Origin of the sequence: Streptomyces sp. NPDC058576, from assembly GCF_042718715.1 — a bacterium.
GTDB lineage: Bacteria > Actinomycetota > Actinomycetes > Streptomycetales > Streptomycetaceae > Streptomyces.
The window spans coordinates 2,127-57,354 of sequence record NZ_JBHXPF010000044.1 but is presented as its reverse complement, the minus strand read 5'-3'; the positions used below and the strand labels follow the sequence as shown (position 1 = coordinate 57,354).

General features: G+C 71.5%; 55 protein-coding genes and 2 riboswitches (1 of these 57 running past the window's edge). Of the genes, 19 read left to right on the top strand and 36 right to left on the bottom strand.

The genetic code is table 11. The features are described from left to right. Positions 1 to 647: the final stretch of a phytoene desaturase family protein gene (locus ACFWRV_RS26485; protein ID WP_384338236.1), read on the top strand. It extends 868 nt beyond the left edge of the window; 647 of the gene's 1,515 nt are visible here — the last part of the coding sequence; its start codon lies off the left edge, out of view; it ends in the stop codon at positions 645 to 647. 55 nt (positions 648 to 702) lie between these two features. On the opposite strand, the gene ACFWRV_RS26480 is transcribed toward ACFWRV_RS26485, so the two are convergent. The 6 genes from ACFWRV_RS26480 to ACFWRV_RS26455 all read right to left on the bottom strand — a co-directional run bounded on the left by ACFWRV_RS26480 (position 703) and on the right by ACFWRV_RS26455 (position 5,506). Beyond that, complete coding sequence (locus tag ACFWRV_RS26480; RefSeq protein WP_384338235.1) at positions 703 to 1,605, bottom strand: hypothetical protein; 903 nt, start codon at positions 1,603 to 1,605, stop codon at positions 703 to 705. 49 nt (positions 1,606 to 1,654) lie between these two features. Further along, positions 1,655 to 2,572, bottom strand: a complete 918-nt coding sequence (gene metF / locus ACFWRV_RS26475) for a methylenetetrahydrofolate reductase [NAD(P)H] (RefSeq protein ID WP_073776512.1) — start codon at positions 2,570 to 2,572, stop codon at positions 1,655 to 1,657. Between the two features lie 126 nt (positions 2,573 to 2,698). Beyond that, positions 2,699 to 3,349, bottom strand: a complete 651-nt coding sequence (gene thiE, locus ACFWRV_RS26470; protein WP_384338234.1) for a thiamine phosphate synthase — start codon at positions 3,347 to 3,349, stop codon at positions 2,699 to 2,701. 75 nt (positions 3,350 to 3,424) lie between these two features. Further along, positions 3,425 to 3,790, bottom strand: a complete 366-nt coding sequence (locus ACFWRV_RS26465) for an Rv2175c family DNA-binding protein (protein ID WP_371622973.1) — start codon at positions 3,788 to 3,790, stop codon at positions 3,425 to 3,427. 80 nt (positions 3,791 to 3,870) lie between these two features. Beyond that, a complete protein-coding gene (locus tag ACFWRV_RS26460; RefSeq protein ID WP_384338244.1) occupies positions 3,871 to 5,046 on the bottom strand; it encodes an NAD(P)/FAD-dependent oxidoreductase in 1,176 nt (391 codons plus the stop codon). 118 nt (positions 5,047 to 5,164) lie between these two features. Further along, complete coding sequence (locus ACFWRV_RS26455) at positions 5,165 to 5,506, bottom strand: hypothetical protein (protein ID WP_384338233.1); 342 nt, start codon at positions 5,504 to 5,506, stop codon at positions 5,165 to 5,167. 52 nt (positions 5,507 to 5,558) lie between these two features. After that, positions 5,559 to 5,671, top strand: a riboswitch (TPP riboswitch). Between ACFWRV_RS26455 and thiO the strand changes: the two genes are divergently transcribed. The 5 genes from thiO to ACFWRV_RS26430 all read left to right on the top strand — a co-directional run bounded on the left by thiO (position 5,669) and on the right by ACFWRV_RS26430 (position 10,956). Next, positions 5,669 to 6,880 carry a glycine oxidase ThiO gene (gene thiO, locus ACFWRV_RS26450; RefSeq protein WP_384338232.1) on the top strand — a complete coding sequence of 404 codons (1,212 nt, stop codon included), beginning with the start codon at positions 5,669 to 5,671 and terminating at the stop codon, positions 6,878 to 6,880. Its footprint overlaps the riboswitch before it by 3 nt. After that, positions 6,877 to 7,146: a sulfur carrier protein ThiS gene (thiS, locus tag ACFWRV_RS26445; protein WP_384338231.1), complete on the top strand. Its 270-nt coding sequence runs from the start codon at positions 6,877 to 6,879 to the stop codon at positions 7,144 to 7,146. Before thiO ends, thiS begins: the two co-directional genes overlap by 4 nt. A 2-nt stretch (positions 7,147 to 7,148) precedes the next feature. Next, entirely contained in the window at positions 7,149 to 7,943 is a 795-nt protein-coding gene (locus tag ACFWRV_RS26440) for a thiazole synthase (RefSeq protein WP_384338230.1), read from the top strand. 160 nt (positions 7,944 to 8,103) lie between these two features. Beyond that, entirely contained in the window at positions 8,104 to 10,038 is a 1,935-nt protein-coding gene (gene pknB, locus ACFWRV_RS26435; protein ID WP_384338229.1) for a Stk1 family PASTA domain-containing Ser/Thr kinase, read from the top strand. A gap of 6 nt (positions 10,039 to 10,044) precedes the next feature. Continuing rightward, a complete protein-coding gene (locus ACFWRV_RS26430; protein ID WP_384338228.1) occupies positions 10,045 to 10,956 on the top strand; it encodes a deoxyribonuclease IV in 912 nt (303 codons plus the stop codon). Between the two features lie 4 nt (positions 10,957 to 10,960). Here ACFWRV_RS26430 and ACFWRV_RS26425 read toward each other — a convergent pair whose 3' ends face one another. Next, positions 10,961 to 11,593 carry a sulfite oxidase-like oxidoreductase gene (locus ACFWRV_RS26425; RefSeq protein WP_384338227.1) on the bottom strand — a complete coding sequence of 211 codons (633 nt, stop codon included), beginning with the start codon at positions 11,591 to 11,593 and terminating at the stop codon, positions 10,961 to 10,963. Positions 11,594 to 11,750: 157 nt separating this feature from the next. On the opposite strand from ACFWRV_RS26425, the gene bfr reads away from it, so the two are divergent. Next, positions 11,751 to 12,230 (top strand): bacterioferritin, encoded by a 480-nt coding sequence (bfr, locus tag ACFWRV_RS26420; protein ID WP_329227849.1) that lies wholly within the window; start codon positions 11,751 to 11,753, stop codon positions 12,228 to 12,230. 4 nt (positions 12,231 to 12,234) lie between these two features. On the opposite strand, the gene ACFWRV_RS26415 is transcribed toward bfr, so the two are convergent. Beyond that, positions 12,235 to 12,516: a bacterioferritin-associated ferredoxin gene (locus tag ACFWRV_RS26415; protein WP_384338226.1), complete on the bottom strand. Its 282-nt coding sequence runs from the start codon at positions 12,514 to 12,516 to the stop codon at positions 12,235 to 12,237. Positions 12,517 to 12,677: 161 nt separating this feature from the next. After that, positions 12,678 to 14,024: a class II 3-deoxy-7-phosphoheptulonate synthase gene (locus ACFWRV_RS26410; RefSeq protein ID WP_026241475.1), complete on the bottom strand. Its 1,347-nt coding sequence runs from the start codon at positions 14,022 to 14,024 to the stop codon at positions 12,678 to 12,680. Between the two features lie 102 nt (positions 14,025 to 14,126). Here ACFWRV_RS26410 and ACFWRV_RS26405 point away from each other — a divergent pair, with 102 nt between their 5' ends. After that, positions 14,127 to 14,195 (top strand): trp operon leader peptide, encoded by a 69-nt coding sequence (locus tag ACFWRV_RS26405; protein WP_384338243.1) that lies wholly within the window; start codon positions 14,127 to 14,129, stop codon positions 14,193 to 14,195. 126 nt (positions 14,196 to 14,321) lie between these two features. Further along, complete coding sequence (locus tag ACFWRV_RS26400) at positions 14,322 to 16,220, top strand: anthranilate synthase family protein (protein ID WP_384338225.1); 1,899 nt, start codon at positions 14,322 to 14,324, stop codon at positions 16,218 to 16,220. 4 nt (positions 16,221 to 16,224) lie between these two features. Here ACFWRV_RS26400 and ACFWRV_RS26395 read toward each other — a convergent pair whose 3' ends face one another. The 4 genes from ACFWRV_RS26395 to ACFWRV_RS26380 form a co-directional block, all read right to left on the bottom strand. Continuing rightward, positions 16,225 to 17,220 (bottom strand): 2-hydroxyacid dehydrogenase, encoded by a 996-nt coding sequence (locus ACFWRV_RS26395; protein WP_384338224.1) that lies wholly within the window; start codon positions 17,218 to 17,220, stop codon positions 16,225 to 16,227. Between the two features lie 84 nt (positions 17,221 to 17,304). Next, positions 17,305 to 18,009 carry a response regulator gene (locus ACFWRV_RS26390; RefSeq protein ID WP_384338223.1) on the bottom strand — a complete coding sequence of 235 codons (705 nt, stop codon included), beginning with the start codon at positions 18,007 to 18,009 and terminating at the stop codon, positions 17,305 to 17,307. Continuing rightward, positions 18,006 to 19,259: a MacS family sensor histidine kinase gene (gene macS, locus ACFWRV_RS26385; RefSeq protein WP_384338222.1), complete on the bottom strand. Its 1,254-nt coding sequence runs from the start codon at positions 19,257 to 19,259 to the stop codon at positions 18,006 to 18,008. Before macS ends, ACFWRV_RS26390 begins: the two co-directional genes overlap by 4 nt. A 33-nt stretch (positions 19,260 to 19,292) precedes the next feature. Then, a complete protein-coding gene (locus tag ACFWRV_RS26380) occupies positions 19,293 to 20,063 on the bottom strand; it encodes a lysophospholipid acyltransferase family protein (protein WP_384338221.1) in 771 nt (256 codons plus the stop codon). A 223-nt stretch (positions 20,064 to 20,286) separates the two neighbouring features. Here ACFWRV_RS26380 and ACFWRV_RS26375 point away from each other — a divergent pair, with 223 nt between their 5' ends. Further along, positions 20,287 to 21,066: an alpha/beta hydrolase gene (locus ACFWRV_RS26375; RefSeq protein ID WP_384338220.1), complete on the top strand. Its 780-nt coding sequence runs from the start codon at positions 20,287 to 20,289 to the stop codon at positions 21,064 to 21,066. After that, complete coding sequence (locus ACFWRV_RS26370; RefSeq protein WP_384338219.1) at positions 21,059 to 21,754, top strand: hypothetical protein; 696 nt, start codon at positions 21,059 to 21,061, stop codon at positions 21,752 to 21,754. Before ACFWRV_RS26375 ends, ACFWRV_RS26370 begins: the two co-directional genes overlap by 8 nt. A 1-nt stretch (position 21,755) precedes the next feature. Here ACFWRV_RS26370 and ACFWRV_RS26365 read toward each other — a convergent pair whose 3' ends face one another. From ACFWRV_RS26365 to ACFWRV_RS26340, 6 genes are all read right to left on the bottom strand, one after another. Continuing rightward, the gene (locus ACFWRV_RS26365) at positions 21,756 to 22,511 is read right to left on the bottom strand and encodes an endonuclease/exonuclease/phosphatase family protein (protein WP_384338218.1); all 756 of its coding nucleotides are present in this window, start codon (positions 22,509 to 22,511) and stop codon (positions 21,756 to 21,758) included. A gap of 80 nt (positions 22,512 to 22,591) precedes the next feature. Continuing rightward, entirely contained in the window at positions 22,592 to 23,533 is a 942-nt protein-coding gene (locus tag ACFWRV_RS26360) for an ROK family glucokinase (RefSeq protein WP_384338217.1), read from the bottom strand. Between the two features lie 74 nt (positions 23,534 to 23,607). Then, positions 23,608 to 24,075: a DUF5304 domain-containing protein gene (locus ACFWRV_RS26355; protein WP_384338216.1), complete on the bottom strand. Its 468-nt coding sequence runs from the start codon at positions 24,073 to 24,075 to the stop codon at positions 23,608 to 23,610. 82 nt (positions 24,076 to 24,157) lie between these two features. Beyond that, a complete protein-coding gene (locus ACFWRV_RS26350) occupies positions 24,158 to 25,348 on the bottom strand; it encodes an ArsA-related P-loop ATPase (RefSeq protein WP_384338215.1) in 1,191 nt (396 codons plus the stop codon). Between the two features lie 5 nt (positions 25,349 to 25,353). Beyond that, positions 25,354 to 25,803 carry an SRPBCC family protein gene (locus tag ACFWRV_RS26345; protein ID WP_383263753.1) on the bottom strand — a complete coding sequence of 150 codons (450 nt, stop codon included), beginning with the start codon at positions 25,801 to 25,803 and terminating at the stop codon, positions 25,354 to 25,356. 109 nt (positions 25,804 to 25,912) lie between these two features. Then, the gene (locus ACFWRV_RS26340) at positions 25,913 to 26,719 is read right to left on the bottom strand and encodes a metallophosphoesterase (protein ID WP_384338214.1); all 807 of its coding nucleotides are present in this window, start codon (positions 26,717 to 26,719) and stop codon (positions 25,913 to 25,915) included. A gap of 278 nt (positions 26,720 to 26,997) precedes the next feature. On the opposite strand from ACFWRV_RS26340, the gene ACFWRV_RS26335 reads away from it, so the two are divergent. Next, positions 26,998 to 28,794: an AMP-dependent synthetase/ligase gene (locus ACFWRV_RS26335; protein WP_384338213.1), complete on the top strand. Its 1,797-nt coding sequence runs from the start codon at positions 26,998 to 27,000 to the stop codon at positions 28,792 to 28,794. 61 nt (positions 28,795 to 28,855) lie between these two features. Here ACFWRV_RS26335 and ACFWRV_RS26330 read toward each other — a convergent pair whose 3' ends face one another. Beyond that, positions 28,856 to 29,998 (bottom strand): glycosyltransferase family 4 protein, encoded by a 1,143-nt coding sequence (locus tag ACFWRV_RS26330; RefSeq protein WP_384338212.1) that lies wholly within the window; start codon positions 29,996 to 29,998, stop codon positions 28,856 to 28,858. Positions 29,999 to 30,109: 111 nt separating this feature from the next. Between ACFWRV_RS26330 and ACFWRV_RS26325 the strand changes: the two genes are divergently transcribed. Beyond that, the gene (locus ACFWRV_RS26325; RefSeq protein WP_384338211.1) at positions 30,110 to 31,357 is read left to right on the top strand and encodes a glycosyltransferase 87 family protein; all 1,248 of its coding nucleotides are present in this window, start codon (positions 30,110 to 30,112) and stop codon (positions 31,355 to 31,357) included. Here ACFWRV_RS26325 and ACFWRV_RS26320 read toward each other — a convergent pair. From ACFWRV_RS26320 to ACFWRV_RS26300, 5 genes are all read right to left on the bottom strand, one after another. Then, the gene (locus ACFWRV_RS26320; RefSeq protein WP_384338210.1) at positions 31,333 to 32,589 is read right to left on the bottom strand and encodes a hypothetical protein; all 1,257 of its coding nucleotides are present in this window, start codon (positions 32,587 to 32,589) and stop codon (positions 31,333 to 31,335) included. The two genes, ACFWRV_RS26325 and ACFWRV_RS26320, sit on opposite strands and share 25 nt — an antisense overlap. Positions 32,590 to 32,605: 16 nt before the next feature. Continuing rightward, positions 32,606 to 33,634 (bottom strand): NlpC/P60 family protein, encoded by a 1,029-nt coding sequence (locus ACFWRV_RS26315; RefSeq protein ID WP_384338209.1) that lies wholly within the window; start codon positions 33,632 to 33,634, stop codon positions 32,606 to 32,608. A 263-nt stretch (positions 33,635 to 33,897) separates the two neighbouring features. After that, positions 33,898 to 34,923 (bottom strand): NlpC/P60 family protein, encoded by a 1,026-nt coding sequence (locus tag ACFWRV_RS26310; protein WP_384338208.1) that lies wholly within the window; start codon positions 34,921 to 34,923, stop codon positions 33,898 to 33,900. Between the two features lie 292 nt (positions 34,924 to 35,215). Continuing rightward, a complete protein-coding gene (locus tag ACFWRV_RS26305) occupies positions 35,216 to 36,577 on the bottom strand; it encodes an NYN domain-containing protein (protein WP_384338207.1) in 1,362 nt (453 codons plus the stop codon). Positions 36,578 to 36,616: 39 nt separating this feature from the next. Next, entirely contained in the window at positions 36,617 to 36,859 is a 243-nt protein-coding gene (locus tag ACFWRV_RS26300) for a hypothetical protein (protein WP_384338206.1), read from the bottom strand. Between the two features lie 194 nt (positions 36,860 to 37,053). Between ACFWRV_RS26300 and ACFWRV_RS26295 the strand changes: the two genes are divergently transcribed. Both ACFWRV_RS26295 and ACFWRV_RS26290 read left to right on the top strand, forming a co-directional pair. Further along, entirely contained in the window at positions 37,054 to 37,809 is a 756-nt protein-coding gene (locus ACFWRV_RS26295) for a rhomboid family intramembrane serine protease (RefSeq protein ID WP_384338205.1), read from the top strand. Then, a complete protein-coding gene (locus ACFWRV_RS26290) occupies positions 37,806 to 38,087 on the top strand; it encodes an Lrp/AsnC family transcriptional regulator (RefSeq protein WP_007451244.1) in 282 nt (93 codons plus the stop codon). The genes ACFWRV_RS26295 and ACFWRV_RS26290 overlap by 4 nt, the downstream gene beginning before the upstream one ends. Positions 38,088 to 38,160: 73 nt before the next feature. On the opposite strand, the gene ACFWRV_RS26285 is transcribed toward ACFWRV_RS26290, so the two are convergent. From ACFWRV_RS26285 to ACFWRV_RS26260, 6 genes are all read right to left on the bottom strand, one after another. Then, positions 38,161 to 39,540 carry an aminotransferase class V-fold PLP-dependent enzyme gene (locus ACFWRV_RS26285; protein ID WP_384338204.1) on the bottom strand — a complete coding sequence of 460 codons (1,380 nt, stop codon included), beginning with the start codon at positions 39,538 to 39,540 and terminating at the stop codon, positions 38,161 to 38,163. Positions 39,541 to 39,747: 207 nt separating this feature from the next. Continuing rightward, a riboswitch (SAM riboswitch) is annotated at positions 39,748 to 39,865 on the bottom strand. Positions 39,866 to 39,971: 106 nt separating this feature from the next. Next, positions 39,972 to 41,036 (bottom strand): anthranilate phosphoribosyltransferase, encoded by a 1,065-nt coding sequence (gene trpD, locus ACFWRV_RS26280; protein WP_384338203.1) that lies wholly within the window; start codon positions 41,034 to 41,036, stop codon positions 39,972 to 39,974. 122 nt (positions 41,037 to 41,158) lie between these two features. After that, the gene (locus ACFWRV_RS26275; RefSeq protein ID WP_384338202.1) at positions 41,159 to 42,808 is read right to left on the bottom strand and encodes a cytochrome bc complex cytochrome b subunit; all 1,650 of its coding nucleotides are present in this window, start codon (positions 42,806 to 42,808) and stop codon (positions 41,159 to 41,161) included. Further along, positions 42,805 to 43,857 (bottom strand): Rieske 2Fe-2S domain-containing protein, encoded by a 1,053-nt coding sequence (locus ACFWRV_RS26270; protein ID WP_384338201.1) that lies wholly within the window; start codon positions 43,855 to 43,857, stop codon positions 42,805 to 42,807. Before ACFWRV_RS26270 ends, ACFWRV_RS26275 begins: the two co-directional genes overlap by 4 nt. Further along, the gene (locus tag ACFWRV_RS26265) at positions 43,854 to 44,663 is read right to left on the bottom strand and encodes a c-type cytochrome (protein ID WP_384338200.1); all 810 of its coding nucleotides are present in this window, start codon (positions 44,661 to 44,663) and stop codon (positions 43,854 to 43,856) included. Before ACFWRV_RS26265 ends, ACFWRV_RS26270 begins: the two co-directional genes overlap by 4 nt. Positions 44,664 to 44,718: 55 nt before the next feature. After that, on the bottom strand, positions 44,719 to 45,339 hold the full coding sequence (locus tag ACFWRV_RS26260) for a heme-copper oxidase subunit III (protein ID WP_003969635.1): 621 nt from the start codon (positions 45,337 to 45,339) through the stop codon (positions 44,719 to 44,721). Between the two features lie 199 nt (positions 45,340 to 45,538). Between ACFWRV_RS26260 and ACFWRV_RS26255 the strand changes: the two genes are divergently transcribed. Then, complete coding sequence (locus ACFWRV_RS26255; protein ID WP_384338199.1) at positions 45,539 to 45,940, top strand: hypothetical protein; 402 nt, start codon at positions 45,539 to 45,541, stop codon at positions 45,938 to 45,940. Between the two features lie 52 nt (positions 45,941 to 45,992). On the opposite strand, the gene ACFWRV_RS26250 is transcribed toward ACFWRV_RS26255, so the two are convergent. The 4 genes from ACFWRV_RS26250 to coxB form a co-directional block, all read right to left on the bottom strand. Next, positions 45,993 to 47,246 carry an Ig-like domain-containing protein gene (locus ACFWRV_RS26250; protein ID WP_384338198.1) on the bottom strand — a complete coding sequence of 418 codons (1,254 nt, stop codon included), beginning with the start codon at positions 47,244 to 47,246 and terminating at the stop codon, positions 45,993 to 45,995. A gap of 141 nt (positions 47,247 to 47,387) precedes the next feature. Further along, positions 47,388 to 47,786, bottom strand: a complete 399-nt coding sequence (locus ACFWRV_RS26245) for a cytochrome c oxidase subunit 4 (RefSeq protein ID WP_384338197.1) — start codon at positions 47,784 to 47,786, stop codon at positions 47,388 to 47,390. After that, positions 47,783 to 49,519 (bottom strand): cytochrome c oxidase subunit I, encoded by a 1,737-nt coding sequence (ctaD, locus tag ACFWRV_RS26240; protein ID WP_384338196.1) that lies wholly within the window; start codon positions 49,517 to 49,519, stop codon positions 47,783 to 47,785. The genes ACFWRV_RS26245 and ctaD overlap by 4 nt, the downstream gene beginning before the upstream one ends. Then, complete coding sequence (coxB, locus tag ACFWRV_RS26235; protein WP_384338195.1) at positions 49,516 to 50,484, bottom strand: cytochrome c oxidase subunit II; 969 nt, start codon at positions 50,482 to 50,484, stop codon at positions 49,516 to 49,518. Before coxB ends, ctaD begins: the two co-directional genes overlap by 4 nt. A gap of 273 nt (positions 50,485 to 50,757) precedes the next feature. On the opposite strand from coxB, the gene ACFWRV_RS26230 reads away from it, so the two are divergent. Further along, complete coding sequence (locus ACFWRV_RS26230; protein ID WP_384338194.1) at positions 50,758 to 52,140, top strand: cysteine desulfurase/sulfurtransferase TusA family protein; 1,383 nt, start codon at positions 50,758 to 50,760, stop codon at positions 52,138 to 52,140. Here the strand turns inward: ACFWRV_RS26230 and ACFWRV_RS26225 are convergent, their stop codons facing one another. Next, positions 52,141 to 53,115: a carbohydrate kinase family protein gene (locus tag ACFWRV_RS26225; RefSeq protein ID WP_384338193.1), complete on the bottom strand. Its 975-nt coding sequence runs from the start codon at positions 53,113 to 53,115 to the stop codon at positions 52,141 to 52,143. It lies immediately after the preceding gene. Positions 53,116 to 53,271: 156 nt separating this feature from the next. Here ACFWRV_RS26225 and ACFWRV_RS26220 point away from each other — a divergent pair, with 156 nt between their 5' ends. Together ACFWRV_RS26220 and ACFWRV_RS26215 are read left to right on the top strand one after the other, a co-directional pair. Then, complete coding sequence (locus ACFWRV_RS26220) at positions 53,272 to 53,469, top strand: hypothetical protein (protein WP_384338192.1); 198 nt, start codon at positions 53,272 to 53,274, stop codon at positions 53,467 to 53,469. Positions 53,470 to 53,667: 198 nt separating this feature from the next. Further along, positions 53,668 to 55,128, top strand: a complete 1,461-nt coding sequence (locus ACFWRV_RS26215; RefSeq protein WP_384338191.1) for a hypothetical protein — start codon at positions 53,668 to 53,670, stop codon at positions 55,126 to 55,128. The last annotated feature ends 100 nt before the right edge of the window (positions 55,129 to 55,228 follow it).

Here is a 55,228-nt window from a genome sequence, read left to right as displayed (position 1 = left end):
GTCTGGTGCCGGGTCAGCAGGTCGGCGGCGCGGACGAGGTGCCGGTCCGCGCAGGCTCCGGCGCGGGTGCGGCGGGCCGGTTCACGGTGCTGCTGTCGCTGCGCGGGGCCCGGGAGGCGGGTGCGGTGCACCGGACCGTGGTGCACAGCGCGGAGGGGGCGGCGGAGCAGGAGGCGGTGTTCGGGGGCCGGGTCGCCGTCCACCCCACGGTGTGGGTGCTGCGCCCCGACGATCCGGCAACCCGCCCGGACGCGGAGCACGAGGCGGTGACGCTCACCGCGACGGTGGCTCCGCAGGGGCCGGTCGACTGGCGGGACGCGGGGGTGCGGCAGCGGTTCGCCGACCTGTTGGTGGAGCGCGCGGCGGCGGCCGTTCCCGGGCTGCGGGACCGGATCCTGCACACGGAGATCCGCACGCCGGCGGAGACCGAGGCGGAGACGGGGGCCGAGGGCGGTGCGGTGCCGCCGCCCGCGCTGGCCGGGGCCGGCGGCGCGTATCTGCACCCGGGCAACCTGACCCGGCTGCCGGGGCTGTATCTCGCGGGCGGCTGGGCGCATCCGGGCGGCGGTCTCGCGCACGCCGGGATGTCGGGAACGCTGGTGGCCGGGCTCGTGGTGGAGGGCGACGGCTTCCGCGGCTCCCGGTGAGCCAGGAGCGCGCGCCGCCGCCGACGGAGGGCCCACCCCCGTCGGCGCCGCGGGCTCAGTAGCGGTACTGCTCGTTCTGGCCGGTGTCGTAACCGTTGCCGTACGGGGCGGGCCCGGTGGGCTGCTCCGGCTCCAGCGGGGGGTACTGCTCGGCGTCGCGCTGCTGCGGGACCCAGACGCCGCCGGGCGGGGTGTCCGTGCTGTAGCTCTGGGCGTAGGGGTCGGCGTAGCTCTGCTGCCCGCCCTGGCTGTCGTAGCCGTTGCCGTAGGCGTCGTAACCGCCGTAGGAGGGGGCTCCGTTGGTGGTGCCGATGTACGGGTCGGAGTAGGCGGCGTAGCTCTGCTGGCCGGTGCCGTAGTCGTACGTTCCTGCGTAGGGGTCCTGGGCCGGCTGCTGTTCGTAGCCGGTGTAGGGGTCGTACGCGGCGTACTGGGGCTGGGCCGAGGGGTCGGCCTGGTGGCCGTGGTCCTGGGCGGCGTGGCCGTTCGGGTCGTAGCCGGTGTCCCCGTACACGCCGTACTGGCCGGTGTCGTCGGGGAGGGGCTGCGGTTCGTAGACGGACGGTGCGGGCGGGGCGGCCGGAGGCTGGTTGTACCCGGCCGCGGCGTCCAGGTCCGCGACCTCCAGGTCCGAGACCTCCAGCGTGGGTTCCTTCACGGCGGCGCCCGAGCCGCCGCCCCGGCGGCGGCGGCTCTCCCCCGGGCTGCCGCCTATGGCCCAGCCGGTGGAGAAGCCGCGCCGGAAGGACAGCGTCACGAAGGTCTGGCCGGTGGCGAAGGCGAGCGTCCCGACGACGATGACCGGGACGGAGGCCAGCAGCACCCCGACCACCACGCCGAGGAAGCCGGCGAAGGCGAGGAGCCGCCAGCGCAGTCGTGCCTTGTACTGCAGCAGCACCTCGCCGAGCAGCCACAGTGCCACCAGACCGAATGCGATGTAGAGGACCGTCCAGCCCACGCCCGCCCCCTCCTTCGGCCGTAGCCGCGTCGGCGGCGGGTACGACCGGTCACGACTGCTTGTGCAGTCCGAGTTTCTCGTAGATTTCGAGCGTAGCCGTCGAGTTGTTGAGCGTGATGAAGTGCAGCCCGGGCACACCCTCGGACAGCAGCTTCGCGCAGAACTCCGTTGCGAACTCGATGCCAATGGAGCGTACAGCGGCTGGATCGTCCTTGGCTGCGAGGATGCGCTCTTTCAACGACGCGGGCACGGTCGCGTTGCTGAGCTGGGAGAACTTTTCCAATTGCTTCACGCTGGTGAGGGGCATGACCTCGGGGATCACCGGCGTTTCGCAACCCGCAGCGACCACACGGTCACGCATCCGGAGATAGTCCTCCGGGCGGAAGAACATCTGGGTGATCGCGTAATCCGCGCCCGCCCGGCACTTGTCGACGAAATGACCGATGTCCGTCTCCCAGTCGGTCGACCGGGGGTGCATTTCGGGAAATGCCGCGACGCCGACGCAGAAGTCGCCCGATTCCTTGATGAGCCGGACGAGGTCGGCGGCGTACTTCACCCCCTGCGGGTGCTCCACCCACTCGCCCATCGGGTCGCCGGGCGGGTCGCCGCGGACCGCGAGGATGTTCCTGATGCCCGCGTCGGCGTACTGCCCGACCATGTTGCGCAGCTCGGCGATCGAGTGGTTGACCGCGGTGAGGTGGGCGACGGGGGTGAGTGTGGAGTCCGCCGCGATCTCCTGGGTGGCCTTGACCGTCCCGGCACGGGTGGAGCCGCCGGCGCCGTACGTCACGGAGACGAAGCTCGGGCGGACCGCCTCGACCCGGCGCAGCGCGTTCCAGAGGTTCCGTTCGCCCTTTTCCGTCTTGGGCGCCCAGAACTCGAAGGAGTACGACGTCTTGCCGGTCGCTAGCAGGTCACGCACGGTGCGCGCGTGATCCGTCCTGGTGGAAGGTGTACCAAGGGCCATAAGGGGAGGTTAACCAGGGGGTGGACACTCCCCCAACCAGAGCGGGAAACTTTGTCTCGTTTTGCCGGACTGTTGTCCATCCCTCGGACAGCTGCCCCCGATGCCCCTCGTCGGTACGCCGAGGGTTCAGAGCGTGTGCGCCCGGACACGTCGGGCCAGTTCAGCGGTGGCGGCGGCCGGGTCGTCGGCCTCGGTGACGGCCCGGACGACGACGACCCGGCGGGCCCCGGCGTCCAGCACCTGGTCCAGATTGCCCGCGTCGATCCCCCCGATCGCGAACCAGGGCCGCTCTGCGCCGAGGGAGGCGGCGTAGCGCACGAGGTCGAGGCCGGGGGCGTGGCGGCCGGGCTTGGTGGGGGTGGGCCAGCAGGGGCCGGTGCAGAAGTAGTCCACGCCGTCTTGGGCGACGGCGGCGTCGACCTCGGCCTCGGCGTGCGTGGAGCGGCCGATCAGCCGGTCGGCGCCGATGATCGCGCGGGCGGCGGGGACCGGCAGGTCGCCCTGCCCGAGGTGCAGGACGTCGGCCCCGGCGGCGTGGGCGACATCCGCGCGGTCGTTCACCGCGAGGAGCTTGCCGTGCCGACGGCAGGCGTCGGCGAACACCGCGAGGTGCTCCAGCTCCTCGGCGGCCTCCATGCCCTTGTCCCGGAGCTGGATGATGTCGACGCCGGAGGCGAGCACGGCATCGAGGAAGGCGGGGAGGTCACCCTGCCGCTTGCGGGCGTCCGTGCACAGGTAGAGCCGGGCGTCGGACAGCTGCTCGCGAGGCGTGGACATGGGTGGACTCCCCCGTGGTCGTGACGGTGCACGGGCCGCGCCGGGCGGTCCGTGCACCGCTTCCTGTCGTGTCGGTCAGACGGCGAGCGCCTGGGCGCGGCGCTTCACCTCCGTACCGCGATTCTCGCTCAGCGCCTGCGCGGGGGTGCCGGGCAGGGTCGGGTCGGGGGTGAAGAGCCACTCCAGCATCTCTTCGTCGGAATAGCCGTCGTCCCTCAGGAGGGTCAGGGTGCCGGAGAGGCCCTTGACCACCTTGTCGCCGTCGATGAAGGCGGCGGGCACCTGGAGCGTCCGGTTCTCACCACGGCGTACGGCGATGAGCTGGCCTTCCTTGACCAGCTGCCGCACGCGGGTCACCTGAACATCGAGCATCTCCGCGATGTCGGGAAGGTGGAGCCAGGCGGGGACGAGAGCATCGGTCTTTGCGTCAATCTCGGTCACAAGGACAAGCGTGCCATCCCGGACTGACAGCCGGTAGCCGGGCCGACCGTACGGGGGTGTCCGAGGCGGCCCCGGGGCGCTCAGAGGGCGGCGGACTTCAGCGGTACGGCCGGGTCGGCCACCTTCTCCGGGTCGAGGACGGCCCCCGATTCGATGAGCCTGCGTCCCTGGGCGAGGTCGCGCGGACGGCCCACGGCGAGCACGGCGGCCAGCGCGCCGTCGTGCAGCCAGCACACCGACCAGGCCGCGTCCGCCCCGTCGCCGCGCCACAGCAGGGTGTCGGCGTGGGCGTGGTGGCCCGCGTACTGCACGAAGCGGCCGAACTGCTCGGACCAGAAGTACGGGACGGGGTCGTAGACGGGGAGCGGTTCGCCGGTCCCGGCGGCCATGATCGCGGCGGCCGCGGTGCGCGGGCCCTGGAGGGCGTTGTCCCAGTGGTGGACCAGCAGGCGGGTTCCGTAGCGGGCGGAGGGGAAGGAGGCGCAGTCGCCGACCGCGTACACATCGGGCAGCGAGGTGCGCAGCGCGCTGTCGGCGGTGACCGAGCCGTCCAGGCCGAGGACGACCCCGGAGCCGGCCAGCCAGCCGGTGGCGGGGCGGGCGCCGATGCCGACGACCACGGCCCCGGCGGGCAGGGTGCGGCCGTCGTCGAGGACGACGGTCCCCTCCTCGACGCGGTCGACCCGGGCTCCGGTGAGGAGTTCGGCGCCGCTGTCGGCGTACCAGGCGGCCATCGGGGCGGCCACCTCGGCGGGCAGGGTGCCCGCGAGCGGGCGGGCGGCGGCCTCGACGACGGTGACCGCGCAGCCCGCGGCGCGGGCGGCGGTGGCGAACTCCGCGCCGATCCAGCCCGCCCCGACGACGACCACGTCGTGCTGCCGGTCCAGGACGGGCCGCAGCCGGGCGGCGTCGTCGAGGGTGCGCAGCAGATGGACGCCGGGCACGCCCTCGGCGCCGGGCAGGGTGATGGGCTCCGCCCCGGTGGCGAGGACCAGCGCGTCGTAGCGGACCGGGCCGTCGGCGGTGTCCAGCACATGGGCGGCGGCGCGCAGGGCGGTGACGTCCAGGCCGAGGCGCAGGGTGATGTCCAGCGCCTCGAAGTCGATGTCGAAGGCCGAGTCCTCGGCCTTGCCCAGCAGCACGGCCTTGGACAGCGGCGGGCGGTCGTACGGCTGGTGGGGCTCGGCGCCGATCAGGGTGACGGACCCCGCGAAGCCGGCTTCCCGCAGGGCGACCGCGGTCTGCACGCCCGCCATGCCCGCTCCGACGATCACGACGTGCCGGTCCGGGCTCTTCTCCGTCTGGTGCTCGCTCACCCGTCCACCTTAATCACCTGACGAATCGTCAGGAAGGCGGCCGCCGGAAAGACCCTCCTCAGGAGGGCACTTCCTCCACCACGCTCGTTCCGCTGCCCTCCCCCGACTCCCACTGCCACCGCTCCTCCAGCCGCACCCGGCCGTCCGCGAGGTCGACGACCGTGGAGAGGCAGTGCCCGGAGGAGGTCGTTCCGTCCTGCTTGAGCTGCACGTAGCGGAAGTCGAGCGCGTCCCCGTCCCGGGTGCCGACGAGATGGCCGCGGACCACGTCGCCGCCCGTGTAATCGGCCCAGATCCGGCCGTCCCGCTCGTGGTAGGTGAACCGGGTGCGGGTCCCGACCTGGCCGGGGGCCTGGTCGGCGACGGGCGCGAGGACGAGTCCGTCGAGCGATCGGGCCATGGTGGTTGCTCCCCTACTGGGCAGTGGGCGGCGGGGTTTAGGGTGGCCAAGGTAGAACACTCGCGGGAGCCCGGACGCACCGGGCTGAGAGGGAGGCTGGCCGGCCTCCGACCGTACGAACCTGCTCCGGGTCATGCCGGCGAAGGGAGGGGCTGGACACTCATGCGCGTCTCAGGGACAACCTCAGGAGCCTCCGGGAGAGCCTCCGGGTCCGACGTCCTCGTCATCGGGGGCGGCATCATCGGCCTGGTCACCGCCTGGCGGGCCGCTCAGCGCGGGCTGACCGTCACGGTGGCGGACCCCGCACCGGGCGGCGGAGCCGCCCAGGTCGCGGCGGGCATGCTGGCCGCCGTCACCGAACTGCACTACGGCGAGCAGATGCTGCTCGGCCTCAACCTCGCCTCCGCCGCGCGCTATCCGGCGTTCGTCGAGGAGCTGGAGGAGGCGAGCGGCCGGGAGACCGGCTTCCGGACCTGCGGCACGCTGGCCGTGGCGCTCGACTCCGACGACCGGGCGCATCTGCGCGAACTGCACGCCCTCCAGGAGCGTTCGGGCCTGGAGTCGGTCTGGCTGAGCGGTCGTGAGTGCCGCCGCCTGGAGCCGATGCTGGCCCCGGGCGTCCGGGGCGGCCTCCGGGTCGACGGCGACCACCAGGTGGACCCGCGCCGGCTCGCCGCGGCGCTGCTGACCGCCTGCGAACGGGCCGGGGTCGCGCTCCGCCGGACGACCGTCGAACGGCTCACCGTCACCGGGGGCCGGGCCGCCGGGGCGCTGCTCGGCGACGGCACGGACTTCGCGGCCGATCAGGTCGTGCTCGCCGCCGGCAGCCTCAGCGGCCGGCTCGCGGGGCTCCCGCCGGAGCTCGTGCCGCCGGTCCGCCCGGTCAAGGGCCAGGTCCTCAGGCTCACCGTGCCTCCGGCGTACGCCCCCTTCCTCAGCCGCACCGTGCGCGCCGTGGTCCGGGGCGGTCACCTCTATCTCGTGCCGCGCGAGAACGGCGAGCTGGTCGTCGGCGCCACCAGCGAGGAGATGGGCTGGGACACCACGGTCACCGCCGGCGGCGTGTACGAGCTGCTGCGCGACGCCCACGAGCTGGTGCCCGGGATCACCGAGCTGCCGCTGACCGAGACCCGGGCCGGTCTGCGCCCCGCGTCGCCCGACAACGCCCCGCTGCTCGGCCCCACCGCCCTGCCCGGTCTGCTGTTCGCCACCGGGCACCACCGCAACGGCGTCCTGCTGACGCCCGTCACCGGGGACGCGATGGCCGACGCCCTGACCACCGGCGAGCTGCCCGAGACGGCCCGCCCCTTCGCCCCCGGCCGGTTCGAGACCGCCGCCACCGCCGCCCCCGTACTCCAGGAGCAGCCCGTATGACCCAGCAGTCCGCCGCACCGGAAGCCACCGCCGTCCCCGAAGGCCCCGCCGCACCGGAAGCCACCGTTTCCCTCTCGGTGAACGGGGAAGCCCGCACCGTTCCCGCCGGGACCGACCTCAGCGCCCTCGTCACCGCCCTGACCCCGGCTCCCGCCGGGGTCGCCGCCGCCGTCAACGAGAGCGTCGTCCCGCGCGGCCAGTGGGCTGCCACAAAGCTCGGCGAGGGCGACCGCGTCGAGGTCCTGACCGCCGTACAGGGAGGCTGACCATGTCGGACGACGTCTTCACGCTGGGGCCCGCCGCCTTCGGCTCCCGGCTGATCATGGGCACCGGCGGGGCCCCGAGCCTGGAGATCCTGGAGCGCTCGCTGGTCGCCTCCGGCACCGAGCTGACCACGGTCGCGATGCGCCGGCTGGATCCGGCCGTGCAGGGTTCGGTGCTCTCGGTGCTGGAGCGGCTCTCCATCCAGGTCCTGCCGAACACCGCGGGGTGCTTCACCGCGGGCGAGGCGGTGCTCACCGCCCGGCTGGCGCGGGAAGCGCTCGGCACCGACTGGGTGAAGCTGGAGGTGATCGCCGACGAGCGGACCCTGCTGCCCGACCCGATCGAGTTGCTGGACGCGGCGGAGACGCTGGTCGACGACGGATTCGTCGTGCTGCCCTACACCAACGACGACCCGGTCCTCGCCCGGAAGCTGGAGGAGGTGGGGTGTGCGGCGATCATGCCGCTCGGCTCCCCCATCGGCTCCGGGCTCGGCATCCGCAACCCGCACAACTTCGAGCTGATCGTGGAGCGGGCCGGGGTGCCGGTGATCCTCGACGCGGGGGCCGGGACGGCCTCGGACGCGGCGCAGGCGATGGAGCTGGGCTGCGCCGCTGTGATGCTCGCCTCGGCGGTGACCCGGGCCCAGGAGCCGGAGCTGATGGCGGGTGCGATGCGTCACGCGGTGGAGGGCGGGCGGCTCGCGTACCGGGCGGGCCGGATTCCGCGTCGCCACTTCGCCGAGGCGTCCTCACCGGTGGCCGGGCGGGCCGCGTTCGATCCGGAGCGGCCCGCGTTCTGAGCCGGTGGTCGTCGGGGGCGCCGCCCCCGGACCCCCGCTCCTCGAACGCCGGAGGGGTTGGATCGTCCCCGGCGTGCCCCTGTCACGGATCGGCTGCAGAACGGCCCCGGGAATGCCCCGGCCCGTCCGGGGTGTCGGTGGCGGCTCTTAGACTCTCGGGGTGGACACGACCCTCCAGGACCCTCTCGTCGGGCAGCTGCTCGACGGCCGGTATCGCATTGAGGCGCGCATCGCCGTCGGCGGGATGGCCACGGTCTACCGGGCCGTGGACACCCGCCTGGACCGGGTGCTCGCCCTCAAGGTGATGCACCCGGCGCTCGCCACCGACGTCGCGTTCGTCGAGCGCTTCATCCGGGAGGCCAAGTCGGTGGCCCGCCTGGCGCACCCCAATGTGGTCGCGGTCTTCGACCAGGGCGCCGAGGGCGCATACGTCTATCTCGCGATGGAGTACGTGGCGGGCTGCACCCTGCGCGACGTGCTGCGCGAGCGCGGGGCCCTCCAGCCCCGGGCCGCGCTGGACATCCTGGAGCCGGTCCTCGCCGCGCTCGGCGCCGCGCACCGGGCCGGGTTCGTGCACCGCGACATGAAGCCGGAGAACGTCCTGATCGGGGACGACGGCCGGGTGAAGGTCGCCGACTTCGGCCTGGTCAGGGCGGTCGGCACGGCCACCGACACCACCGGTTCGCTGCTGGGCACGGTGTCGTATCTGGCCCCCGAGCAGATCGAGCACGGCACCGCCGACACCCGCAGTGATGTGTACGCCTGCGGGGTCGTGCTGTACGAGATGCTCACCGGCGCCAAGCCGCACACCGGCGAGAACGCCGCGCAGGTCATCTACCAGCACCTCAACTCCGACGTCCCGGCCCCGTCCGCTCTCGTGCCGGGGCTCCCGGTCGCGCTGGACAGCCTGGTGGCGAGCGCGACCGCCCGCAATCCCGAGGTGCGCCCGCACGACGCGGTGCTGCTGCTGGCCGAGGCCCGCGAGGCCCGTGCCGGGCTGACCGACGCCGAGCTGGACTCCGTACCGCCGCAGGCGCTGTCGGACTCCCACGACGGCGCGGACGACCGTACGAGCGTGATCCCGCGGGCCCTCCCGGCGGACGGCGACGGGGCCGGAGTGCACCGCACCAGCCGCCTGGAGATGCCCCCGGCGGGACCCGCCGCGCCGCCCCGGCGGCGGCCAGGCCGGCGCGGCCCGTTCGGCGGGCCGCACCGCAGGCTGGTCATCGTGCTCACCGCCGTCCTGCTGACCCTGGGGATCGGCACCGGCGTCTGGTACATCAACTCCGGCCAGTTCACCCAGGTCCCCTCACTGCTCGGCCAGACCCAGCAGACCGCCGAGAAGCGGCTCTCCGACGAAGGACTCGGGCTCAAGGGTGTCGAGCGGGTCTTCAGCGACACCGTCGAGCGGGGCGAGGTCGTCAGCAGCGACCCCGCCTCCGGCGACCGGATCCGGGGCAACGGCTCGGTGAAGCTCGTCGTCTCGCGGGGCCCGGAGATCGTGCGGGTGCCCGACGTGGTGGGCCGGTCCCTCGCGGACGCCCGGCGCTCCCTGAAGAAGGTGGGCCTGGTCCCCGGGATGGTGACCAGGGAGTTCAGCGAGGACGTGGCGCGCGGCGAGGTGGTCCGCACGGATCCCCGCGCCGGCACCGACCGCAACCCGGACACGGCCGTGGCGCTCGTCGTCAGCAAGGGCGCTCCGATCGACGTCCCGGACGTCACCGGGCTCTCCGCCGAGGACGCCACCGCCGAGCTGGAGGCCGAGGGGCTGAAGGCCGAGGTGCTGCCCGGCCGGGTCCACTCCGCCGAGGACCAGGGAGCCGTCGCCGAGCAGTCCCCCGAGGAGGGCGCCGAGGCCGCCGAGGGCGAGACGGTCCAGCTGACCGTCTCCAAGGGCCCCCGGATGCTGGACGTCCCGGACGTCACCGGCCGGGACGTCGACGAGGCGCGGAGCACCCTGGAGGAGGCGGGCTTCGACGTGAAGGTCGACCGGCCGTTCCTCTCCTTCAGCGACACGATCGCGAGCCAGTCCGTGGACGGCGGCGGACAGGCCCCCGAGGGTTCCACGATCACCATCGAGACCAAGGGGTTCTAGCACCGCATGCGCCATCCGGAGAACGTCGTGCGCAACCCGGTGGGCGGGCATGTCCCCGTGGCCGGCGGCCTGGCCAAGGTCGGCCTGGAGTACGCGCGTGAGCTGGCGGCGGAGACCGTGCAGGTCTTCGTGGCCAACCCCCGCGGCTGGGCGACGCCCGTCGGGAACCCGGCGCAGGACGAGCTGTTCCGCGCCGAGTGCGCGGCGGCCTCGATCCCGGCGTACGTGCACGCCCCGTATCTGATCAACTTCGGCTCGCACACCGAGGCGACGGTGGAGAAGTCCGTGGAGTCCCTGCGCCACTCGCTGCGGCGGGCCCGGGAGATCGGTGCGCTGGGCGTGGTGGTGCACACCGGTTCGGCGACCGGCGGGCGGCCGCGCAGCGAGGCGCTGGCCCAGGTGCGGGAGCACATGCGGCCGCTGCTGGACGAGCTGACCCATGACGACGATCCGGATCTGCTGCTGGAGTCGACGGCCGGCCAGGGCTTCTCGCTCTGCTCGCGGACCTGGGACTTCGGGCCGTACTTCGAGGCGCTGGACTCCCACCCGAAGCTGGGGATCTGCCTGGACACGTGCCACATCTACGCCGCCGGGCACGACCTGACCGGTCCGACGGGGATGCGGCAGACGCTGGACCTGCTGGTGGAGACGGTCGGCGAGGGGCGGCTGAAGCTGATCCACGCCAACGACTCCAAGGACGTCGTGGGCGCCCACAAGGACCGGCACGAGAACATCGGCGCCGGTCATATCGGGGCGGAGCCGTTCGCCGAGCTGTTCGCCCACCCAGCGACCGAGGGCGTACCGCTGATCATCGAGACGCCCGGCGGCAAGGAGGGGCACGCGGCGGACGTGGCCCGGCTGAAGGAGCTGCGGAAGACCCGTCAGGGTCTTTCGGCTGATGCGAACGAGAAGCCCTAGGGCTTCACAGCTCCGGGCCGTCCCCGGGCTCCTCCTGGTAGGAGTAGCGCTGCTCGCCCCAGGGGTCACCGATGTTGTGGTAGCCGCGCTCCTCCCAGAATCCGCGCCGGTCCGCCGTCATGTACTCGACGCCCCGGACCCATTTCGGGCCCTTCCAGGCGTACAGGTGCGGGACGACGAGGCGGAGCGGGAAGCCGTGTTCGGCGGTGAGGAGTTCGCCGTCCTTGTGGGTGGCGAAGAGGGTGCGCTCGGAGGCGAAGTCGTCGAGGCGCAGGTTCGATGAGAAGCCGTATTCCGCCCAGACCATCACATGGGTGGCGTCGGGGGCGGGCGGTGCGAGTTCGAGGACCGTACGGGCGGGGATTCCGCCCCATTCGGCGCCGATCATGCTGAACTTCGTCACGCAGTGCAGATCGGCGACGACCGAGGAGAACGGCAGCGCGGAGAAGTCCTGGTGGTTCCAGCAGTGCTTGTCGCCGTCGGCGGTGGCCCCGAAGACCCGGAACTCCCAGCGGTCGGGCTTGAACTTGGGAACGGGCCCGTAGTGGGTGACCGGCCATCCGCGCTGCAGTCGCTGTCCCGGCGGAAGCTCGGACTGCTCTGTCTCGCGATGTTCCCGGCTTTCCGGCTGACCCATGCCTCCATGGTGACAGACAGGCAGGGGTGGTCATGACCAGGGAGGACCCCACCGGGGCAACTCGTACTAAGCATGCACTTACTGGACGGCCGCTGGGCGCGGTGCGAGGATCTGGCCAACTTGCCAGATCGATCACCGGTTGGAAGGAGCCTTTGCCATGCAGGGCGACCCCGAGGTCCTTGAGTTTCTCAATGAGCAGCTGACCGCCGAATTGACTGCCATCAACCAGTACTTCCTGCACGCGAAGATGCAGGAGAACTTCGGCTGGACGAAGCTCGCCAAGTACACCCGGGCCGAGTCCTTCGACGAGATGAAGCACGCCGAGATCCTGACCGACCGGATTCTGTTCCTGGACGGACTGCCGAACTACCAGCGGCTGTTCCATGTACGGGTGGGTCAGACGGTCACCGAGATGTTCCAGGCGGACCGGCAGGTCGAGGTGGAGGCGATCGACCGGCTCAGGCGGGGTATCGAGGTGATGCGTGGCAAGGGCGACATCACGTCCGCGAACATCTTCGAGTCGATCCTGGAGGACGAGGAGCACCACATCGACTATCTCGACACCCAGCTGGAGCTGGTCGAGAAGCTCGGTGAGGCGCTCTACATCGCCCAGCTGATCGAGCAGCCGGAGAGCTGACCGCTCAGGCCGCGTCGGAGAGGCGTACGTCCCGGACAGCGCCTGCGGCGATCGCTGCCGCCACCGGGTGCGCGAGGGGGGCGGTGGCAGGCTCCTGCCGCTGGTCGAGCAGCTCACGGCGGGAGCAGTCGCCCCGGCCCAGGAGTGCCTGGATGCGGCGCACACATCCGCCGCAGTCCGTCCCGGCCTTGCAGGCCGACGCGATCTGCCGGGGTGTGCAGGCTCCGGCGTCCGCATGCTTCTTGACCTGTGCTTCGGTGATGCCGAAGCAGGAGCAGACGTACATGCGGTTCACCTCCCTGCGGGTCGGTCGGGCGCCGTCCCGGTCTTCGTCGGTGAGGCTAACCTAACCCTACCCGCCGCTCAACCGGCGCAAAAGCCCTGGGGACGCCTGTGGGGCACGGATCACATGGATCCGTGCCCCACAGGTGCGTCCGGCGGGAATGCCTACTGGTCGCGGTACATCTCGGCGACGAGGAAGGCCAGGTCGAGGGACTGGCTGCGGTTGAGCCGGGGGTCGCAGGCCGTCTCGTAACGCTGGTGCAGGTCGTCCACGAAGATCTCGTGGCCGCCGCCCACGCACTCGGTGACATCGTCGCCGGTCAGCTCCACGTGGATGCCGCCCGGGTGGGTGCCGAGGCCCTTGTGGACCTCGAAGAAGCCCTTGACCTCGTCCAGGACGTCGTCGAAGCGGCGCGTCTTGTGGCCGGAGGCGGCCTCGAAGGTGTTGCCGTGCATCGGGTCGGTCACCCAGGCGACGGTGGCGCCGGAGGCGGTGACCTTCTCGACCAGCTCGGGCAGCTTGTCGCGGACCTTGTCGGCGCCCATGCGGACGATGAAGGTCAGCCGGCCGGGCTCGCGCTCGGGGTCGAGGCGGTCGACGTAGCCGAGGGCCTCGTCGACGGTGGTCGTCGGGCCGAGCTTGATGCCGATCGGGTTGCGGACCTTCGAGGCGAACTCGATGTGCGCGCCGTCCATCTGGCGGGTGCGCTCACCGATCCAGACCATGTGGCCGGAGGTGTCGTAGAGCTCGCCGGTGCGCGAGTCGGTGCGGGTCAGCGCCGTCTCGTAGTCCAGCAGCAGCGCCTCGTGCGAGGCGTAGAACTCGACCGCCTTGAACTCGGCCGGGTCGGTGCCGCACGCCTTCATGAAGTTGAGCGCGTTGTCGATCTCGCGGGCCAGGGCCTCGTAGCGCTGCCCGGCCGGGGACGACTTCACGAAGTCCTGGTTCCAGGCGTGCACCTGGCGCAGGTCGGCGTAACCGCCGGTGGTGAAGGCGCGGACCAGGTTCAGCGTGGAGGAGGACGCGTGGTACATCTGCTTCAGCCGCGCGGGGTCCGGGATCCGGGCCTCCTCGGTGAAGGCGAAGCCGTTCACCGAGTCGCCGCGGTAGGTCGGCAGGGTCACGCCGTCGCGGGTCTCGGTCGACTTGGAGCGCGGCTTGGAGTACTGGCCCGCGATCCGGCCGACCTTCACCACGGGGACGGAGGCCGCGTAGGTCAGGACGGCGCTCATCTGGAGCAGGGTCTTCAGCTTGGCCCGGATGTGCTCGGCGGACACGGCGTCGAAGGCCTCGGCGCAGTCGCCGCCCTGCAGCAGGAACGCCTCGCCCTTGGCGACGGCTCCCAGACGGGCGCGCAGCTGGTCGCACTCGCCCGCGAAGACGAGCGGCGGATACGACGCGAGGTCCGCGAGTACATCGCGCAGGGCCTCGGAGTCGGGGTACTCGGGCTGCTGCGCCGCGGGAAGGTCTCGCCAGGTGTTGCCACCGGCGACGGAGGTATTGGCGTTCACGGTCACGTGCACAACATTACGGGGTCGCGGGAGGCGTCCATTCGAGCGCTCAACAGTTGAGACACCCGCTCCGATGCCCGGAACGTCCGCTAGGGTCGCAGCATGTCGACGCGACAGATCCGGATCTCGATCCAGAACTGGTGGTGGACCGCTCATCCGGCGGCCCACTGATTCATCGCGCTGACACATCGCGAAGGCCGCCCGAGGGGCGGCCTTTTCTGCGTTGCGGAGCCGTTCCTCTCCCCGTGAATCCCGTACGAGGCCCTCGTACGGTCCGCCCGGAAGGAACCCGCTCCCATGTCCCGTACCGCACCCCGCACCGCCTTCGATCTCGTCCGCCGGCTGCTGGCGGAGGACGCCCCGCCGTTCGCGCTGCTGCGCCGTCGTACGCCCGGCCGTGACCACGATCACGTCGAACTGATGATCGGCGGGGTGCGGGAGGCGGACCGGCTGGCCGATCTGCCGGTGGGCGCGTCGCCGGCCCTCGCCCTGGTGCCGTTCCGGCAGATCGCCGAGCGCGGCTTCGACGTCCGCGACGACGGCACCCCGCTGAGCGTGCTGGTCGCCGACGAGACGCACGAGCTGGAGCTCGCGGAGGTGCTGGCGGCGCTGCCCGCGCATGACGTGACGGTGGAGGACCGCGGCTTCGATGTGCCGGACGGGGAGTACGCGGACATCGTGCGGCGGGTGATCCGGGACGAGATCGGGCAGGGCGAGGGCGCGAACTTCGTGATCCGCCGGACGTTCCGGGGCGAGATCCCCGGGTTCGGGCGGGCGGACGCGCTGGCACTGTTCCGGCGGCTGCTGGCGGGCGAGCGGGGCGCGTACTGGACGTTCGTGGTGCACACCGGGGACAGGACGCTGGTGGGGGCGAGCCCGGAGGTGCATGTGCGGATGTCGGGCGGGACGGTCGTGATGAACCCGATCAGCGGGACCTACCGCTACCCGGACGACGGACCGACCGCGACAAGCCTGCTGGCGTTCCTCGGGGACCGCAAGGAGAGCGAGGAGCTGTCCATGGTGGTCGACGAGGAGCTGAAGATGATGTGCACGGTGGGCGACATGGGCGGGGTGGTGGTCGGGCCCCGGCTCAAGGAGATGGCGCACCTCGCGCACACCGAGTACGAGCTGCGCGGGAAGTCCTCCCTGGATGTACGGGACGTGCTGCGCGAGACCATGTTCGCGGCGACCGTGACCGGCTCCCCGGTGCAGAACGCGTGCCGGGTGATCGAGCGGTACGAGTCCGGGGGCCGCGGCTACTACGCGGGTGCGCTGGCCCTGCTGGGCCGGGACGCGAGCGGGGCGCAGACGCTGGACTCGCCGATCCTGATCCGGACCGCCGACATCGACCCCGGCGGTTCGCTGAGGGTGTCCGTCGGGGCCACGCTCGTACGCCACTCGGATCCGGAGAGCGAGGTCGCCGAGACGCATGCCAAGGCGGCCGGGGTGCTGGCCGCTCTGGGCGTGCGGCCGGGGCGCCCGGCGGCGGAGGCGGACCGCCCGCGACTGGCGGCCGACCCCCGGGTGCGGGCGGCGCTGGACGACCGGCGCGGGGGGCTCGCCCCGTTCTGGCTGCGGATGCAGGAGCGCGTCCGGGACCTGTCCGGCCACGCGCTGGTGGTGGACGGCGAGGACACGTTCACCGCGATGCTGGCCCATCTGCTGCGGTCGTCCGGTCTTGACGTCTCGGTGCGCCGCTACGACGAGCCGGGGCTGCGCGCGGTGGTCCGGGCGCACGAGGGGCCGGTCGTGCTGGGGCCCGGTCCGGGCAATCCGGGCGACCTGAGCGACCCGAAGATGCTGCTGTTGCGGGAGATCGCCGCCGAGCTGGTGCGGGAACACCGGCACGGGCTGCTGGGGGTCTGCCTGGGGCATGAGCTGATCGCGGCGGAACTGGGTCTTGAGATCGTCCGCAAGGCGGTGCCGTACCAGGGGGCGCAGACCAGGATCGAGCTGTTCGGGCGGGCGGAGACGGTGGGCTTCTACAACAGCTTCACCGCTCGGTGCGACGGTCCGGCCGCCGCCGAGCTGGCCGCGCACGGGATCGAGGTGAGCCGCGACGAGGAGAGCGGCGAGCTGCACGCGCTGCGCGGGCCGGGCTTCGCCTCGGTGCAGTTCCACCCGGAGTCGGTGCTGACCGTGCGGGGCTCGGCGATCGTGACGGAGCTGCTGGCGGGGCTTCCCGTGGCGGGCTGAGCCCTCAGGTCCTCGGCACGAGAACGTTCTCACTTGTGCGGCGGGCCAGGTAGTCGGTGACGTTCTTGACGGTCGCGTCGACGATCTGGCCCACCGCGTCCTCGGTGTAGTACGCCTGGTGGGAGGTGACGACGACGTTGGGGAAGGTCACCAGCCGGGCGAGGGTGTCGTCGTCGATGCCCTCCAGGGACTTGTCGAGGAAGAACAGCCCGGCCTCCGCCTCGTACACGTCGAGTCCGACGCCGAGGAAGCGGCCCGCGCGCAGTTCGGTGACCAGGGCGGCGGTGTCGATGAGGCCGCCGCGGCTGGAGTTGACGAGGATCGCGTCGTCCTTCATCGCCTTGAGGGCCGCCTCGTCGATGATGTGCTGGGTGCTGGGCAGCAGCGGCACGTGCAGGCTGATCAGGTCGGCCTCGGTGAACAGCCGCTCCTTCGGCACGTACTCCATGCCCAGCTCGACGCAGGCCGGGTTCTCCACGACGTCCCAGCCGAGCAGTTTCATGCCGAAGCCATGGGCGATCCGGGTGAACGCCTCGCCGATCTTGCCGGTGCCGAGTACGCCGACGGTCCGGCCGCGCATGTCCCGGCCGAGCAGCCCGTCGAGGCGGAAGTCGAAGTCCCGGGTGCGGCTCGCGGCGCGGATGATGCGCCGGTTGACGGCCATGGCGAGGGTCCAGGCGAATTCGGCGACCGAGTACGGCGAGTAGTACGAGACCCGGGCGACGCGCAGGGCGAGGCGCTCGGCGACCTCCAGATCGATGTTGTTGAACCCGGTGGAGCGCTGGGCGATCATCTGCGTGCCGCCGGCGGCGAGCGTCTGGAGCACCTGGGCGCTCAGGTCGGCGTTGACACTTGTGGAGATGATCTCGTGGCCCGCCGCGATGGGGGCGGTGTCCCGGTTGAGGAAGACGTCCAGGCAGCGGACCTCGTGCAGTCCCTCGAAGGCCTTCTCGATCAGGGGCTTCTCGTCGGACTGCACACCGAAGGCCAGGATTTCCACGGGTTCTCCCGAGCTGTGTCTGGGGACGGGACAGGGCAGGGCCGGTCAGCGCGAATATACGGCCACGGCCCCGCCCTCGCCGGGTCAGACGTCGTCGAGGCCGCGCTCGATGGCGTACCGCACGAGCTCCACCCGGTTGTGCAGCTGAAGCTTGCCGAGGGTGTTCTGCACGTGGTTCTGGACCGTGCGGTGGGAGATGACCAGCCGTTCGGCGATCTGCTTGTACGAGAGTCCCTTGGCGACCAGCCGCAGTACCTCGGTCTCCCGGTCGGTGAGCTGCGGGGCCTTGGGCTCGTTCGACGCCACGGGGGCGGGGTCGGAGGCGAGCCGGCGGTACTCGCCGAGGACCAGGCCCGCCAGGCCCGGGGTGAAGACCGGGTCGCCGGCCGCGGTGGAGCAGACGGCGTCGGTCAGCTCCTGGGTGGAGGCGGACTTCAGCAGATAGCCGGTGGCCCCGGACTTCACCGCCTCCAGGACGTCCGCGTGCTCGCCGCTCGCGGAGAGGACCAGGACCCGCAGGCCCGGGTGGGAGCCGACGAGCTCCTTGCAGACCTGGACGCCGGGCATGCCGGGGAGGTTCAGGTCGAGGACCAGGACGTCCGGGCCCACCGCCTTGGCCCGGCGGACCGCCTGCGGGCCGTCCCCGGCGGTCGCGACGACGTCGAAGCCGGACTCGGTCAGGTCGCGGGCGACCGCGTTGCGCCACATGGGATGGTCGTCGACGACCATGACCTTGATGGGCCGGGCCGCGGCCCCCTGCTCGTCCTGTGGTGCGTTCTGCGTACTCATCGGGCCGATCCTGCCTTCCCCCGGGAAACCTTCGGTGCTCTGGGAACCTTCAACTCGACCTCGCAGCCCTGTCCGGGCACCGAGATCAGCTCTGCCGTGCCGCCCAGCTCGCGCAGCCGGCCGCGGATGGAGAGCGCCACCCCGAGCCGCCCCTCCCCCTCCGCCTGGGCGAGCCGCCCCTCGGGGATGCCGGGGCCGTCGTCCCGGACGGTGACGATCACCTCGGCCGGCTCGTCCTCGACCAGGATCCACGCCTGGGCGTCCGGGCCCGCGTGCACCCGGACGTTGTCCAGGGCGGCGCTGACGGCGGCGGCCAGCTCCCGGGCCGAGGCGGCGGGGAGCAGGACCGGGGCGCCGGGCTCGGCGAGGCTCGTACGGGATCCGGCGTGCGGGGCGAGCAGGGCGCGCAGGTCCACGGCGGCCCCGTCGCCGGGGCCGTCCTCCTCGTCGACCTCGACCGTGCGGACCACGGCGCCCTCGGCGGCGTCCTCGGAGACGCGGGTGGGGGGCACCAGGCCGCTGGAGACCAGAGTGCGCAGGGCGACCTCCTGCTCCCCGGCCATCCGGCCCAGGTCGGCCGCCTCGCCGCCGATGGCGGTGCCGCGGCGCTGGACCATGGCGAGGACCTGGAGCACGCTGTCGTGGATGTCGCGGGCGAGCCTCTCGCGTTCGCGGGTGGTGGCCTCGATCTCCAGGGCGCGGGCCAGGGTCCGTTCACTGGCGCGGGCGACCTCGACGACGTATCCGATGGCGATGGAGGCGACCCAGACCAGCAGGACGTTGTGGAAGGTGTCCCGGCTGGGGTCGCCGCGCTGGATGATGTTGGCGGCGGCGACGAAGGTGGAGGCGAAGGCCGCCCACCGCCAGCCGCCCTTGATGGCGAAGGCGAGGACCGCTCCGGCCGTCCAGATCGACGGCAGCGTGGGGCCGTCGAACGACTGCGAGTCGACGTCGGCGAGCGGGGTGAGCAGGATGCCGGTCAGCGCGACGACCAGGTCCGCCCCGAGGAAGCGTTTGGTGCAGCTCGCCGCCGAGCGGACCTTGGGCAGGGTGGCGAGCGTCCAGACGCAGAGGAACGCCAGATAGGCGACGGCGACCCAGGGCCGCTCGAACCTCTCCCGGCCGAAGTTGTCCTTCCCGAAGATCGCGAGCAGCACCGCGTAGATCATCGTCAGGACGCGGTAGCCCGTCAGCGCACGCCACAGCGGCAGCTCGACCGACATCCGTACGACCCGCTCACGCTTGGCCATGGCCCCCCACCCCCCGGACGGTGAACGACGCGGTTACGCGCCGGACCGTTCCGTTCCGTTCTCCTCGCGGGCGGCCGCCTGCTTCCGCTCCCGCTTGGCCTCCTCCGCCCGGGCCTTCGCCTCGTCGGCGAGCCGGCGCTTGGCGGCGGTGGCGTAGACGTCCACGTACTCCTGGCCGGAGAGCTTCATGATCTCGTACATGACCTCGTCGGTCACCGAGCGCAGGATGAAGCGGTCGCCGTCCATGCCCTGGTAGCGGCTGAAGTCCAGCGGCTCGCCGATCCGGATGCCGGGGCGCATGAGCTTGGGCATCACCTGGCCGGGCGGCTGGATCTTCTCGGTGTCGATCATGGCGACCGGGATCACGGGCGCTCCGGTGGCGAGCGCGACCCGGGCGAGACCGCCGGGCTTGCCCCGGTAGAGACGGCCGTCGGGCGAGCGGGTGCCTTCGGGGTAGATGCCGAAGAGGCCGCCGCTCTCGACGACCTGGATGCCCGCCTTGATCGCCGCCTCGCCGGCCCCGCGGGCTCCGGAGCGGTCGACGGGGAGCTGGCCGACGCCCTTGAAGAAGGCGGCGGTGAGCTTGCCCTTCACCCCGGGTGCGGTGAAGTACTCGGCCTTGGCGATGAACGTGACCTTGCGGTCCAGCACGGCGGGGAGGAAGAACGAGTCGGAGAACGACAGGTGGTTGCTCGCGAGGATCGCCGGACCGCGCTCGGGGATGTTCTCCAGGCCCTCCACCCACGGCCGGAAGGCGAGCTTCAGGGACCCGCCGATGGAGAACTTCATTGCGCCGTAGATCAACTCTGGTGCCTCCTGTGTGCTGTCGGTAGACCTTAGCCTGTGGGGTCGTCGCGGCCTCCGCCCGGCATCGGGGACCCGGCTCCCCGGCCGGGCCGTGCGGGGCGTTCCGTGGGGGCGTGACGGCCCTGGTCGGTGTCGGTCCGGTCGCGTACGGTGAAGTCATCCGTCAAGCACTCCCCCAGGTGCGCCCGCCCCCGCCCCGTCCCACGAACAGGAGACCCTGGTGCCGGTCCTCCCTGGAGCCGAGCCGTTCCGCCACGAGGGCGGAGAGGTCGGCGTCCTCCTCTGTCATGGCTTCACCGGATCACCGCAGTCGCTGCGCCCCTGGGCGGACTACCTCGCCGAGCGCGGACTGACGGTCTCGCTGCCGCTGCTGCCGGGCCACGGCACCCGCTGGGAGGACATGGCGGTCACCGGCTGGCAGGACTGGTACGCGGAGGTGGACCGCGAGCTGCGGCTGCTGCGGGAGAAGTGCGAGCGGGTCTTCGTCTTCGGGCTCTCCATGGGCGGTGCGCTGAGCCTGCGGCTCGCGGCCAAGCACGGGGACGCGATCAGCGGTCTGGTGCTGGTCAACCCGGCCAACAAGGTGCACGGCCTCTCCGCGTACGCGCTGCCGGTCGCCCGCCATCTGGTGCGGACGACGAAGGGCGTGGCCGACGACATCGCGCTGCCGGGCTCGCACGAGGTGGGCTACACCAAGGTGCCGCTGCACGCCGCGCACTCGGTGCGCAGGTTCTTCCGGCTGGTCGACGGGGACCTGCCCCAGGTGACCCAGCCGGTGGTGCTGCTGCACAGCCCGCAGGACCATGTCGTGCCGCCCGCCGACAGCGCGCGGATCCTGAGCCGGATCTCCTCCACGGATGTTTCCGAGATCCTCCTGGAACAGAGCTACCACGTGGCGACGTTGGACCATGATGCGGAGCGGATCTTCGATGAGAGCTACCGGTTCATCGGCCGTCTCGCACCGAACGTCGGGATGAAGGGGAGCACGTCCGGTGGCTGAGCACGACGCGGAACGCACAGGCAGCGACGAGGAGCGCGAGCCGCGCCCCACCGAGCCCGCGGCCGTCCCGGAGGGGACGAAGCCGGCGGGGGACGAAGGGGCGGAGCAGGAGCGGGCGATCGACGAGGACGCGGCGTGGGCCGCGATCGTCTCGGGGTACGGGGAGGAGCCGCCGGATCCGCCGGGCGCCAAGCCGTTCAAGGCCATCGAGGATCTGGCCCTGCTGGAGGACGACCAGCGCAATGTGGTGGGTCCGCAGGACGGCTCCGCCGGGGACCCCGCGGACAAGGGGTCCGGCAAGACGCCCCCGAAGCCGCCGGAGAAGAAGCCGCTGGGCAGCTCGGTGGTGTTCGCGCCCGGCGTCGCGGGTCCGCGCGACTACGAGCTGCCCGAGTCCAAGGACGACGGCATCGACGAGCCGGACGACGGGGACGAGGGCCACTTCGTGCCCCCGGAGCCGCCGCCGCTGCCGGAGGCCGACGTCACGGCGAAGTTCGCCTGGCTCGCGGTGATCGGCGGGCCGGTGCTGATGCTGATCGCGGTGCTGCTCCAGTGGGAGCTGACGTGGTGGCTCACCACCGTCTGCGTCGGCGGCTTCCTCGGCGGCTTCGCCACCCTGGTGGCCCGGATGCCGCACGACGACGATGACGACACCTACGGCGACCCGGGGCGCGGCGCGGTCGTGTAGGTCACCCGCCGGCAGGCACTCTGAGGGCGGCCAGGACCGGCAGATGGTCCGTGGCCGCCCTCAGGTCGTCCTCGCTCACCCCGGGCAGCCCGGTCGGCACCCCGCAGCCGAGGACCTCGATGCCCGGGGTCGCGAAGACGGCGTCGATGCGCTTACGGGGGTCGGCGGGCGGGAAGGTCAGCTCACCGCCCCACGGGGCCACGGCCCGGCAGTCCTGGAGCGGCCCGGCCAGGTGCCGGAACGCCTTCCCGGTCGGTACGTCGTTGAGGTCGCCGCCCGCCACGGCGTGCTCCACGCCCATCGAGGCCAGCCGCTCCAGCAGCAGCTCGGCCTGGGCGAGGCGTTCGTCGCGCTGGAGGCTCAGATGGCAGCTCAGCACCCCGAGCCGGGCCCCGGCGATCCGGACCACGGCGGTGGCGAAGCCCCTGCGGTGCAGGCCGGGGGTGAGCGGCAGGAGGACGTCCTCGGTGCGCTCGACGCTCGCCCGCAGCGAGCACAGCAGCAGGGGCCCGGCCGCGGTGGCTCCGCCGCTCAGCACCACCAGGTCGCTGCTCCTGGCGAGCCGGGCCGCGGCCTTGCGCCAGCGGAAGAAGCGCGGGGCCTCCTGGACGAGCACCAGATCGGGCGCGCAGGCGTGGATGACCCGGGCCAGGGCCGCGGTGTCGTCGTGCAGGGAGCGGACGTTGTAGCTCAGCACCCGGATCACGGCTGAACCGTCCGGCTCGGTACGGGAGTCGGGCAGAGGCGTCAGGACCATGCGGGCCACGATACGACGGACGCCCGCCGCTGCCCCGGAGGGCGGCGACGGGCGACCGATGGCGTCGTACGGAAGGGGCCTCAGCCCTGGCGGGCGAGGTCGGCCGCGCCCACCAGCCCTGCCTTGCCGCCGAGTTGGGCGGCGAGCACCTGGGCGTGCGGGCGCCATTCGCCGCCGATCAGCCAGCGCCGGAACGACTTGCGGATCGGGTCGAGGACGAGCTCGCCCTCGTCCGAGACGCCGCCGCCGACGATGAACGCGGACGGGTCGAACAGCGAGGCGAGGTCGGCCAGTCCGGCGCCGGCCCAGCGGGCCAGCTCACGGAACGAGTCGATGGCCACCGCGTCGCCCTGGCGGGCGGCCGCGCTGATGTGCTTGCCCTCGATGCCGTCCACCGAGCCGTCGCCGAGGCCGAGCAGGACGGCGGCGTTCTCGGGGGTGGCGTTGGCGCGCTGCTTCGCGTACCGGACGAGCGCGCGGCCGGAGGCGTACTGCTCCCAGCAGCCCTGGCTGCCGCAGCCGCACAGCAGACCGTCCGGGACGACCCGGATGTGGCCGAACTCGGCGGCCACGCCGAAGCGTCCGCGGCGCAGCTTGTTGCCGATGATGATGCCGCCGCCGAGGCCGGTGCCGAGCGTGATGCAGATGACGTCGTCGTGGCCCTGGCCGGCCCCGAAGCGATATTCGCCCCAGGCCGCGGCGTTGGCGTCGTTCTCGACGACGACGGGCAGGCCGACGCGCTGCTCGACCTTGTCCTTGAGCGGCTCGTGACGCCAGTCGATGTTCGGTGCGAACAGGACGGTGGCGCGCTTGTCGTCGACGTAACCGGCGGCGCCGATGCCGACGGCCTCCACGTCGTGACCCTCGCTCGCCCCGGCGACCGCCGCGCAGATCGCGTCGACGATGCCCTCGGCCGTCGGCGGGGTCGCCACCTTGAACGTCGAGAGGATCCGGCCCTCTTCGTCGACCACTCCAGCCGCGATCTTCGTGCCGCCGATATCGACGCCGATGGTGAGTCCCATGAATCCCTCAGTTTCGGTCGAGCCCCGCTAGGGCAACCGTACCCGAGGCCGCGCCCTGCACCGGCCGGAGCCGGTCAGTCCAGGTCGATGCGCTCGGTGCCGGAGGGGCCTTCGTCCCGGGGGTCGGACGGGTCGTCGGCGGCCTTCTTCGAGGGGCCCGTGCCCGACGCGCCCTCGGTGGTGCGGGTCCAGCGGCTCTCCTGGCCCTCGACCGCGGAGCGGTAGGCGGCCAGCAGCTCGTTGCCCGCGGCGGCGAGGTGGTCGAAGAGCTGCGGGTTGCGTTCGATGACCGGTTCGACGGCGGACTTCGCCTGCCGGATGGCCTGCTGGACCGCGCCCTGGGCGGCGACGCCGAGCAGCGGGGTCTGGAGCGAGGAGACCTTGTCGGCGACGGCGTCGACCAGCTTGCGCAGTTCCTCGGCGGCGGATCCGGGCTGCGGGCCGTACTCGGCCCGGCGGCGGGCCTTCTCGGCCGCGAGGTCCTCGGCGCAGGCGTCGGCCCACGCGTCGCCGTCGACGGGACGATCGGTGGCTTCACTCATGGCGGACTCCTGCGACGCGGGCGGCCGACGGTCGGCCTGCCGTTCACGTACTACCGACGTTACCCGAACGGCCGCACGCCGTTCAGGAGGTGCGCGGCCACAGCTCCGGGTCCGGCGTGAACCTCACCCGCAGCACCCCGTCGGTCAGGGCCGCGCCGGAGACGGTGCAGCGGCGCAGCGCGGAGGCGATCCGCGCGATCCGGTGAAAGGGGCCGACGGTCAGGAGCAGTTCGTCGCCCCGGCGGACCAGGCGCAGGTCCTCCTTGGCGGCCCCCGGCAGCGGCAGGCACCAGGTGAGGGTCGTGGCCGCGGCGGACTCGGCGTCCGTCTCCTCCTCGGTCCACCAGGGGTCGCCGGCCCGGCCGGGCGTCCGGTCGTCGGGGGCGGGGATCTCCAGCGCGGCCAGGTCGCCCACACCCTCGGGATCGCGGCCCAGGTGGGCGGCCTCGTGCACGGGAACGTCCCCGGCCACGTCCTGGTGCCAGTGGTCCAGGCACTTCTCCTGCTGGGCGGCGAGCGCGGCGAACCAGGGGTCCGGGGAGTGCCGGGGCAGTACCCGGGAGGCGACCAGCAGGTCGGCGCTCAGCCCGTACAGGGCGAGGCCGGTCCGGGCGGTGCGCAGGGCGTCCTCGGCGGCCGGGCCCGGCTCCGCGACCAGCCGGAGCGTGGTGGCCTCGTCCTCGATCAGGGCCTGGACGGCGGCCAGCTCCTCGTCCTTGCGGGCGGCGGCCTCGTACAGCCACTGCGCGGGCATCGGGACCCCGGCGAGCTGGGCGAGGACGGGGCGCAGGGCGCGGGCGGCCTGGCGTTCGGCGGGGAGCAGCCGGCGCAGATAGCGGCGGAGCTGTTCCGGCAGGGCGAGCAGGGCGAGGGCCTCGGTCAGCGGCGGGAGGTCGACGACGAGGGTGTCGTAGCCGGACCAGTCGCCCTCGGCGGCGCGGCGCAGGGTGTGCAGCAGCGCGAGCTGCGGTGAGCCGGGGAGTTCGGTGAGCTCCTCGCCCTCCAGCCGGCCCGCGCCGAGCAGGTCCAGGACGCCGGAGGCACGGTTCTGGAGCTCGGTGAGTTCGGCGCGGAAGTGCTCGCCGGAGTCGATGCGGGCGTGGTCGAGGCGGTCGGTGACCCGGGTGGGTTCCGTGGCTGCCGGGAAGCCGGGTATGGCCTCGGCGGAGATCAGCAGGGTGCGGCTGCCGTGTGCGGCGGCGGCCAGTGCGGTGGCCGCCGCGACGGTGGTACGGCCCGCGCCGCCGGGACCGGTGACCAGGACCGTACGCACGGGTCTCAGGCCCCCGGGGCGGACTCGACGCGCTTCTTCAGACCGGCGAGGGCGCGGTCGATGATGACCTTCTCGGCCTTGCGCTTGATCATGCCGAGCAGCGGGATCTTGACGTCGACGGCGAGCCGGTAGGTGACCTCGGTGCGCTCGCCGCCGCCGATCGGGGCCAGTGCGTAGGTGCCGTCCAGCGAGCGCAGCATCTGGGACTTGACGAGGCTCCAGCTGACTTCTCGCTCGCCGGTCCAGGTGTAGGCGAGGACGTGGTCGTCCTTGATCGCTCCGGCGTCCAGGACGAGGCGGACCTGCTCGGCGCGGCCCTGGTCGTCGGTGGAGAGGACCTCGGCCTCCTTGACCTCGCCGGTCCACTCCGGGTAGCGGGCGAAGTCGGCGATCACGCCCATGACGTCGGCCGGCGCCGCCTCGATCGTGATGCTCGAGCTGGTGTGTTCAGCCATCGCCGTGGCCCTCCAGTGCGGTGTAACCGGTCCCGTTCGGCAGAGGCCTGCCGCTGTGCAGGCTATCGCGTGCCCGGGGCCCTCCGGTCCACCGCCCGGCCGCCCGCGTTCACCAGCTCAGCGCCCACGGCGTGCCGGTCGAGGCGAAGTGGCCGACGTTGACGCACTCGGTGGTACCGATCCGCATCCGGCGGACCAACGGCTGGTGAACATGGCCGAAAAGCGCGTACCGGGGGCGGGTGGTGCGGATCGCCTCCAGCAGGGCGGTGCTGCCGCGTTCGAAGCGGCGGGCGACGGTGTCGTAGGTCAGCTCGGGGACCTCGGGCGGGATGTGCGAGCAGAGGACGTCGACCTCGCCGAGCGCCTCGACCTTGGCGGCGTACTCCTCGTCGCTGATCTCGTACGGGGTGTTCATCGGGGTCCTGAGGCCGCCGCCGACGAAGCCGAAGACCCGGCCGCCGATCTCGACGCGTTCGGCGTCGAGCACGGTGGTGCCGGGGCGGGCGTACTCGGGCCAGAGGTCGGGGACGTCGACGTTGCCGTAGGTCGCGTACGTCGGAGTGGGGAAGGCGGCGAAGAGTTCGGCGTACTGCCGGCGCACCGCGCCGAGGATCTCGGTGTTGCGGTCGCGGCCGGCCCACAGCTCGCGGCCGAAGGCGCGGGCCTCGTCGTAGCGGCGGGCGGTGCGCAGGGCGACGATGCGGTCGGCGTTCTCCTTGCCGAACAGCTGGGGGAAGATGCCGCGCGAGTGGTCGGCGTAGTCGAGGAAGAGCACCAGGTCACCGAGGCAGATCAGGGCGTCGGCGCCGTCCCCCGCGCGGGCCAGGGCCTCGGTGTTGCCGTGCACGTCACTGACCACATGGATCCGGGTCCGCCCGGTGGCCGGGTCCCCGCTGTCCGGTTCGCTGCCTCGCATGCGATCACCCTAGAGTGCGCCTTCCGTCCCTGGTAGACCGTCCGGACCTGCGGTTACTTCCACGTCGGGACGGCAGTGGACTACTGTGCGCGAAAGGGCCATTTATATGTGTGATGCATAAGACATCTGGCCGGAACCCCCTATCCGGAACCGAGTACCGGTGGGTAACGTCCGGGCAGTCCAGTCGTGCTCACCCCACTGAGCACCCGCCAATCTTGGACCGCAGCCGGTGCGTCACACAGAGCCGTGGCACCGGAGCCCGATGAGGAGCAGCAGTCTTGCGCGAGTTCAGCCTTCCGGCCCTGTACGAGGTCCCGACGGACGGCAACCTGACGGATCTCATCCGCCGCAATGCCGCTCAGCATCCCGAAGTCGCGGTGATGAGCCGCAAGGTGGCCGGCGTCTGGACTGACGTCAGTGCCACGCAGTTCCTGGCCGAGGTCAGAGCCGCCGCCAAAGGGCTGATCGCCTCGGGCGTCCAGCCCGGCGACCGGGTCGCCCTGATGTCGCGCACCCGCTTCGAGTGGGTGCTGCTGGACTTCGCGATCTGGAGCGCCGGCGGTGTGACCGTGCCGGTGTACGAGACCAGCTCCGCCGAGCAGGTGCAGTGGATCCTCGGTGACTCCGGGGCGGTGGCGGTGCTCGTGGAGAGCGCGGCGCACGCCGACTCCGTGGCCTCCGTACGGGAGGAGCTGCCGGAGCTGGCGCACGTCTGGCAGATCGACGCGGGTGCGGTCGAGGCGCTGGTCAAGGCCGGGGCCGAGGTCTCGGACGAGACCATGGACCTGCGCACGCGCAGCGCCAAGGCCGACGATCCGGCGACGATCGTCTACACCTCGGGCACCACGGGCCGCCCCAAGGGCTGTGTGCTCACCCACCGCAGCTTCTTCGCGGAGTGCGGCAACGTGGTGGAGCGGCTGAAGCCGCTGTTCCGCACGGGCGAGTGCTCGGTGCTGCTGTTCCTGCCCGCCGCGCACGTCTTCGGCCGGCTGGTCGAGGTGGCCTCGGTGATGGCCCCGATCAAGCTCGGCTGCGTCCCCGACATCAAGAACCTCACCGACGAACTGGCCTCGTTCCGGCCGACGCTGATCCTGGGCGTGCCCCGGGTCTTCGAGAAGGTCTACAACGCGGCCCGCGCGAAAGCGCAGGCGGACGGCAAGGGCAAGATCTTCGACCGGGCCGCCGACACGGCGATCGCCTACAGCCGGGCGCTGAGCACCCCGCAGGGGCCGGCGCTGGGACTGAGGCTCAGGCACAAGCTGTTCGACAAGCTGGTCTTCGGCAAGCTCCGCGCCGTCCTCGGCGGCCGCGGCGAGTACGCGATCTCCGGCGGGGCCCCGCTCGGTGAGCGGCTCGGCCACTTCTACCGGGGCATCGGTTTCACGGTCCTGGAGGGCTACGGCCTGACCGAGACGTGTGCGGCCACCGCGTTCAACCCGTGGGACCGGCCGAAGATCGGCACGGTCGGCCAGCCGCTGCCCGGCTCCGTGGTGCGGATCGCGGACGACGGCGAGGTGCTGCTGCACGGCGAACATCTGTTCACCGGGTACTGGAAGAACGAGTCGGCCTCGGCCGAGGCGCTGGCCGACGGCTGGTTCCACACCGGTGACATCGGGACGCTCGACGAGGACGGCTACCTCGCGATCACCGGCCGCAAGAAGGAGATCATCGTGACGGCGGGCGGCAAGAACGTCGCCCCGGCCGTCATCGAGGACCGCATCCGGGCGCACGCCCTGGTCGCCGAGTGCATGGTGGTCGGCGACGGCCGCCCGTTCGTCGGCGCGCTGGTCACCCTGGACGAGGAGTTCCTGGGCCGCTGGGCCGAGGAGCACGGCAAGCCGGTCGGCTCGACGGCCCTGTCGCTGCGGGAGGACGCGGAGCTGCTGGCCGAGGTGCAGCGGGCGGTGGACGACGGCAACGCGGCGGTCTCCAAGGCCGAGTCGGTGCGCAAGTTCCGTATCCTGCCCGCCCAGTTCACCGAGGAGGCGGGCCACATCACGCCGTCGCTGAAGCTGAAGCGGAACGTGGTGGCGAAGGACTTCGCGGACGAGGTGGAGTCGATCTACCGCGCCTGAGCGGTGTGACGCGTACGAAGGGGCCCGCACCCGACCGTCAGGTGCGGGCCCCTTCGCGCGTTCACAACAAGGTCCTGAGCTTCTCCGCCAGCAGGTCCCAGCGCCACTTCTCCTCGACCCAGGCCCGGCCCCGCTCCCCCATCCGCTGCCGGAGCTCCGGGTCCCCGAGCAGCGTCACGATCCGGTCGGCCGACTCCTCGGCGCTGCCGCCGCGCACCACCCACCCGGTCTCGCCGTCCAGCACCGCGTCCGGGGCGCCGCCCGAGTCGCCGGCCACCACGGGCAGCCCGGTCGCGGAGGCCTCCAGGTAGACGATCCCGAGGCCCTCCACGTCGAGCCCCCGCCGCCGGGTCCGGCAGGGCATCGCGAAGACGTCCCCGGCCCCGTAGTGCGCGGGCAGCTCCGCCCAGGGCACCGGGCCGGTGAAGCGCACCGAGTCCTGCACCCCGGTCTCCGCCGCGAGCCGCTCCAGGTCCTCGGCGTACGGTCCGCCGCCCACGATCAGCAGGACCGCGTCCGGGAACTGCGCGAGGATCGCGGGCATGGCCAGGATCAGCGTGTCCTGGCCCTTGCGCGGCACCAGCCGCGAGACGCAGACGACGACCGGGCGGCCGGAGAGCCCGAGGCGGGCCCGGACCCGGTCTCCGCCGGACGCCGGGTGGAAGGTCTTCTCGTCGACGCCGGGCGGCAGTTGCACCATGCGGCCCGCCGCGTCCGGAGTGAGGGCCCCGGCGATCCGGGAGCGGGTGTACTCACCGAGATAGGTGATCGTGTCCGTGCCCTCCCCGATCCGCCGCAGCAGCTGCCGGGAGGCGGGCAGTTGCGCCCAGCCGGCCTCGTGCCCGTGGGTGGTGGCGACGAGCCGCCGGGCGCCCGCGCGGCGCAGCGCCGGGGCCATCAGCCCGAGCGGGGCGGCGGCGCCGAACCAGACGGAGGTGCAGCCGTGCTCGCGCAGCAGCTCGGTGGCCCGGCGGGTGACCCGCGGGGTCGGCAGCAGCATCGTCGTCCGGTCACGGATCACGGGGAAGGGCTGTTCCGCGTCGAAGGCGGCGGTGGCCGCCGCGCCCTCCTCGCCGCGCTTCCAGGTGGAGGCGTAGACGACGACCCGGTCGGGATCCAGGCGGAGCGCCATGTTGTGCAGGAACGCCTGGATGCCACCGGGGCGGGGCGGGAAGTCGTTGGTCACGATCAAGGTCTTGTCCATCGCCGCCGACAGTACCGAACGGCCGCGCTTCACCGCTCCCGCTCTCCCCCGGCGGCATCATGAGCCGCCTGGAACCCGGCCGGATACGAGCGACGATTGGGACGGACGGCGATGACGGGACGAACACCCACCGGGGCGGGGCCGTGGCCGTACGCGGTGTGGGCGCTGACCCGGGCCTGGCTGCTGGCCTGCGTGTTCAAAGTGGTCACGGTGCCCGGCCCGGACGTCACGGTGGACGTGTCGGCGATCTACCGGTCCTGGTACGAGGTCCTGCTGACCGGCACGTTCCCGCTGGACGACGTCACCTGGCAGTACCCGCCCGGGGCGGCCCTGGCGATCCTCTCCCCGGCCCTGCTGCCGTTCTGGGAGTACGCGACCGCGTTCTTCGTGCTGGTGCTGGTCTGCGACGCGTTGGTGCTGGGGCTGCTGCTGTACGCGGGGCGGCGGCCCGGCACAAGGACGGCGGGTGCGTGGGTGTGGGTCGTGGGGGTGCCGCTGCTGGGGCCGACGGTCTACGCCCGCTACGACCTGATGGTGACGGCGGTCGCGGTGGCGGCGCTGCTGGCGGGCGTGCGCAGGCCCCGGGCGCTGGGGGCGCTGGCCGCGTTCGGGGCGCTGCTGAAGGGGTGGCCGGCGCTGCTGCTGGTGGGGGTGCGCAAGGGCCGTCCGACGCGGGCGGCCTGGGCCTCGGCGGCGCTGAGCGCGGCGGGGCTCGCGGCGGCGTTCGCGCTGTGGATGCCGGGGGCGTTCGGCTTTCTGGCCTTCCAGCGGGACCGGGGCACCGAGATCGAGTCGCTGGGGGCGCTGGTCTTCCACCTGGCGCGGCGGTTCGGCTGGGAGGGGCGGGTGGAGCTGCGCTACGGCTCGGTGGAGTTCGTCGGACCGCAGGTGGAGCTGGTGTCGGCGCTGGCGCTGGGGCTCGCGGCCCTGGCGCTGGGCTGGCTGCTGCTGTGGCGGCTGCGGGCCCGCCGGTTCGCGGCGCGTACCCCGGCCGAGGCGGCGTTCACGGCGGTGCTGCTGTTCACGGTCACCAGCCGGGTGATCAGCCCGCAGTACGTGGTGTGGCTGGTCGGACTGGCCGCTGTGTGCCTGGTGTTCCGGGGCGCGGCGATGACTCTGCCCGCGGTCCTGGTGCTGGTGGCGGCGGGGGTGACGCTGCTGGAGTTCCCGATCGGCTTCGGCCATGTGGTGGCGAGCGACGCGTGGGGCGTGACGCTCCTGTTCGTACGGAACGGGCTGCTGGTGGCGGCCTCGCTGATCGCGGCACGGCGGCTGTGGCGGTCGACGGTGCCGGGGAGACCGGGCGGCGAGGCCGCGGTGAGCGCGGTCGGGGGTCAGCCGAGCCGGGTGGCGAGGTAGTCGCGCCAGTCGGCGGTGAACTGCTCGGGGGTGGTGTCGAGCACGGCCTTCAGGGCCTGCTCCACCGCTCCCTCGCGCCCGTCGTGCGCTCCGACGGCCTCGTAGAAGGCGATCAGCTTCTCCTTGCCCCACCGCTCCGCGATCAGCTCGCAGGCCAGCCAGCCGCCTTCGTACGCCCCCGCGAGCTTCGCCGGGTCGCCGTCGAAGCCGAAGTCCGGGTCGGCGGGGAGTTCGGCCGGGGTCCTGCCGCTGCGGACGGCCTCGGCCAGCTCGGGGGCGACGGTGTCGGCGGCGCGGTCCTCGCCCCGGTAGGCGGTCCAGTCGGCGAAGCCCTCGGAGAGCCAGACCGGGGTGGCCGTGGAGGTGCTGGTCCGGGTGGCGACATGGGTCGTCTCATGGGTCAGGACGATCCGCTGCCCGAAGCTGCCCAGGGTGGCGTACGCCTGCGGGTTGACGATCACCCGGTCGGCGAGGGCCGGGCTCTTCCCGGTGCCGCCGACCTCGCCGGTGGTGACGGCGGCGATGCCCCGGTAGCTGGCTTCCGGCGAGCCCAGCAGGCCCGCCATCGACTCGACGGAGTCCGGGACGAGGACCACCACCCGCTGGTTCCAGGGGCGCGGCCAGGCGTCCGAGACGGCCGGGACGGCGAGGTCCACGGTGTCGGCGATCCGGCGCAGCTCCTCCTCGCCCCGTCCGACGCCCAGGACGATGCTGTGAGCGCCCTCGACGACCTCCACGTCCCCCTGCTGCCACAACTGCCCCGAGGCACCCTTGGCGGGCCGGTCCTCGGTGATGTACCAGCGCTCGCCGTCGCGCATCAGCTCCAGGACGCGGCGGGTGGCGACCGGGGCGGTGTCGTACCCGTCGATCCGGTAGCGCAGCTCCACCTCGGCGGTGGCCCACTGCCCGTCCTGCTCGGTGATGCCCTTGACGTCGTACGTCCAGGACTTCAGCGGCACGTCGGCGAGCCGGTCCAGCTCGGTGCGCTGGGCGGCCCGCAGCTTCGCGGCGTCCGGGGCGAGGCCGTCGAGGTAGCCCACCGGGTCGTGGGCGAGGACGGCCGCCGCGCGGCGCTCCAGGGTGGCGTCGAGGGCGCGGGTGGTGAGGAAGGTGTCCGGGGCGACGGGAGCCGCGCAGGCGGACGCGGTCAGGAGCGCGGCGAGCAGCAGGCCCGCCGCACGCCGCCGTCCCCGGGGGCCTCCCCCACGCGCGTCACGTCCTCGTCCGGCCACCCTGCCGATCGTACGGTCAGATCCGGGTGACCGAGGAGACGGGCATCATGCCGACCGGATCGTAGCGGACCGGTGCGCCCGGATACGGGGCGTGGATGACCTGGCCGTTGCCGACGTACATGCCGATGTGGCTGGCGTCCGCCCGGTAGGCGACCAGGTCGCCGGGGCGCGCCTGGGAGAGGGGCACCGTGCGGCCCGCGTGGCGCTGGGCCTGGGAGGTGCGGGGCAGGCTCACCCCGGCCTGGGCGTAGGCCCACTGCATCAGGCCGGAACAGTCGAATCCGGAGGGCCCGTTGGCCCCCCAGACGTAGGGTCTCCCGAGCGCCTGGTGGGCGGCGGCCACGGCGGACATCGCGCGGCCCGAGCCGGGGGCGACGCCGGAGAGGTCGGGCAGTCCTTCGCGGCCGGAGCGGGAGGCCCGGTCGAAGGAGGCGCGTTCCTCGGGCGGCAGCGAGTCCAGCAGCCGGCGGGCCTCGCGGAGCTTGGACTCGACAGCGCGTTTGTGACGGGTGACGGCCGCCCGGTTGCGTTCCAGGTCGGTCAGGGCACGGGTGGTCTCGGCGCGGGTCTGGGCCAGCTTGCGCTGGGCGTGCCGCAGCTTGTCCAGGGTCATCGCCTGGCGGGCGCCGGCCCGGTCGAGGGCGGCGGCCTGCTCCAGATAGGTGTCCGGGTCTGCGGAGAGCAGCAGGGCGACCGCCGGGTCGATGGAGCCGGTGCGGTACTGGGCGCCCGCCATCGCGCCGAGCGCGTTGCGCATGTCGTTGACGCGCTCCTGGCCCCGGGCCGTGGCGTCCTGGGCGCGGTCGGCCTCGCCGCGCAGCCGGTCCACCCGCTCACCGGCCTCGTTGTATCGCTCGGTGGCCCGCTCGGCCTGCTCGTAGAGGCGGTCGACGGCGGCCTTGGCGCTCTCCCGGGTGTCCTTCGGGTCGGCGCTCGCCGGGGCCCCGGTCAGGGTGGCGGCCGCGGTGGCGGCGGCCGCCGAGATGACCGTGACCCGGACGCCTCTGTTGAAGCCGGACTGTGTGGAACGGCGATGGGACACCACAGGTAGCCGCACTCCCTTCCGCTGACGCGGTGGTGCGCAGCCCCTGCCGCCCGGGGCGGGCGGACGGAGTCCGGGAGCTGCACAGCAGCCAGACAGTAATCGGACGACTACGCGCCGGCCAAAGACCGCGCCGGTGACGGAAAGGGGGCCGAACGCCGCCGCCCCGCCGGTGACCTTGGTCTCCGGCGGGGCGGGGCGTCAGCGTGGTGCGCGGCGATTCCCTCGTTCGGGCGTGCCGTGGCGTGCCGTACGGCGCTCCACGGTCAGATGCGGACGCCGAACTGGAAGGTGCCCATGTAGTCCATCGACTCGTAGCGGACGACGGTGCCCGGCTTCGGGGCGTGCAGGATCTGGTTGTTGCCGGCGTAGAAGCCGACGTGCGACAGGCCGTTGAAGAAGACCAGGTCGCCCGGCTTGAGCTGGCTGCGGCCGATCCGCTGGCCGTCGTTCTGCTGGGTGTACGTGGTCCGGGTGATGGAGACGCCGGCCTGGGCGAAGGCCCACTGCGTCAGCCCGGAGCAGTCGTAGGAGTTGGGGCCGGAGCCGCCGGAGACGTACGGCTTGCCGATCTGGGTGGCGGCGGCGCTCAGGGCGGCTGCTCCACGGCCGGACGCGGGGGCCTCGTTGCCGAGTTCGACCCGGTCGCTGGCGGCGCGGCTGGCGCGCTGCTCGTCCTGCTGCATCTTGGCCCGCTCGGCCTGCGTCAGCGTGTTGAGGAGCTGCTGGGCGTCGGCCAGCTTGCCCTGGTACTTCTTCTTGTTCTCGCCGAGCGCCTTGCGGACGTCGGCGAGGTCGCCGAGCTTGTCCTGGGCTTCCTTGCGCTGCTGGGCGAGAGTGCGCTGCTTGGACTGGATCTTCTGCAGCGACTCCGTCTGCTTGACCGTCAGCTGGTCGAGCGCGGAGGCCTGGTCCAGGAAGCTGTCCGGGTCCGAGGCGAGGAAGAGGGCGACCGAGGGGTCGATGCCGCCGGAGCGGTACTGCGCGGTGGCGATCGAACCCAGCTCGGTGCGGAGCGTGTTGAGCTCGGCCTGGCCGCGGGCGACCTTGTCCTGGAGCGCGTCGACTTCCTTCTTCAGGTTGTCCTGCTGCTCCTTGGCCCCGTTGTACTTCTCGGTGGCCGCCTCGGCCTCGTGGTAGAGCTTGTCGACCTTCGCCTTGACTTCGTTCTTGCTCGGCTTGGGGTCGGCGTGGGCGGCCTGGGAGGTCAGGGCCACGGCCGCGGCGGCGGTCGCGGTGAGCACGGTCACGCGGGTGCGGCTCGGCTGCTTGGGACGACGGTGGGACGCCACGAAGGCGAGCTCCTTCTTCCTCAGAGCCGCCTACCGGGCTGTGGGGGAAAGAATCCCCGGCTCCGTACACATGACGGACTCGGCGGTTCCTTCGCCGTCACCCCGAGTGGGTGATCAACCGTGCGAAGGTTCGAGGCCTGACCCTAGTGACCATCTTGTGATCAGTTCAAATCCTCACAGGATTTTTCTCGTCACACCAGGCACTTCTTTGCTCTCACCCCACCGCGTGTAGCGGCGACTTGACGGTACGTTCCCAGAAATCCGGCATGACACACATGCCGCCCATATCCCGCTAGACGCGCGAAAGGCGCTTGAGGAGCAAGACGGACGCGACCGGCCGCGCACCGGCCTTGGCCACGCCGTCCGCCACCTCGCGGTCGGTGGAGACGACCACGACGGGCCGCCCCGGCGGTTCCGCGCGGGCCAGTTGACGGATCAGCTCGTCCGCGGTGACCCCGGGCTTGCTGAACAGCACCCGCACCCCCCGCGGCGGCGCCAGCAGCACCGGGGCGGCCAGCTCGGCGCCGTCGAATACACAGGTCATCTCGGCGCCGGTCTGCGCCGCGAGCACCGAGAGGCCGCCCAGCAGCCGCAACCGCTGCTTCTCCAGCGGCATCTGGGGATAGCCGGTCTTGGTGACGTTGTAGCCGTCCACGATGAGGTGGGCCTGCGGCAGCGCCAGCAGTTGGTCCAGCAGCGCCGGGTCCGTCTCCGAAAGAGCCCGGGCGGCAATGTCCTTGGGCGACATCCGGCCCGGTTCCACCGCGTCCACCGTGTCGGCGGGATGCGTCGTCGCCGGGGGGAGCGCCAGCTCCCGCCGCAGCCCCGATGCGGCGTCCAGCACGGTGTCCAGGAGCAGTCGCAGCCGCATGTCCTCCACCGAGCGGCCCTCGCGGGCGGCCCGCCGGCTCGCCTCCAGGGCCGCCTCGGCCTCCCCCAGCCGCCCCTTGAGCCGGCGCGACTCGCTCTCCACGGCGGAGAGCTGGGCGGCCGACTCGGCCCGCACGGTGTCGGCGTCGGCGGCGCTGCGGCGCAGGGCGGCCTCGCCGCGCTTCACCTCGCTGAGCGCGCTGCGCAGCTTGCGGTGCAGCGACTCGGCCTCCTTGCGGGCCGTCTCCAGCTCGGCGCGCAGCCGCTCGGTGTCGGTGCGGGTGTGGGCGCGGGCCCGCTCCAGCTCCTCGCGCAGGTGCTCCAGTTCGCGCCGGGTCTCCTCGTCCGCCCGTTCCGCGTCGGCCCGCTGGACCTCCTCGCCGGCCGCCTCGACCAGCTTGACCCAGCCGACCGGGCGCAGCACATAGGCGGCCGCGGCCACATCCAGGGGATCGGCGGCGGCGGGCGGCGAGCCCGCCTCCAGCGCGCCGGTCAGTTCGGGCTGGGACTGGCCGAGCCGCTCACCGATCCGCTGCCGGAAGACGGCGTCGCTCTCCAGCGCGGCGGCCATCGCGTTCCCCGCGAACTTCGCCCGCCGGGTCGGGGTGAACCGGGCGTACTGCCGTAGCTGGGCGGGCAGTTCGGAGACGGTCAGTCCGCCGAAGGCGTCCGAGACCAGCGCGACCACCCGCCGTCGGACACCCTCGGGCAGCGGACGGCCGAGCGCCTCTGCGCCGCCGTCGGCCTCATCGGCCGGTCCGGCGCCGCTGGTCGGCTGATCCACCGTCCGTCACCCCATAGATATGTCGAAGGGTGCGCTCCCTCAGGAAGCGGCACCCGGCCTGTCCACCAGTTCGATCTGGTCCACCGCGTTGCACCAACGACAGCGGACCGACTCGATGGTCTCACTGACGACCTCCCGCTCCTCGACACTCGACTCACCGGCCAGGTCGAGGTGCACGTACTCCACGACCTTGGAGGAACGGGTCACGTCGAAGCGCGTGAGGTTGCCGCACAGGGTGCAGCGCCAGCGGGTCGATTCGGTCGGCAGGGGAACCGTCGTCATCGTTTGCGTCCTCTTTCGTCGTTTCCAGGAGCCCGCGCCGGGCGCGCCGCCGCGACTCCACCTGTCTACGTCAAGGATCTCGCGGTGCGCCGTCGAACTGCGGAAGTCCTGGCGTAACCCTACGGCCTCGCGTATAGGCATCGGCACGGCGAGGCGTTCCCTCCCGTTCTCCACCGTTACGTCATGCTCTGTACATGATCGAGTGGCGACAGGGCGACTGGCGGACCACGGCCGGGAGGATCCGGGACGCGGCGGCCTCCAGCGGCGCCCCGGTCACGTACGGACTGATCGCCGTCTGCGCGGTGACCTTCCTGATCAGCCCGCTCTCCGGGTTCGGCGGCGCCGCCCACCGGAGCGAGGAGGCGCTGCTCGCCGCGCAGAGTGCGTACTTCGAGCGGTGGGGGGTGATCCCCGCCGAGCTGTGGGAGGGCTCCGCACCTGCGCTGATCACGCCGTTCACCGCGCTGTTCGTGCACGGCAGCTGGCTGCACCTGCTGGGGAACCTGCTGTTCCTGTACGTGTTCGGCGCGATGGCCGAGGAGCGCATGGGGCGGGTGCGGTTCGCGCTGTTCTACCTGGGATGCGGCTATGTGGCGCTGGTCTGTTACGCGGCGGCGCACGCGGACTCCGAGCAGACGCTGGTCGGGGCGTCGGGGGCGATCTCCGCGGTGCTCGGCGGCTTCCTGTACCTCTTCCCGAAGGCACGGGTGACCAGCCTGTTCCCGTTCCTCTTCTTCCTGCCGCTGCGCTTCCCGGCCTGGATCGTGCTGGTCTTCTGGTTCGGGCTCCAGTGGGCGGCGGCCCAGGCCGCGGACGCCGGGCCGGGGGTGGCGTATCTGGCGCATGTGGCGGGGTTCGCGGCCGGGTTCCTGTACGCGTGGGTGCGCTATGGGCGGAGGGCTAGAGTGAAGGTTCCAGCCACGGCCACCGAGGGAGACAGCCAGCCGTGATCACCGCGATCGTGCTCATCAAGACCAGCGTGGACCGGATTCCGGAGATCGCCGAGGCCATCGCCGCGCTGGACAGCGTCAGCGAGGTCTTCTCCGTCACCGGCACCTACGACCTGATCGCCATGGTCCGGGTCGCCAAGCACGATGACCTCGCCGATGTCATCCCCGGCCGGATCAGCAAGATCCCTGGGGTCGAGGGGACCGACACCCATGTGGCGTTCCGTACGTACTCCCAGCACGACCTGGAAGCCGCGTTCGCCATCGGCCTCGACGCGTAGCCCCGGCATCCTTCGGCCGGGGACGGGCAGCGCGCCCGTCCCCGGCCGAGGTGTTTTCGTGACGCCGGCGTCCTCAGACCTGCGCGGCCTCGCCGCGGTCCGGGACGCAGCGGCCGTCCTCGGTGCGGTAGTTCCACTGGGCGCCCTCGCGGACCAGCTCGGAGACCGCCCGCAGGAACCGGTCGATGTGCTCGTCGGGCGTGCCGGCCCCGAAGCTGACGCGGATCGCGTTCAGGGACCGCTCGCCCGGCTCGGCCTCCGGCGCGCCGCACTCGCCCGGGTCCTGCGGGTCGCTGCCGAGCAGGGTGCGCACGAGCGGGTGGGCGCAGAAGAGTCCGTCGCGCACGCCGATGCCGTACTCGGCGGAGAGGGCGGCGGCGAAGTGCGAGCTGTTCCAGCCGCGCACCACGAAGGAGATGACGCCGACCCGGGGCGCGTCGTCGCCGAACAGCGAGAGCACCTGCACCTCGGGGACCTCGGCCAGCCCCGCACGGACCCGGGACACCAGCTCCTGCTCCCGGGCGACCAGGGAGTCGAAGCCCGCTTCGGTGAGGGCCTTGCAGGCGGAGGCGATGGAGTAGACCCCGATGACGTTGGGCGAACCGGCCTCGTGACGGGCGGCGGTGGTGTGCCAGTCGACGTCCACCCCGCCGTCGGCGCGCCGGGCCACCTTGCGGGACGCTCCGCCGCCGGCGAGGTACGGCTCGGCCGCCTGGAGCCAGTCGGCGCGGCCGGCCAGGACTCCCGAGCCGAAGGGCGCGTACAGCTTGTGGCCGGAGAACGCGACCCAGTCGACGTCCAGTTCGGCGATGTCCACCGGGTGGTGCGGGGCGAGCTGCGCGGCGTCCAGGACGATGCGCGCGCCGTGCGCGTGGGCGGCGGCGGCCAGTTCCCTCACCGGCCACAGCTCGCCGGTCACGTTGGACGCGCCGGTGACGCAGACGAGGGCGGGCCCGTAGGGGTCGCGGTCGGCGAGCGCGCGCTCCAGTGCCTCGACGGCCTGGCCCGGGGTGCGGGGCGCGTTGAGGTAGGTGACCTGGGCGTCGCGCCAGGGCAGCAGGGACGCGTGGTGCTCGGTCTCGTAGACGAAGACCTGGCAGTCGGCGGGGATCGCGGCGGCCAGCAGGTTGAGGGAGTCGGTCGTGGAGCGGGTGAAGACCACCTGGTCCTCCGCGCGGCAGCCGAGGAACTCCGCGACCGTGCGGCGGCTGTTCTCGAAGAGGTCGGTGGAGAGCTGCGAGAGGTAGCCGGCGCCGCGGTGGACGCTGCCGTAGTACGGGGCGTAGGCGGCGACGTCGTCCCAGACCCGCTGGAGGGCCGGGGCGCTGGCGGCGTAGTCGAGCGCGGCGTAGGTGACCTCACCGCCGGTGACGAGCGGAACGGTGACGTCCTGGCCCAGAACGGGCAGCGGGGCACAAACCGACGAGTCGAGGGCAGCGGTGGGGACAGACATGGCGAACTCCCGTAACAGGCAGGCGAAATCTGCGCGCCTGCGGTTACGCGGCGGCGCGGAGAAGGAAGGAAAGAAGGGTGCGCGGAAGAAGGGCGGTCAGCTCAGGGCGGGAAAAAGCCCTGGGACGTGCCCTAGCGCATTCGCTTGCTCACAGAAGGCTCCCTAGGGACCAGGACCCCGGGGGCTGGCATCCGCTGGATGCCGAGGGGCCCGCGCTTGCCGCAGACCTCGCTGCCTACGGCCTGGTCTTCACCCGGGGCACCCCGCCACGGACGGAGGGTTGCCGGACAGCGGGCCGGGGCCGTAGTCGCTGTCACTCATGACCTGCGCAGCATCTTGCCATACGTATGCACACGCGCAAGGGCGCAGTCCGGCATCCGGACCGCGCCCTGCGTCACACCGTGTGCTCCGGAGGTGTCTTCCCGTCGCGCTCAGGCGTTGCTGGCCGCCACCCAGCGCTCCAGCGCCCGCTTGGCGGCCCCCGAGTCGATGGCCTCGGCCGCGACGAGGATCTTCGCCGCGAGCTGTTCCGTCAGCGTGCCGGGGCCCGGGTCCAGGGCGACCAGGGCCGCCGCCGAATTGAGCAGCACCGCCTCCCGCACCGCGCCGCCCTCGCCGTCCAGCAGGCGGCGGGCCACATCGGCGTTGTACGAGGCGTCGGCGCCGCGCAGCGCCTCGACGGGGACGATGGGCAGCCCCACGTCGCGCGGGTCGAAGGGCTCCTCGCGGACCGCGCCGTCGCGGACCACCCAGACCCGGGAGGTGGCGGTGGTGGTCAGCTCGTCGAGCCCGTCGTCGCCCCGGAAGACCAGGGCGGAGTTGCCCCGGTCGGCGAGCACGCCCGCGACGATGGGCGCCATCCGGGCGTCGGCGACGCCGACCGCCTGGGCACGGACCTGGGCCGGGTTGGTGAGGGGGCCCAGGATGTTGAACGTGGTCTGCGCGCCGAGTTCCTTGCGGGCCTTGGCGGCGTACCGCAGGGCGGGGTGGAACTTCACGGCGAAGCAGAAGGTGATGCCCGCCTGCTCGGCGACCTCGACGACCCGCTGCGGGGTCAGCTCCAGGTTGACGCCGAGCTTCTCCAGCACGTCGGAGGAGCCGCTCGCGGAGGAGGCGGCCCGGTTGCCGTGCTTGACGACCTTGGCGCCGGTGCCGGCGATGACGATCGCGGACATGGTCGAGATGTTGACCGTCTTGGCGAGGTCGCCGCCGGTGCCGACGATGTCGACGGTCCGCCCCGGCACCTGGATGGTGTTGGCGTGGGCGTACATCGCGCGGACCAGGCCGGTGACCTCGTCGACGGTCTCCCCCTTGGCCCGCAGCGCGACGGCGAACCCGGCGATCTGCGCGTCGGTGGCCTCGCCGCTCATGATGCGGTCCATGGCCCAGGCGGTCTCCTCGGAGCTGAGGTTCTCGCCGCGCAGGAGGGGGTTCAGGAGGCCGGGCCAGGAACGGTCCGCCACGCTGTCGCCGCCGTTCGGGGTCACAACGTTCATGGTCCGCTCCAGGGTCCACAGCCGGTCAGGAAGATGGCCCCACCCTATCCAGCCGGGGGGACCGCGAAGAGCCCCGTCCATCGAATGGACGGGGCTCTCACGGTGGCGATCAGGTCAGGGGATCAGTGGTGGCCGTGGCCCTCGCTGATCTCCTTGTACTCCTCGGGGGTGGCCTTGGGGATCTGGTTCCCCTCGCCGAAGTACCCCTTGCTGAGCTTGGCGCGCAGCTTCTGCACCGGGGAGATCTTGCGCTTGACGCCGTTCTCGTCGACCGCGGGGCCGAGTTCGAGCGGCTTGTACTGCTCGTGCGCCGTGAGCGTGTGCAGCTGCCCGGGGCTGAGCGGCTCGTGGATCTCGACGAACTCACCGTGCGGCAGGCGCTTGATGATGCCGGACTCGCGTCCGTGCAGCACCTTCTCCCGGTCGCGGCGCTGGAGGCCGAGGCAGATCCGCTTGGTGACGATGAACGCGATGACCGGTCCGACGAAGAAGAAGATCCGGACGAACCAGGAGATGGAGTTCAGCGACAAGTGGAAGTGCGTGGCCCACAGGTCGTTTCCACCGCCGACGAGGCCGATGAAGTAGGCCGTGACCCAGGCGACGCCGAGGCCCGTACGGGTCGGGGCGTTGCGCGGGCGGTCCAGGATGTGGTGCTCGCGCTTGTCCCCGGTGACCCAGGACTCGATGAACGGGTACACCGCGGGCAGGGTGAGGATCAGGCCGAAGAGGACCAGCGGGATGAACACGCCCAGCGCGAGCGTGTGGCCCCACAGGTTGATCTCCCAGCCCGGCATCACCCGGACCAGCCCCTCGGCGAAGCCCATGTACCAGTCGGGCTGGGCGCCGGTGGACACCTGATCGACGCGGTACGGACCGAGCGCCCAGATCGGGTTGATCGTGGCGATGGCCGAGATGACCGCGATGACGCCGAAGACGAGGAAGAAGAACCCTCCGGCCTTCGCCATGTACACGGGCAGCAGCGGCATGCCGACGACGTTCTTGTTGGTCCGGCCGGGACCCGCGAACTGCGTGTGCTTGTGGTAGAAGACCAGGATCAGGTGGGCCACGAGCAGGCCGAGCATGATGCCCGGCAGCAGCAGGATGTGGATCGAGTAGAACCGGGCCACGAAGTCGTGGCCGGGGAACTCGCCGCCGAACAGGAACATCGAGATGTACGTGCCGACGATCGGCACGGACAGGATCGCGCCCTGGGTGAAGCGGACACCCGTACCGGAGAGCAGGTCGTCCGGGAGGGAGTAGCCGGTGAAGCCGGTGAACATGCCCAGCACGAACAGCAGGAAGCCGAAGAGCCAGTTGATCTCACGCGGCTTGCGGAAGGCGCCCGTGAAGAAGACACGGCACATGTGCACGAACATGCCGGCCAGGAAGATCAGCGCGGCCCAGTGGTGGATCTGCCGCACGAGCAGACCACCGCGGACCTCGAAGCTGATCTTCAGGGTCGAGGCGTAGGCCTCGGACATCCGGATGCCCTGCATGGGCTCGTACGGACCGTGGTAGACGATCTCGCCCATGCTCGGCTGGAAGAACAGCGTCAGATACACACCCGTGAGGATGATGATGATGAAGCTGTAGAGGCAGACCTCACCGAGCATGAAGGACCAGTGGTCCGGGAAGATCTTGCGCATGTTGGCCTTGGCGAGGCCGTAGATGCCCAGCCGGCCGTCCGCCCAGTCGGCCACCCGCTCGCCGGCCGGAGCCTTGCGCCCGCTCGCCGGTTCGGCGGCGGAGGGGTTTTTCGTCGCAGTACTCATCCGCGCTCCCAGAAGGCAGCACCGACGGGCTCGTCGAAGTCGCCGAGCGCCTCGAGGTTGCCCTCGCTGTTGACACCGATCCGCAGCTGCGGAAGGGGGTGGCCGGCCGGACCGAAGATGACGCGAGCGCCGTCGGAGAGGTCGAAGGTGGACTGGTGGCACGGGCAGAGCACGTGATGCGTCTGCTGCTCGTACAGGCTGATCGGGCAGCCGACGTGGGTGCAGATCTTGGAGAACGCGACGATGCCCTCGTGGGCCCAGTCACGCTGGCGCTTGTCCTTGATGTCGTCCGGCTCGATGCGGATGATCATCAGGGCGGCCTTGCCCATCTGCGTCTGGAAGTCGTGCGCCTCCGGGTCGAGCCCCTCGGGCATGGCGAAGGCCAGCGACCCGACGGTGATCTGCTCGGGGCGCAGCGGCTTCATCGTGTTCATGTTGATGAGCTGCTTGCCCTCGGCCCACAGAGTGGTCCGGAGCTTCTTCTCCGGCAGCGGACCGAGGTCGCGCAGCAGGACCACGCCGGAGAGCGGCACCAGGGCCAGCGCACCGAACATGGTGGTGCGGATCAGCTTGCGGCGGCCGATCGCGGACTCCTCGGCGCCGGCCGCGAAGTCGGCCATGACCTGGGCCTTGACCTCGGGCGCCGCCTCGATCGGGTGACGCTCGGCGGCGACCTCGACGTCGGACATCAGGGTGCGCGCCCAGTGGACGGCTCCCGCGCCGATGAAGAAGAGCGCGGCGCCCAGGGTGAGACCCAGGGAGAAGTTGAGCGCGCTCACATGGCCGAAGGGCCAGATGTAGACGATCTTGTCCACCGGGAAGATGACGTAGGAGGCGATGAAGCCCACCGTCGCCAGCATCGAGAGGGTGAACATCAGCGCGACGGCCCGCTCGGAGCGGTTCGCGGCGCGTTCGTCGAGGTCCTGGATGCGCGGCTGGTGGGCCGGCAGCCCCGGGTCGGCGAACGGGTCGTCCGTACCCTCGACCGCGCCGTGCGCGGTCTCCTGCACCACAGGCAGGCTGTCTTCTGGAATCTGTTGGCTACTCATGACTTCTTGGCCTTAGCGGTGTGGGCCGCGACCCAAACGGCGACTGCGACGAGCGCGCCGAGTCCGAAGATCCAGGCGAACAGACCTTCGCTGACCGGACCGAGACCGCCGAGGGCCAGACCGCCGGGGTTCTCCGTCTCGTCACCGTTCACGGACTCGATGTACGCGATGATGTCCTTCTTCTCCTGCTCCGGCATCGTCGTGTCGGGGAAGGAGGGCATGCTCTGCGGGCCGGTCTGCATGGCCTCGTAGATGTGCTTCGGGCTCACGCCTTCGAGGTCGGGCGCGTACTTGCCCTCGGTCAGGGCTCCGCCCTTACCGGTGAAGTTGTGGCACTGGGCGCAGTTGGTGCGGAACAGTTCGCCACCGTTGGCGACGTCCGCGCCCGCCGGGTCGACCTGCTTGTCGGTCGGCGTGACCGGACCGGCGCCGAGCGACGAGATGTACGCCGCGAGCTGGTCGATCTCCGCCTGGGTGTAGATGACCTTCTTCTTCGGTACCTGGGCGCCCGGCTGCTGCGCCGGCATACGGCCCGTACCGACCTGGAAGTCGACGGCGGCGGAGCCCACGCCCACGAGGGACGGCCCGTCGGTGGTGCCCTGACCGCCGGTTCCGTGGCAGCTGGCGCAGCCTACGGCGTAGAGCTTCTTGCCCTCTTCGATGGCGAGGGACTGGGCGGTTTCATCGGCCTGCGCCTTGCCCGCAGGCGCGAACGCGGCGTACAGCCCCCCGGTGGCCGCCAGCGCGAGGAGTAGTACGACGACCGCCGCCAGCGGATGGCGTCGTCGTGCGGAGAGCTTTTTCACGGATTACCCCGGTGTCAGGATCTTCTGCGTCGATGGTGGGCGGGTGCGAGCCCGGTTACTTGATCATGTAGATCGTTGCGAACAGGCCGATCCATACGACATCGACGAAGTGCCAGTAGTAGGACACGACGATGGCGGCGGTGGCCTGATCGTGGGTGAACCTCTTGGCCGCGTACGTTCTGCCGAGGACCAGCAGGAAGGCGATGAGACCGCCTGTCACGTGCAGACCGTGGAAGCCGGTGGTCAGGTAGAACACCGAGCCGTAGGGGTCGGACGAGAGGGAGAGCCCCGCGTCCTTGACCAGCTCGGTGTACTCCAGGACCTGGCCGCCGATGAAGATCGCACCCATCACGAACGTGATGATGAACCAGGTGCGGAGCTTCTTCACATCGCCCCGCTCGGCGGCGAAGACGCCGAGCTGGCAGGTGAGTGAGGAGAGCACCAGGATCGTGGTGTTCGTCGCCGAGAACGGGAAGTTCAGATGGTCGGACATCTCCTTCCAGTAATCGGGTCCCATCACCGATCGCAGGGTGAAGTACATCGCGAAGAGGGCCGCGAAGAACATCAGCTCGGAACTCAACCAGATGATGGTTCCGACGCTGGTGAGGTTCGGCCGATTGACCGACGGGTGCGCGTGCCCGGTTTCTACTGTCGTTGCTGTCGCCACGACCGACATTATGTCGGTCGCTTATCCCGCCCTCACCCCGGGGGGTGCCGTTCGGTGTGTCCGTACCGTCTGCAGGGGTCCTGCCCTGCGCCGAACGGCCCATCGAATCGTCGTCATTACCGGTGCTGACGGCCGGTCGGGCGGAGTACGATCCGCGCATCGGTTCATGCCCCGAGAGCCCCGACGACGCCGATGTCACGGAGGAACAATGCAGGCGACCGCCACGGTCCTGGTCTACAGCGACGACGCCAACATCCGCGAGCAGGTGAGGCTGGCAGCCGGTCGCAGGCCTGCCGCGGACGTCCCACCGGTGGAGTTCCTGGAGTGCGCGACGCTTCCGGCCGTGCTGGCGGCGCTGGACGGCGGCGGGATCGACGTCTGTGTGCTGGACGGGGAGACGGCTCCCGTCGGCGGCATGGGCGTCTGCCGCCAGATCAAGGACGAGATCTTCCACTGCCCGCCGGTGCTCCTGCTGATCGGCCGCCCGCAGGACGCGTGGCTGGCCACCTGGAGCCGCGCGGAGTCCGCTGTGACGCTCCCGGTGGACCCGGTGGAGTTCCCCGACGCGCTGGCGGCGCTGTTGCGCCGCCGGCTCGCCGTGGAGGCCTGAGGGGCTCCTGTGCCCCGCTGAGGGACGTTCCCGCGTCGCGGGGCACTCCCGGTCAGACGTGAGGACGCAGCCGGGCGGCCTGGAGCGTCTGCGGGCTGTCCGGCGCCCCTTCGTGCAGGGCGCTGCCCTGCTGCCACTTCTCCCAGGAGAGGTTCCAGTCGCCGAACCCGTTGCCGAACGGGTCCATGTCCTCGCCCTCGCTGCCGATGACCTTGACGATGTCCCCCTCGCGCACGGTGTCGAAGAACCATTCGGCGTTGCTGGTGCTCATGCCGGTGCAGCCGTGGCTGACGTTGGCGTTGCCCTGGGAGCCGGTGGACCAGGGGGCGGCGTGGACGTACTCGCCGCTCCAGGTCACCCGGGTGGCCCAGTAGACCGGCAGGTCGTACGACTCCGAGGAGCCGGCGGCGATGCCGATGCTCTCGCCGCGCATGCGGACGAACTGCTCCTTGGCGAGCACCACCTTGACCCCGTTGCGGGTCGAGAAGCCGGGCTTGCCGGTGGTGACCGGAAGGGTGTTGATCACTTCTCCGTTGCGGAGCACCGTCATGGAGTGGTCCGAGGCGTCGGTGACGGCCTCGATCCGGTCTCCGGTGGCGAGCTTGAGGGGCTTGGCCTCGGCTCCGTAGAGCGCGTTGGTGACCTTGATGCCCGCCAGGTTGGAGCGCACCTCGATGGTCGCGTTCGCGGGCCAGTACTCCTTCGGGCGGAAGTGCAGCTTCTTGTCGTCGACCCAGTACCAGGAGCCGGTGACCGCCGGGGTGGAGCGGACCTTCAGGGCGCGCTCGACGGTGGCCCTGGCCGCCTTGTCGGTGATCGGAGCGCTGAGTTCCGCCGTGATGGGCTGTCCGACGCCGTAGGTGCCCGCCTCCGGGCCGAAGGCGACCTTCAGCAGCTTCTTGGGCGAGGAGGTGTCGAAGGAGAGCGTACGGACGCCTGGGGCGCCGTCGCTGTTCTCGGTGGCGACCCTGACGGTGTATCCGGTGCCGGCCGCGAGCGGGGCGGTGGAGCGCCAGCGCTTCCCGTCGGCGGAGAGCTCTCCCGCGAGGTGGCGGCCGCCGGTGTCCACGGCGCTGACGTCGGTGATGCGCCCGTCGTCACCCTTGACGGTGACTTCCAGGGGCTTGTCGGGGTCGGCCTTCTCCTTCTTGGACGGGCCGTTGAAGGAGACCTGGTCGCCCGCGTCGTAAGGCTTCGTGGAGAGCGGGTGGCCGTCGGGCGAGCCACAGGCGGTCGCACCCGCTGCGAGGGTCACGACCAGGAGGGTGCAGCTCACTACGGTGCGCATGCGCGGCGTGTGGTTCATGCGGTCCACGCTAGGAAGGTTCATCCGTTCCAGCGCGTTCAATGACTGCAAACGAGCGAAAGGCCCGCGTCGCTGTGGGCGACGCGGGCCTTTCGTGGTGTACCGCGTGTCACCGCCTGGGCGGTGGCACGGGGTGCCGTCTCACTGGGTGCGGTTCTCGCCCCGGTAGTACTCGAAGACCCAGCCGAAGAGGCCGATCAGGAGCAGGGGGGCGGAGAAGTAGAGCAGCCACCAGCCGAAGACGACGCCCAGGAAGGCGAAGGCTCCGCCGACCGCCAGGGAGAGCGGCTGCCAGCTGTGCGGGGAGAAGAACCCCAGCTCGCCGGCCTCGTCGGCGACGTCCGCCTCCTTGTTGTCCTGGGCCATCGCGTCGACCCGGTTGGCCGTGAAGGCCAGGTAGAAGCCGATCATGATGGACAGCCCGAAGGCCAGGAAGAGGGCCGTGGTGCCGACCGGCTCCTTGGACCACACGCCGTACACGACGGCCATGGCGAGGATGAAGACGCTCAGCCAGATGAACATCTGTCCCTGGATCTTCACTTGCCTGCCTCCTTGCCGCCGGCGAGGGCCTTGTCCGACTCGGAGTCATGGCCGAGCTGCTCCAGCGCCGTGATCTCCGGGTGGTGCAGGTCGAACGCCGGGGATTCGGAACGGATCCGCGGCAGGGTGAGGAAGTTGTGCCGCGGCGGCGGGCAGGAGGTCGCCCACTCCAGCGAACGGCCGTAGCCCCACGGGTCGTCGACCTCGATCTTCTTGCCGTACTTCGCGGTCTTCCAGACGTTGTAGAAGAACGGGAGCATCGACAGGCCGAGCAGGAACGAGGAGATCGTCGAGATCGTGTTCAGCGCGGTGAAGCCGTCGGCGTCGAGATAGTCCGCGTAACGACGCGGCATGCCCTCGGCACCGAGCCAGTGCTGCACCAGGAACGTGCCGTGGAAGCCCACGAACAGCGTCCAGAACGTGATCTTGCCGAGCCGCTCGTCCAGCATCTTGCCGGTGAACTTCGGCCACCAGAAGTGGAATCCGGAGAACATCGCGAAGACCACGGTGCCGAAGATGACGTAGTGGAAGTGCGCGACGACGAAGTACGAGTCGGAGACGTGGAAGTCCATCGGGGGCGAGGCGAGGATGACGCCGGTCAGACCACCGAAGGTGAAGGTGATCAGGAAGCCGACGGCCCAGAGCATCGGTGTCTCGAAGGACAACGACCCCTTCCACATCGTGCCGATCCAGTTGAAGAACTTCACACCCGTTGGCACGGCGATGAGGAACGTCATGAAGGAGAAGAACGGCAGCAGCACACCGCCCGTGACGTACATGTGGTGCGCCCACACCGTCACGGAGAGGCCGGCGATGGCGATCGTCGCGGAGATCAGACCGATGTAGCCGAACATCGGCTTGCGGCTGAATACCGGGATGACCTCGGAAATGATTCCGAAGAACGGTAGGGCGATGATGTACACCTCTGGATGGCCGAAGAACCAGAAGAGGTGTTGCCAGAGCAATGCGCCGCCGTTGGCCGCGTCGAAGATATGCGCGCCGAATTTACGGTCGGCCTCCAGCGCGAAGAGCGCGGCTGCCAGGACCGGGAAGGCCAGCAGGACCAGGACACCGGTCAGCAGGACGTTCCAGGTGAAGATCGGCATGCGGAACATCGTCATGCCGGGTGCGCGCATGCAGATGATCGTGGTGATGAAGTTGACCGAGCCGAGGATCGTGCCGAAGCCGGAGAAGGCCAGACCCATGATCCACATGTCGGCGCCGACGCCCGGCGAACGGACCGCGTCCGAGAGCGGGGAGTAGGCGAACCAGCCGAAGTCGGCCGCACCCTGCGGGGTGAGGAAGCCGGCCACCGCGATGAGCGAGCCGAAGAGGTACAGCCAGTACGCGAACATGTTCAGCCGCGGGAACGCCACGTCGGGCGCGCCGATCTGCAGCGGCATGATCCAGTTCGCGAATCCGGCGAACAGCGGCGTCGCGAACATCAGCAGCATGATCGTGCCGTGCATCGTGAACGCCTGGTTGAACTGCTCGTTCGACATGATCTGCGTACCCGGACGGGCCAGCTCGGCGCGCATGAAGAGCGCCATGAGTCCGCCGATGCAGAAGAACACGAACGACGTGACCAGGTAGAGCGTACCGATCGTCTTGTGGTCGGTGGTGGTCAGCCACGTCACGACGATGTTTCCCGGCTGCTTGCGCCGCACGGGCAGCTCGTCCTCGTACGAGTCGTCTGCCGGAGCGGCACCCTGAGGTTCGTTGAGGATGCTCACAGTTGGTTCTTCTCCGCATTCCTGGCCGGGTCCGTCTGCGCGATGCCTGCCGGCACGTAGCCCGTCTGACCCTTCTCAGCAAGCTCCTTGAGGTGCTGCTGGTAACGCTCCGGGGAGACGACCTTGACGTTGAAGAGCATCCGGGAGTGGTCGGCGCCACAGAGCTCGGCGCACTTGCCCATGAAGGTGCCCTCCCGGTTGGGAGTGACCTCGAACGCGTTGGTGTGGCCCGGGATGACGTCCTGCTTCATGAGGAACGGCACCACCCAGAAGGAGTGGATGACGTCCCGCGAAGTCAGGATGAAGCGGACCTTCTCGCCCTTCGGCAGCCACAGGGTCGGACCCGGGTTGCCGTTCTGCGGGTTGCGGGTTCCGGGGATGCCCACGTCGTAGACGCCGCCGGCGCCTTCGGGGAAGTCATCGCGGAACCGGTTGGGGATGGCGTCGAGCTCCTTGGGGACCTCGGGGCCCGCCGCGGGCTGGCCATCCACCTTCTCGATGTAGTTGAAGCCCCAGCTCCACTGGAAGCCGACCACGTTGACGGTGTGGGCGGGCTTGTCGGAGAGCTCGAGGAGCTTCGACTCGTCTCGCGCGGTGAAGTAGAAGAGCACCGAGACGATGATGAGGGGAACCACTGTGTACAACGCCTCGATGGGCATGTTGTACCTGGTCTGCGGAGGTACCTCCACCTTGGTCCGGCTACGCCGGTGGAAGAAGACGCTCCAGAGGATCAGCCCCCAGACAAGGACACCCGTGACGAGCGCTGCCGCCCACGAGCCTTGCCAGAGGGAGAGGATCCGAGGGGCCTCTTCCGTAACCGGAGTGGGCATTCCCAGGCGGGGAAAATCCTCCCAGTTGTATGAACAACCGGAGGCCGTCGCCAGGACCAGGCCCGCAGTCAGCACCTGCGGCAGCTTCCGCCGCATCGGGCGCCGCGACGAGCGGTCGGAGCCGTTGGGACTCACGTAGCGCCTTCCCGAGAGTCTCGCCCGCACGGTCGGCGCGCCCGTATGTCTCTGGTCGGTCGCCGGCCCTGACGCGGGCAGGGGTTTGGATGTTTATGCGGACCAAACCCTACTGGACGCTATTTGGGGTCGCGCGGGGAGGGTGCCCAACGCGCCGCCCGACACCCCCTTGGGGTGGAATGCGCGCCTCCGACCCTCATCTGACGCCCCCTCGCCCGCCCGCCGGGAGCGGCCCCCGGCGAGGTGGGGCCGGGTGCGGGCTAGCGTGGCGGGGTGCCCTACTTCGATGCCGCCTCCGCCGCCCCCCTGCACCCCGTCGCACGCCAGGCGCTGCTTGCCGCGCTCGACGAGGGCTGGGCCGATCCCGCCCGGCTGTACCGGGAGGGGCGGCGGGCCAGGCTGCTCCTGGACGCGGCCCGGGAGGCCGCCGCGGAGGCCGTCGGATGCCGCGCCGACGAGCTGGTCTTCACCTCGTCGGGGACGACGGCGGTGCACGCGGGAATTGCCGGGGCTCTTTCGGGGCGTCGGCGTGTCGGCCGCCATCTGGCCCTCTCGGCGGTCGAACACTCGTCGGTACTCCATTCGGCGGCGGCCCACGAGGCGGTGGGCGGCTCGTTCACCGAGGTCCCGGTGGACCGCTTCGGGGCGGTGGATCCGGCGGCGTACGGCGCGGCGCTGCGGGCGGACACCGCGCTGGCCTGCCTCCAGTCGGCCAACCACGAGGTGGGCACCGAGCAGCCGGTGGCCGAGGTGGCCGCGCGCTGCGCGGAGGCCGGGGTGCCGCTGCTGGTGGACGCGGCCCAGTCGCTCGGCTGGGGGCCGGTCCCGGCGGGCTGGTCGCTGCTGACGGCGAGCGCGCACAAGTGGGGCGGGCCGGCCGGGGTCGGGCTGCTCGCGGTCCGCAAGGGGACGCGCTTCTCACCCCAAGGCCCCTCCGGGGAGCGGGAGTCGGGGCGGGCACCGGGGTTCGAGAACCTGCCGGCGATCGTGGCGGCGGCGGCTTCGCTGCGTGCGGTACGGGACGAGGCACAGGCGGAGGCGGCGCGGCTGCGGGCCCTGGTCGACCGGATCCGGACCGTGGTGCCCGAGCGGGTCCCCGATGTCGAGGTGGTGGGCGATCCGGAGCGGCGACTGCCGCATCTGGTCACCTTCTCCTGTCTCTATGTCGACGGGGAGACCCTGCTGCATGAGCTGGACCGGAGGGAATTCTCCGTATCGTCCGGTTCGTCCTGCACGAGCAGCACCCTGATGCCGAGCCATGTGCTCAAGGCGATGGGCGTGCTCTCGGAGGGGAACGTACGGGTGTCGCTGCCGCCGGGCACGGCCGGGGTGGACGTGGACCGCTTCCTGGAGATCCTGCCCGGGGTGGTCGCCGAGGTGCGCGAGCGGCTCGGCGCCCCGGTCTCCGCACCTCGCTCCACCGAGCCCGTCACGTCCCTGGTGGTGGACGCGCTGGGCCGCCGCTGCCCGATCCCGGTGATCGAACTCGCAAAGGTGATCGGGGAGGTAGCGGTGGGCGCCACGCTGACGGTGCTCGCCGACGACGAGGCGGCGCGCCTGGACATCCCGGCCTGGTGCGAGATGCGGGGTCAGGAGTACGTGGGCGAGGAGCCGGCGGACCGCGGTTCTGCCTATGTGGTCCGCCGGCTCGCCTGATCAGGCCAGGTGCTGCTGGACCTCGGCGGCGGCCTCGTGGCCGTACGCCTTGGTGAAGCGGTCGATGAAGGTGGTGCGGCGCAGGGTGTACTCCTGGGTGCCGACCGTCTCGATGACCAGGGTGGCGAGCATGCAGCCGACCTGGGCGGCGCGCTCCAGGCTGACGCCCCAGGCGAGACCGGAGAGGAACCCGGCCCGGAAGGCGTCGCCGACGCCGGTGGGGTCGGCCTTGGTGTCCTCCTCGGGGCAGCCGACCTCGATGACCGGCTCGCCGACCCGCTCGATCCGGACACCGCGGGCGCCGAGGGTGGTGACACGGTGGCCGACCTTGGCGAGGATCTGCTCGTCGCTCCAGCCGGTCTTGGACTCGATGAGCCCCTTCTCGTACTCGTTGGAGAAGAGGTAGGTGGCGCCGTCGAGGAGGATGCGGATCTCGTCGCCGTCCATCCGCGCGATCTGCTGCGAGAAGTCCGCGGCGAACGGGATGTTCCGGGAGCGGCACTCCTCGGTATGGCGGAGCATCGCCTCGGGGTCGTCGGCTCCGATGGAGACGAGGTCCAGGCCGCCGACACGGTCGGCGACGTTCTTCAGCTCGATGAGGCGGGCCTCGCTCATCGCGCCCGTGTAGAAGGAGCCGATCTGGTTGTGGTCGGCGTCGGTGGTGCAGACGAAGCGGGCGGTGTGCAGGACCTCGGAGATGCGGACCGAACCGGTCTCGACGCCGTGCCGGTCGAGCCAGGCGCGGTACTCGTCGAAGTCGGATCCCGCGGCGCCCACGAGGATCGGCTCGGTGCCGAGCAGCCCCATCCCGAAGCAGATGTTGGCGGCGACACCGCCCCGGCGCACATCGAGGTTGTCGACCAGGAAGGAGAGGGAGACCGTGTGCAGCTGATCCGCGACCAGCTGGTCGGCGAAGCGGCCGGGGAAGGTCATGAGGTGGTCAGTGGCGATCGAGCCGGTGACTGCAATACGCACGGGGAGACTGCTCCTGCGGAAGGCGAAGGGCCGTGAGTGCGCCCTCCGGGACGACGTGACAGTTCACGCTACCGGGTGGGCCGACCACCAGGAAAAGGGAAAACTACCCGATAGTAGGGCTTTCTACCTGAGCGCGACCGTGGTTACGGTGCGGATATGTCGAAGCACACCGCATTGCCCGAGTCGGAATTGAGCCTGGCCGCACTGCGCGGTGACTGCGCGCGGATGGCGCCCCACTGGACGGCGCCGGTGAAGAGCGCCCCGGCCCCGGTGCAGCCGTCCCTGATCAGCGGGGTGAGGGTCCCGCCCTCGTCGGCGCGGCTGATCGACGCGATGTCCGAGTACGGCGACTGAGGAGGGGCCGGGCCCGGCTGGACGGCGCCAGGTTTCGGCCTTTCTCGTGCCCGCCGCGGCCGGAACCGCACGGCGTCCGGACCCGGGCCGCGCCCGGCCGGTGGAACCGCACGCTCCTCTGCTCCGTCCCACCGGTGTCCCCGCCCCGGGGACACGCGGCGGACACCGCGACGGCAACGCAGTCGAAGGAGCGATCCGGTGAGCACCGAGCGACCCGACAACGACGTGACCGGCACCCGGCGGCGGCGTCCGCCGCTCGCGGTGGCCTCGGTGGCCGCGGCCGTGCTCCTGGCCGGCGGCGGCGGGGCGTACTGGGCCTCGACCGCCTCGGACGGCGGCAGGGCGGAGAGCGGTGCGGCGGCGAAGGGCGAGGCCCCGCCGCTCGCCCTGGACGCCGCCGCGGCCGACACGGGCTCCAGGTCCTCGGCCTCGGACTCCCCTCCCCCGGGCATCGCCCCCGGCGAACCGGATCCGGGCGGGCCGCCCGTGGTCTACCGGGCCGCGGGCGATCTCCCCGACGGCCCGGACGAGGCGGCGGTCCACGAGGCCAGGGGCACGGTCGCGTCGGCCGAGGTCGCCCGGCTGGCGAAGGCGCTGGGCATCCCGGGCTCACCGCGCGCCGAGGGCACGTCCTGGGTGGTCGGCGACGACGACGGCCCCGGCGCCCTCCTGAAGGTGACGAAGCAGGCCCCGGGCACCTGGACGTTCGCCCGCACCACCCCGCCCAAGCCCTGCGAGCCGGGGAAGATGTGCGCGAACGGGCCCACGGAGCCGGGCGACGGGGCCTCGGAGCCGGGCGGCGATCCGGTGAGCGAGAAGGCGGCGAAGGCGGCCGCGGCCCCGGTGCTCAAGGCGGCCGGACAGGACGACGCGGCGCTCGACGCGGGCCAGCTGATGGGCGGCGTCCGCGTGGTGAACGCCGATCCGGAGATCGACGGACTCCCGACGTACGGCTGGTCGACCGGTGTCCAGGTGGGCCCGGACGGCAAGGTGACCGGCGGCAGCGGACATCTGAAGGCGCTGGAGAAGGGCGCCGTCTACCCCGCGGTCGGCGCGGACGAGGCGCTGAAGCAGCTGAACGCGGTGAACCGGGGGAAGGGCGACGGGGGCCGGGACATCGGCGGCTGCGCCACTCCCGTACCGCTGGAGGGTGAACAGAAGGCCCCCTCCGAGCCGCAGTGCGTGCCGTCGAACGGCAAGCGGGCGCCGGTGACGCAGACGGTCGAGGACGCGGTGTTCGGTCTCGCGCTGAACTACGTGGACGGCCGGCAGACGCTGGTGCCGTCCTGGCTCTTCACGGTCCGCCAGGCGCCGGGCGGCCCGGAGAACACGGTCTCGCAGGTCGCGGTGGACCCGGAGTTCATCGAGAAGCCGGATGCACCGGCGACGCCGTCCGGGGACCGGAAGGTGACCTCGTACGGGGCGGACGGGCGGACCCTTGAGGTGACCTTCTGGGGCGGCGTGTGCAGTACGTACACGGCGACCGCGAAGGAGAGTGCGGGCCAGGTGCGGATCTCGGTCACGGAGAAGCCGCAGGAGGACAAGAAGGCCTGCATCATGATCGCCAAGGAGCTGACCCGGACGGTGACGCTGGAGAAGCCGCTGGCCGATCGCACGGTGATCGACGCGGCCTCGGGCGGCGCGGTGCCGCGCGGCTGACGCGGACGCGCACACGGACGGAGGCGGGGCCGCGGGGGGTGCCCCGGGGCGCCCCCGGCTTCACGCGTTCCGCGGCCACCGGGTGGTGTATACAAGAGGC

What these genes read in the sequence shown, in the direction of transcription:
- ACFWRV_RS26330 (WP_384338212.1), bottom strand. Translation starts at nt 29,998, where the DNA reads ATGGACAAGACCTTGATCGTGACCAACGACTTCCCGCCCCGCCCCGGT.
- trpD (WP_384338203.1), bottom strand. Translation starts at nt 41,036, where the DNA reads ATGAACGTTGTGACCCCGAACGGCGGCGACAGCGTGGCGGACCGTTCC.
- ACFWRV_RS26250 (WP_384338198.1), bottom strand. Translation starts at nt 47,246, where the DNA reads ATGAACCACACGCCGCGCATGCGCACCGTAGTGAGCTGCACCCTCCTG.
- ACFWRV_RS26295 (WP_384338205.1), top strand. Translation starts at nt 37,054, where the DNA reads ATGATCGAGTGGCGACAGGGCGACTGGCGGACCACGGCCGGGAGGATC.
- ACFWRV_RS26365 (WP_384338218.1), bottom strand. Translation starts at nt 22,511, where the DNA reads ATGGTCCTGACGCCTCTGCCCGACTCCCGTACCGAGCCGGACGGTTCA.
- ACFWRV_RS26460 (WP_384338244.1), bottom strand. Translation starts at nt 5,046, where the DNA reads ATGGCGGGCGTGCAGACCGCGGTCGCCCTGCGGGAAGCCGGCTTCGCG.
- ACFWRV_RS26285 (WP_384338204.1), bottom strand. Translation starts at nt 39,540, where the DNA reads ATGTCTGTCCCCACCGCTGCCCTCGACTCGTCGGTTTGTGCCCCGCTG.
- ACFWRV_RS26325 (WP_384338211.1), top strand. Translation starts at nt 30,110, where the DNA reads ATGACGGGACGAACACCCACCGGGGCGGGGCCGTGGCCGTACGCGGTG.
- thiE (WP_384338234.1), bottom strand. Translation starts at nt 3,349, where the DNA reads ATGTCCACGCCTCGCGAGCAGCTGTCCGACGCCCGGCTCTACCTGTGC.
- ACFWRV_RS26275 (WP_384338202.1), bottom strand. Translation starts at nt 42,808, where the DNA reads ATGAGTACTGCGACGAAAAACCCCTCCGCCGCCGAACCGGCGAGCGGG.
- ACFWRV_RS26340 (WP_384338214.1), bottom strand. Translation starts at nt 26,719, where the DNA reads ATGCGAGGCAGCGAACCGGACAGCGGGGACCCGGCCACCGGGCGGACC.
- ACFWRV_RS26455 (WP_384338233.1), bottom strand. Translation starts at nt 5,506, where the DNA reads ATGGCCCGATCGCTCGACGGACTCGTCCTCGCGCCCGTCGCCGACCAG.
- ACFWRV_RS26425 (WP_384338227.1), bottom strand. Translation starts at nt 11,593, where the DNA reads ATGGGTCAGCCGGAAAGCCGGGAACATCGCGAGACAGAGCAGTCCGAG.
- ACFWRV_RS26220 (WP_384338192.1), top strand. Translation starts at nt 53,272, where the DNA reads ATGTCGAAGCACACCGCATTGCCCGAGTCGGAATTGAGCCTGGCCGCA.
- metF (WP_073776512.1), bottom strand. Translation starts at nt 2,572, where the DNA reads ATGGCCCTTGGTACACCTTCCACCAGGACGGATCACGCGCGCACCGTG.
- ACFWRV_RS26360 (WP_384338217.1), bottom strand. Translation starts at nt 23,533, where the DNA reads ATGGGACTCACCATCGGCGTCGATATCGGCGGCACGAAGATCGCGGCT.
- ACFWRV_RS26345 (WP_383263753.1), bottom strand. Translation starts at nt 25,803, where the DNA reads ATGGCTGAACACACCAGCTCGAGCATCACGATCGAGGCGGCGCCGGCC.
- ACFWRV_RS26440 (WP_384338230.1), top strand. Translation starts at nt 7,149, where the DNA reads ATGTCGGACGACGTCTTCACGCTGGGGCCCGCCGCCTTCGGCTCCCGG.
- ACFWRV_RS26300 (WP_384338206.1), bottom strand. Translation starts at nt 36,859, where the DNA reads ATGACGACGGTTCCCCTGCCGACCGAATCGACCCGCTGGCGCTGCACC.
- ACFWRV_RS26255 (WP_384338199.1), top strand. Translation starts at nt 45,539, where the DNA reads ATGCAGGCGACCGCCACGGTCCTGGTCTACAGCGACGACGCCAACATC.
- thiS (WP_384338231.1), top strand. Translation starts at nt 6,877, where the DNA reads ATGACCCAGCAGTCCGCCGCACCGGAAGCCACCGCCGTCCCCGAAGGC.
- ACFWRV_RS26355 (WP_384338216.1), bottom strand. Translation starts at nt 24,075, where the DNA reads ATGAGTGAAGCCACCGATCGTCCCGTCGACGGCGACGCGTGGGCCGAC.
- macS (WP_384338222.1), bottom strand. Translation starts at nt 19,259, where the DNA reads ATGGCCAAGCGTGAGCGGGTCGTACGGATGTCGGTCGAGCTGCCGCTG.
- ACFWRV_RS26260 (WP_003969635.1), bottom strand. Translation starts at nt 45,339, where the DNA reads ATGTCGGTCGTGGCGACAGCAACGACAGTAGAAACCGGGCACGCGCAC.
- ACFWRV_RS26270 (WP_384338201.1), bottom strand. Translation starts at nt 43,857, where the DNA reads ATGAGTAGCCAACAGATTCCAGAAGACAGCCTGCCTGTGGTGCAGGAG.
- bfr (WP_329227849.1), top strand. Translation starts at nt 11,751, where the DNA reads ATGCAGGGCGACCCCGAGGTCCTTGAGTTTCTCAATGAGCAGCTGACC.
- ACFWRV_RS26415 (WP_384338226.1), bottom strand. Translation starts at nt 12,516, where the DNA reads ATGTACGTCTGCTCCTGCTTCGGCATCACCGAAGCACAGGTCAAGAAG.
- ACFWRV_RS26430 (WP_384338228.1), top strand. Translation starts at nt 10,045, where the DNA reads ATGCGCCATCCGGAGAACGTCGTGCGCAACCCGGTGGGCGGGCATGTC.
- thiO (WP_384338232.1), top strand. Translation starts at nt 5,669, where the DNA reads ATGCGCGTCTCAGGGACAACCTCAGGAGCCTCCGGGAGAGCCTCCGGG.
- ACFWRV_RS26400 (WP_384338225.1), top strand. Translation starts at nt 14,322, where the DNA reads ATGTCCCGTACCGCACCCCGCACCGCCTTCGATCTCGTCCGCCGGCTG.
- ACFWRV_RS26390 (WP_384338223.1), bottom strand. Translation starts at nt 18,009, where the DNA reads ATGAGTACGCAGAACGCACCACAGGACGAGCAGGGGGCCGCGGCCCGG.